Source organism: Komagataeibacter xylinus (genome assembly GCF_009834365.1).
GTDB classification, from domain to species: Bacteria; Pseudomonadota; Alphaproteobacteria; order Acetobacterales; family Acetobacteraceae; genus Komagataeibacter; species Komagataeibacter xylinus_D.
Map to the genome: position 1 here is coordinate 3,192,523 of NZ_CP041348.1, position 57,671 is coordinate 3,250,193.

50 protein-coding genes and 1 pseudogene (2 of these 51 only partly in view) are annotated in these 57,671 nt (G+C 62.9%); 23 read left to right on the forward strand and 28 right to left on the reverse strand.

The window, feature by feature from the left end:
• The 9 genes and pseudogenes from FMA36_RS15305 to FMA36_RS15340 form a co-directional block, all read left to right on the forward strand.
• Window positions 1–3,759: pseudogene (locus FMA36_RS15305) on the forward strand (GH36-type glycosyl hydrolase domain-containing protein); it begins 4,795 nt to the left of the window's first position.
• A 154-nt stretch (window positions 3,760–3,913) separates the two neighbouring features.
• The gene (locus tag FMA36_RS15310; RefSeq protein WP_159263156.1) at window positions 3,914–4,171 is read left to right on the forward strand and encodes a hypothetical protein; all 258 of its coding nucleotides are present in this window, start codon (window positions 3,914–3,916) and stop codon (window positions 4,169–4,171) included.
• Window positions 4,172–4,319: 148 nt separating this feature from the next.
• Window positions 4,320–4,694, forward strand: a complete 375-nt coding sequence (locus FMA36_RS15315; RefSeq protein ID WP_240906400.1) for a hypothetical protein — start codon at window positions 4,320–4,322, stop codon at window positions 4,692–4,694.
• A 214-nt stretch (window positions 4,695–4,908) separates the two neighbouring features.
• Window positions 4,909–5,073 carry a hypothetical protein gene (locus tag FMA36_RS19215; RefSeq protein WP_167517991.1) on the forward strand — a complete coding sequence of 55 codons (165 nt, stop codon included), beginning with the start codon at window positions 4,909–4,911 and terminating at the stop codon, window positions 5,071–5,073.
• A gap of 287 nt (window positions 5,074–5,360) precedes the next feature.
• Window positions 5,361–5,993: a type 1 glutamine amidotransferase domain-containing protein gene (locus tag FMA36_RS15320; RefSeq protein WP_159263158.1), complete on the forward strand. Its 633-nt coding sequence runs from the start codon at window positions 5,361–5,363 to the stop codon at window positions 5,991–5,993.
• Between the two features lie 15 nt (window positions 5,994–6,008).
• Window positions 6,009–6,779 (forward strand): hypothetical protein, encoded by a 771-nt coding sequence (locus FMA36_RS15325; protein ID WP_159263159.1) that lies wholly within the window; start codon window positions 6,009–6,011, stop codon window positions 6,777–6,779.
• Window positions 6,780–7,041: 262 nt separating this feature from the next.
• Window positions 7,042–7,326 (forward strand): hypothetical protein, encoded by a 285-nt coding sequence (locus tag FMA36_RS15330; RefSeq protein WP_159263160.1) that lies wholly within the window; start codon window positions 7,042–7,044, stop codon window positions 7,324–7,326.
• A complete protein-coding gene (locus FMA36_RS15335; protein WP_159263161.1) occupies window positions 7,326–8,780 on the forward strand; it encodes a PepSY-associated TM helix domain-containing protein in 1,455 nt (484 codons plus the stop codon). Before FMA36_RS15330 ends, FMA36_RS15335 begins: the two co-directional genes overlap by 1 nt.
• Entirely contained in the window at window positions 8,777–9,052 is a 276-nt protein-coding gene (locus FMA36_RS15340; RefSeq protein ID WP_159263162.1) for a hypothetical protein, read from the forward strand. Before FMA36_RS15335 ends, FMA36_RS15340 begins: the two co-directional genes overlap by 4 nt.
• Window positions 9,053–9,111: 59 nt before the next feature.
• On the opposite strand, the gene FMA36_RS19220 is transcribed toward FMA36_RS15340, so the two are convergent.
• Window positions 9,112–9,543: a hypothetical protein gene (locus tag FMA36_RS19220; protein ID WP_206065123.1), complete on the reverse strand. Its 432-nt coding sequence runs from the start codon at window positions 9,541–9,543 to the stop codon at window positions 9,112–9,114.
• 804 nt (window positions 9,544–10,347) lie between these two features.
• Between FMA36_RS19220 and FMA36_RS15350 the strand changes: the two genes are divergently transcribed.
• The 5 genes from FMA36_RS15350 to FMA36_RS15370 are packed head-to-tail and all read left to right on the forward strand — an operon-like array spanning window position 10,348 to window position 17,757.
• The gene (locus FMA36_RS15350) at window positions 10,348–12,687 is read left to right on the forward strand and encodes a TonB-dependent receptor plug domain-containing protein (RefSeq protein ID WP_240906401.1); all 2,340 of its coding nucleotides are present in this window, start codon (window positions 10,348–10,350) and stop codon (window positions 12,685–12,687) included.
• 14 nt (window positions 12,688–12,701) lie between these two features.
• Window positions 12,702–14,351 carry a TIGR04028 family ABC transporter substrate-binding protein gene (locus tag FMA36_RS15355; protein WP_159263164.1) on the forward strand — a complete coding sequence of 550 codons (1,650 nt, stop codon included), beginning with the start codon at window positions 12,702–12,704 and terminating at the stop codon, window positions 14,349–14,351.
• Window positions 14,352–14,366: 15 nt separating this feature from the next.
• Complete coding sequence (locus FMA36_RS15360; protein WP_159263165.1) at window positions 14,367–15,314, forward strand: ABC transporter permease; 948 nt, start codon at window positions 14,367–14,369, stop codon at window positions 15,312–15,314.
• Window positions 15,311–16,135: an ABC transporter permease gene (locus FMA36_RS15365; protein ID WP_159263166.1), complete on the forward strand. Its 825-nt coding sequence runs from the start codon at window positions 15,311–15,313 to the stop codon at window positions 16,133–16,135. Before FMA36_RS15360 ends, FMA36_RS15365 begins: the two co-directional genes overlap by 4 nt.
• On the forward strand, window positions 16,132–17,757 hold the full coding sequence (locus FMA36_RS15370) for a dipeptide ABC transporter ATP-binding protein (protein WP_240906402.1): 1,626 nt from the start codon (window positions 16,132–16,134) through the stop codon (window positions 17,755–17,757). The genes FMA36_RS15365 and FMA36_RS15370 overlap by 4 nt, the downstream gene beginning before the upstream one ends.
• Window positions 17,758–17,780: 23 nt before the next feature.
• Here the strand turns inward: FMA36_RS15370 and FMA36_RS15375 are convergent, their stop codons facing one another.
• The 8 genes from FMA36_RS15375 to urtA form a co-directional block, all read right to left on the reverse strand.
• Window positions 17,781–18,764, reverse strand: a complete 984-nt coding sequence (locus FMA36_RS15375) for a LysR family transcriptional regulator (protein ID WP_159263168.1) — start codon at window positions 18,762–18,764, stop codon at window positions 17,781–17,783.
• A gap of 59 nt (window positions 18,765–18,823) precedes the next feature.
• Entirely contained in the window at window positions 18,824–20,299 is a 1,476-nt protein-coding gene (locus FMA36_RS15380; protein ID WP_159263169.1) for a flavin-containing monooxygenase, read from the reverse strand.
• A 255-nt stretch (window positions 20,300–20,554) separates the two neighbouring features.
• On the reverse strand, window positions 20,555–21,529 hold the full coding sequence (locus FMA36_RS15385) for a HoxN/HupN/NixA family nickel/cobalt transporter (protein WP_159263170.1): 975 nt from the start codon (window positions 21,527–21,529) through the stop codon (window positions 20,555–20,557).
• 23 nt (window positions 21,530–21,552) lie between these two features.
• Window positions 21,553–22,248 carry an urea ABC transporter ATP-binding subunit UrtE gene (urtE, locus tag FMA36_RS15390; RefSeq protein ID WP_159263171.1) on the reverse strand — a complete coding sequence of 232 codons (696 nt, stop codon included), beginning with the start codon at window positions 22,246–22,248 and terminating at the stop codon, window positions 21,553–21,555.
• Between the two features lie 35 nt (window positions 22,249–22,283).
• A complete protein-coding gene (gene urtD, locus FMA36_RS15395) occupies window positions 22,284–23,024 on the reverse strand; it encodes an urea ABC transporter ATP-binding protein UrtD (RefSeq protein ID WP_159263172.1) in 741 nt (246 codons plus the stop codon).
• Entirely contained in the window at window positions 23,021–24,160 is a 1,140-nt protein-coding gene (gene urtC, locus FMA36_RS15400; protein WP_159263173.1) for an urea ABC transporter permease subunit UrtC, read from the reverse strand. Before urtC ends, urtD begins: the two co-directional genes overlap by 4 nt.
• The gene (urtB, locus tag FMA36_RS15405) at window positions 24,157–25,761 is read right to left on the reverse strand and encodes an urea ABC transporter permease subunit UrtB (RefSeq protein ID WP_159263174.1); all 1,605 of its coding nucleotides are present in this window, start codon (window positions 25,759–25,761) and stop codon (window positions 24,157–24,159) included. The genes urtC and urtB overlap by 4 nt, the downstream gene beginning before the upstream one ends.
• The gene (gene urtA, locus FMA36_RS15410) at window positions 25,754–27,094 is read right to left on the reverse strand and encodes an urea ABC transporter substrate-binding protein (protein WP_159263175.1); all 1,341 of its coding nucleotides are present in this window, start codon (window positions 27,092–27,094) and stop codon (window positions 25,754–25,756) included. The genes urtB and urtA overlap by 8 nt, the downstream gene beginning before the upstream one ends.
• Window positions 27,095–27,232: 138 nt before the next feature.
• Between urtA and FMA36_RS15415 the strand changes: the two genes are divergently transcribed.
• Window positions 27,233–30,553 carry a hybrid sensor histidine kinase/response regulator gene (locus tag FMA36_RS15415; protein WP_159264038.1) on the forward strand — a complete coding sequence of 1,107 codons (3,321 nt, stop codon included), beginning with the start codon at window positions 27,233–27,235 and terminating at the stop codon, window positions 30,551–30,553.
• Window positions 30,550–31,443: a response regulator transcription factor gene (locus FMA36_RS15420; protein ID WP_159263176.1), complete on the forward strand. Its 894-nt coding sequence runs from the start codon at window positions 30,550–30,552 to the stop codon at window positions 31,441–31,443. The genes FMA36_RS15415 and FMA36_RS15420 overlap by 4 nt, the downstream gene beginning before the upstream one ends.
• A 68-nt stretch (window positions 31,444–31,511) precedes the next feature.
• Here FMA36_RS15420 and FMA36_RS15425 read toward each other — a convergent pair whose 3' ends face one another.
• The 11 genes from FMA36_RS15425 to FMA36_RS15475 form a co-directional block, all read right to left on the reverse strand.
• A complete protein-coding gene (locus FMA36_RS15425) occupies window positions 31,512–31,952 on the reverse strand; it encodes a hypothetical protein (RefSeq protein ID WP_159263177.1) in 441 nt (146 codons plus the stop codon).
• 67 nt (window positions 31,953–32,019) lie between these two features.
• Window positions 32,020–33,216, reverse strand: coding sequence for a porin (locus FMA36_RS15430; protein ID WP_408885661.1), 1,197 nt, complete (start codon window positions 33,214–33,216; stop codon window positions 32,020–32,022).
• 236 nt (window positions 33,217–33,452) lie between these two features.
• Complete coding sequence (gene ureG / locus FMA36_RS15435; protein WP_159263178.1) at window positions 33,453–34,067, reverse strand: urease accessory protein UreG; 615 nt, start codon at window positions 34,065–34,067, stop codon at window positions 33,453–33,455.
• Window positions 34,064–34,729 (reverse strand): urease accessory protein UreF, encoded by a 666-nt coding sequence (locus FMA36_RS15440; RefSeq protein ID WP_159264042.1) that lies wholly within the window; start codon window positions 34,727–34,729, stop codon window positions 34,064–34,066. The genes ureG and FMA36_RS15440 overlap by 4 nt, the downstream gene beginning before the upstream one ends.
• A gap of 10 nt (window positions 34,730–34,739) precedes the next feature.
• Window positions 34,740–35,255: an urease accessory protein UreE gene (locus FMA36_RS15445; RefSeq protein WP_159263179.1), complete on the reverse strand. Its 516-nt coding sequence runs from the start codon at window positions 35,253–35,255 to the stop codon at window positions 34,740–34,742.
• Window positions 35,255–36,961 carry an urease subunit alpha gene (ureC, locus tag FMA36_RS15450; RefSeq protein ID WP_159263180.1) on the reverse strand — a complete coding sequence of 569 codons (1,707 nt, stop codon included), beginning with the start codon at window positions 36,959–36,961 and terminating at the stop codon, window positions 35,255–35,257. The genes FMA36_RS15445 and ureC overlap by 1 nt, the downstream gene beginning before the upstream one ends.
• Window positions 36,958–37,302 (reverse strand): urease subunit beta, encoded by a 345-nt coding sequence (locus tag FMA36_RS15455; protein WP_206065125.1) that lies wholly within the window; start codon window positions 37,300–37,302, stop codon window positions 36,958–36,960. The genes ureC and FMA36_RS15455 overlap by 4 nt, the downstream gene beginning before the upstream one ends.
• Entirely contained in the window at window positions 37,286–37,588 is a 303-nt protein-coding gene (locus FMA36_RS15460) for an urease subunit gamma (protein ID WP_078527481.1), read from the reverse strand. The genes FMA36_RS15455 and FMA36_RS15460 overlap by 17 nt, the downstream gene beginning before the upstream one ends.
• A gap of 34 nt (window positions 37,589–37,622) precedes the next feature.
• Window positions 37,623–38,456, reverse strand: a complete 834-nt coding sequence (locus FMA36_RS15465) for an urease accessory protein UreD (protein WP_240906405.1) — start codon at window positions 38,454–38,456, stop codon at window positions 37,623–37,625.
• 199 nt (window positions 38,457–38,655) lie between these two features.
• Window positions 38,656–39,633 (reverse strand): threo-3-hydroxy-L-aspartate ammonia-lyase, encoded by a 978-nt coding sequence (locus FMA36_RS15470; protein WP_206065127.1) that lies wholly within the window; start codon window positions 39,631–39,633, stop codon window positions 38,656–38,658.
• A 116-nt stretch (window positions 39,634–39,749) separates the two neighbouring features.
• Window positions 39,750–41,123 (reverse strand): NAD-dependent succinate-semialdehyde dehydrogenase, encoded by a 1,374-nt coding sequence (locus FMA36_RS15475; protein ID WP_159263181.1) that lies wholly within the window; start codon window positions 41,121–41,123, stop codon window positions 39,750–39,752.
• Between the two features lie 431 nt (window positions 41,124–41,554).
• Between FMA36_RS15475 and FMA36_RS15480 the strand changes: the two genes are divergently transcribed.
• The 3 genes from FMA36_RS15480 (at window position 41,555) to FMA36_RS15490 (ending at window position 44,877) form a co-directional block, all read left to right on the forward strand.
• On the forward strand, window positions 41,555–42,121 hold the full coding sequence (locus FMA36_RS15480; RefSeq protein ID WP_159263182.1) for a hypothetical protein: 567 nt from the start codon (window positions 41,555–41,557) through the stop codon (window positions 42,119–42,121).
• Window positions 42,122–42,561: 440 nt separating this feature from the next.
• Window positions 42,562–43,620 carry an alpha/beta hydrolase gene (locus FMA36_RS15485; RefSeq protein WP_240906406.1) on the forward strand — a complete coding sequence of 353 codons (1,059 nt, stop codon included), beginning with the start codon at window positions 42,562–42,564 and terminating at the stop codon, window positions 43,618–43,620.
• Window positions 43,621–43,869: 249 nt separating this feature from the next.
• The gene (locus FMA36_RS15490; RefSeq protein ID WP_159263184.1) at window positions 43,870–44,877 is read left to right on the forward strand and encodes an aldo/keto reductase; all 1,008 of its coding nucleotides are present in this window, start codon (window positions 43,870–43,872) and stop codon (window positions 44,875–44,877) included.
• Between the two features lie 66 nt (window positions 44,878–44,943).
• On the opposite strand, the gene FMA36_RS15495 is transcribed toward FMA36_RS15490, so the two are convergent.
• The 5 genes from FMA36_RS15495 to pstC form a co-directional block, all read right to left on the reverse strand.
• Window positions 44,944–45,990: an aldo/keto reductase gene (locus FMA36_RS15495; protein WP_159263185.1), complete on the reverse strand. Its 1,047-nt coding sequence runs from the start codon at window positions 45,988–45,990 to the stop codon at window positions 44,944–44,946.
• Window positions 45,991–46,095: 105 nt separating this feature from the next.
• Window positions 46,096–46,791 carry a phosphate signaling complex protein PhoU gene (phoU, locus tag FMA36_RS15500; protein WP_206065342.1) on the reverse strand — a complete coding sequence of 232 codons (696 nt, stop codon included), beginning with the start codon at window positions 46,789–46,791 and terminating at the stop codon, window positions 46,096–46,098.
• Between the two features lie 17 nt (window positions 46,792–46,808).
• Entirely contained in the window at window positions 46,809–47,606 is a 798-nt protein-coding gene (gene pstB / locus FMA36_RS15505; RefSeq protein ID WP_206065129.1) for a phosphate ABC transporter ATP-binding protein PstB, read from the reverse strand.
• Window positions 47,603–48,499, reverse strand: a complete 897-nt coding sequence (gene pstA / locus FMA36_RS15510) for a phosphate ABC transporter permease PstA (RefSeq protein WP_159263187.1) — start codon at window positions 48,497–48,499, stop codon at window positions 47,603–47,605. The genes pstB and pstA overlap by 4 nt, the downstream gene beginning before the upstream one ends.
• A gap of 14 nt (window positions 48,500–48,513) precedes the next feature.
• Window positions 48,514–49,491: a phosphate ABC transporter permease subunit PstC gene (gene pstC, locus FMA36_RS15515; protein ID WP_159263188.1), complete on the reverse strand. Its 978-nt coding sequence runs from the start codon at window positions 49,489–49,491 to the stop codon at window positions 48,514–48,516.
• A gap of 259 nt (window positions 49,492–49,750) precedes the next feature.
• Here pstC and FMA36_RS15520 point away from each other — a divergent pair, with 259 nt between their 5' ends.
• The 3 genes from FMA36_RS15520 (at window position 49,751) to ppk2 (ending at window position 52,393) form a co-directional block, all read left to right on the forward strand.
• A complete protein-coding gene (locus FMA36_RS15520) occupies window positions 49,751–49,978 on the forward strand; it encodes a hypothetical protein (protein WP_159263189.1) in 228 nt (75 codons plus the stop codon).
• Between the two features lie 115 nt (window positions 49,979–50,093).
• Window positions 50,094–51,449, forward strand: coding sequence for an inorganic phosphate transporter (locus tag FMA36_RS15525; RefSeq protein WP_159263190.1), 1,356 nt, complete (start codon window positions 50,094–50,096; stop codon window positions 51,447–51,449).
• Window positions 51,450–51,481: 32 nt separating this feature from the next.
• Window positions 51,482–52,393: a polyphosphate kinase 2 gene (ppk2, locus tag FMA36_RS15530; protein WP_159263191.1), complete on the forward strand. Its 912-nt coding sequence runs from the start codon at window positions 51,482–51,484 to the stop codon at window positions 52,391–52,393.
• Window positions 52,394–52,495: 102 nt separating this feature from the next.
• Here ppk2 and FMA36_RS15535 read toward each other — a convergent pair whose 3' ends face one another.
• On the reverse strand, window positions 52,496–53,296 hold the full coding sequence (locus tag FMA36_RS15535) for an SDR family NAD(P)-dependent oxidoreductase (protein ID WP_159263192.1): 801 nt from the start codon (window positions 53,294–53,296) through the stop codon (window positions 52,496–52,498).
• Window positions 53,297–53,677: 381 nt separating this feature from the next.
• On the opposite strand from FMA36_RS15535, the gene FMA36_RS15540 reads away from it, so the two are divergent.
• Window positions 53,678–54,019, forward strand: a complete 342-nt coding sequence (locus FMA36_RS15540) for a hypothetical protein (RefSeq protein ID WP_159263193.1) — start codon at window positions 53,678–53,680, stop codon at window positions 54,017–54,019.
• 285 nt (window positions 54,020–54,304) lie between these two features.
• Here the strand turns inward: FMA36_RS15540 and FMA36_RS15545 are convergent, their stop codons facing one another.
• Together FMA36_RS15545 and FMA36_RS15550 are read right to left on the reverse strand one after the other, a co-directional pair.
• Complete coding sequence (locus tag FMA36_RS15545; RefSeq protein WP_159263194.1) at window positions 54,305–56,572, reverse strand: TonB-dependent receptor; 2,268 nt, start codon at window positions 56,570–56,572, stop codon at window positions 54,305–54,307.
• 228 nt (window positions 56,573–56,800) lie between these two features.
• Window positions 56,801–57,671, reverse strand: partial view of a sensor histidine kinase gene (locus FMA36_RS15550; protein WP_159263195.1) — the 3' portion only. Its footprint extends 485 nt past the window's final position; only the last 871 of its 1,356 coding nucleotides appear in the window; the start codon falls outside the window, past its right edge; it ends in the stop codon at window positions 56,801–56,803.

Consider the following 57,671-nt stretch of genomic DNA (forward strand, 5'->3'; position numbering starts at 1 on the left):
GGCTCGGCCACGCCATCACGCGCTGGCGCGAGGACATGACATGCGATGAATACGGCCAGTACATCTACCTGCGCGACCGCAGCACGGGCCGGGTATGGTCCGCCACAATGCAGCCCTGCGCCGCGCGACCCGATGAATACGGCGTGGCCTTTCATGAAGACCGCGCCGAGTTCGGCCGCCGTGACGGCAACCTGACCACGACACTGGAAATATTCGTCTCCGCCGAGGATGACGCCGAGGCCCGCCAGCTTTCGCTCTACAACGCAGGCAGCGAGGCAATGGAGCTTGAGGTCACCAGCTACAGCGAACTGGCCCTGCTTGGGCAGGATGCCGATCTGGCGCACCCGGCCTTCACCAAGCTGTTCGTGCAGACCGAATACCTGGCCGAATCCCGCGCGCTGATTGCCACCCGCCGCAGGCGCGCGCCCGATGAGGCCGGGATATGGGTGGCGCAGATGGCCGTGTGTGACAGCGCAGTCGAGGTGGAAACCGACCGCGCCCACTTTATCGGCCGCCGCCATGATGTGCATGACCCCGCGGCCCTAAATGCGCACGCACGCCTGTCGGGTGCCATCGGCACGGTGCTCGACCCGGCCTTTGCCATCCGCACCACGCTCTCCATCCGCCCTGGCGCCATGGCGCGCCTCACGTTGTGGACCATGGCAGCCCCCACCCGCGCCGCCCTGCTGGACATGATCGACACCCATCAGGACACCACTGCCTTCGAGCGCGTGCGCACGCTGGCCTGGACGCAGGCGCAGGTGCAGTTGCGCCATCTCGACATCAGCCCCACCACAGCGGACCTGTTCCAGCGCCTTGCGGGCCACATCCTATACGCAGGTCCGGCCCTGCGTGCCGATGCCGCGACCATTGCCCGAGGTGCCGGGCCGCAGCCGCTGCTGTGGGCGCAGGGCATTTCAGGCGACCTGCCGCTGCTCGTGCTGCGCATAAGGGCGGCGGATGACACGGCTCTGGTGCGCCTGTTGCTTGTGGCGCAGGAATATCTGCGCCTCAAGCAGGTGGCGGTGGATCTTGTCATCATCAATGAACATCCGTCCTCCTACATGCAGGACCTGCAGGTGGCACTCGACCAGATGGTGCATGCCACGCCGCGCACGCCCAGTACGGCGGGTTCGGTGCGCGTGCTGCGTGCCGATCTCGTAACACCCGTGGTGCTGGATCTGATCGTGTCGATTGCGCGCGTGGTGCTGGTGGCAGGCCAGGGGCTGGCCGAACAGCTTGACCTGGCCGAAGGCCCGCTGGCACGCTCCCGCCCGCCCGCGCCCGCCGTGCCGCGCCAGCCCGCCACGGCCTTTGGCGCGCCACCGGTGCCAGCGCTTGAATTCTTTAACGGACATGGTGGCTTTGCACAGGACGGGCGCGAATACATCATCGTGCTTGGCCCCGGCCAGACCACGCCCGCGCCGTGGGTCAACATCATCACCAACGAGACATTCGGCTTTCAGGTCACGGCGGAAGGCAGCGGCCATACCTGGTCGGGCAACAGCCGCGAGCACCAGCTCACCCCGTGGTCGAACGACCCGGTCAGCGACCATGCCGGCGAGATCATCTACCTGCGCGACGAGAACAGCGGCACGCTGTGGTGCCCTGCTGCTGCGACACGGCGCGACGCGGCAGCAACCTACGTCACCCGCCACGGGCGCGGCTACACACGGCAGGACCGCGTAGCCCACGGCATTGCCAGCACGCTTTTGCAGTACGTGCCGCCTACTGATGCGGTCAAGATCACGCGCATACAACTGCGCAACCTGTCGGCCCAGCCGCGCACCCTGTCGGTCACGGCCTATGTGGAATGGGTGCTCGGCCCCGCGCGCAGCAAGTCCGCCCCCTTCATCCTGACCGAGCGCGATGGCGAAACGGGTGCTCTGTTCGCACACAACCGCTGGCAGGCGGAATATGCCGGGCGCGTCGCCTTTGTCGATATGGGCGGCTACCTGAGTGCGAGTTCCGGGGATCGCACGGCCTTCATCGGGCGCAATGGCAGTGTGGAGAACCCTGCCGCCTTCACCCGCCCAAACGGCGTGCAGGGCCGCACCGGCGCGGGGCTGGACCCGTGCGGCGTGGTGCAGACCATGGCCACCCTGCCGCCGGGCGGGCGTGTCGAGATCGTGTTCCTGCTGGGCGAAGGTGAAAACGAGGCCGACGCCCGCCGCCTCATCACCCATTACCGCTCAGCCAATCTTGACCGCGTGCTAGAAGACGCAACCGCCCGGTGGGAGCAGGTGACCGGCTCCATACAGGTCAGCACGCCCGACCGCTCGCTCGACATCATGCTCAATGGCTGGCTGCTGTACCAGACGTTAGCCAGCCGGGTCTGGGCACGGGCGGGCTTCTATCAGGCCAGCGGGGCCTATGGCTTTCGCGACCAGCTGCAAGATGGCATGGCGCTGGCGCTATGCCGCCCCGCAGCCGTGCGCGCCCACCTTTTGCGCGCGGCCAGCCGCCAGTTTGTGGAGGGCGACGTGCAGCACTGGTGGCTGCCCCAGACCGGCGCGGGCGTGCGCACCCATATCTCCGATGACCGGGCATGGCTTGCCTATACGGTGGCGCATTATGTCAGCACAACGGGCGACGGCGGGGTGCTTGACGAGATCATCCCCTTCCTCGAAGCACCGCCCCTGCCAATCGAAGAACATGACCGCTTCATGATCCCGACGGTCTCATCGCAAACGGGCACCCTGTTCGAGCACTGCGCCCGCGCGCTCGATCATGCGCTGGCCACCGGCGCGCATGGCCTGCCGCTGATGGGCACGGGTGACTGGAACGACGGCATGAACCGCGTGGGCGAACATGGCAGGGGCGAGAGCGTGTGGCTGGGCTGGTTCCTGCACGCGGCCCTGGGCACCTTCATTCCGCTGGCGCGCCCGGGGCGAAAACGCGCGCGCCCAGGCATGGGAAGCACACAGGCAGGCCCTAGCAACAGCACTCGAGGCCACGTGGGACGGCGACTGGTACCTGCGCGCCTATTTTGATGACGGCACGCCACTGGGGTCGCATACCAGCGCGGAATGCCAGATCGATGCCATATCCCAGTCATGGTCGGTGCTGTCCGGCGTGGGCGCACCCGACCGGGTGGCCCATGCCATGCGCTCGGTGCGCGCACGGCTGGTGCGCGCCGATGAAGGGCTGGTGCTGGTACTCGCCCCGCCCTTTGACACCATCGGCCCTGATCCGGGCTATATTCGTGGCTACCCGCCCGGCATACGTGAAAATGGCGGCCAGTACACCCATGCCGCCCTGTGGACCGTCATGGCCTTCGCAGCACTGGGCGACGGGGCGCAGGCGCATGCCCTGCTGCACCTCATCAACCCCATTAACCACAGCCTGACCGCCGAAGCCGCCGGACGTTACCGGCTGGAACCCTATGTTGTCGCAGCCGACATCTATTCCCGCCCGCCGCATGTGGGGCGCGGCGGCTGGTCGTGGTACACCGGATCGGCCGGGTGGATGCAGCGCGTGGGCGTGGAAACCCTGCTTGGCCTGCGCGTGCTGGGCACGACGCTGGTTGTTGACCCGTGCATTCCGCCCGGGTGGCCCGAATTCACGGCGCAGTTGCGCTGGCGCACCGCCACCTACGCCATAACGGTCAGCAACCCCGAGCATGTAAGCACGGGCGTGCGCCATGTCGTGCTCGATGGCGCGGCCCTGCCCGCCACCGACCCGATCGGGATGGTGGATGATGGCGCGATCCATATCGTGACCGTTACACTCGGGCCGCCACCGCAGGGAGTTGCATGACGGATGGATGTGGTTTCAGGCGCAGCGGCATCACTTATTAATTTACCACCACCCGTGCAAAAGGCCCGAACCATCCCCCGCGTGTGCCGTTGACTGACAGACAGCAGAAAAGACGCGGTTTTTTACTGCTGCCTTTCCATAAAGGACAGGGATCATGTCTTACCTTACGCACCAGCGCGCGCGTGGCGGCGATGCCCCTTCAACCCCCGTGGATGAAGGCCATGCCGCCCCAAAGGCTGAAGGGCACGGCAAGCCCCGCAAGGGCGAGGACGAGCCGGAATCCAGCCTCGACAATGACGAACGGGTCGAAGCCACCAGCCACAAAGGCACGCAGCAGCACTGCGCCGAAGGCTGCGACGAACACGCCCACCCCGAAAACCAGCACGGCGCAACGCCTGCCAGAAAACCCTGACGGCACGACGGGCAGTCCGTTCAGTATTCATGCCCGCATTCACACCGCGCAGAAGTATTCACACGGCACGCAGGCGCATGATGCAACCTTTGCCAAGCGTGATGTCTTTAATGCGTGGTGCACCCCAAAAATGAAAGAAGACACAACCATGAAAAAGATTCTGCATTCCACCTTGCTTGCAGCCGTCGTGGCAAGTGTACCCGCCCTTGCCGTAGCGCAGTCCGACATGGGCGGCGCGGCAGCCCCCACGGCCAATTCGGCGGCCTCGCAGGTGGGTCGCAACCCGCCCTCGGCCACCTCCACAAACGGCCAGCGCGTCGAACCGTCGGACAAGCTGTGGAACAATCCGCGCACCGTGGACGAACAGCCCGGCACGCAGCCGCCGAACAATAATGATTCCTCTGGCAGCGCCACCCCGAATGGCCACAGCCACAGCTACAGCCATACCCATCCCGGATCGGAAGGGCGCAGCAGCCGCGGCGGGAACAAGACACCCTCCCCCGCTGATAGCAGCGAACAGTAAGCCATGCAGCCACACGGAGCCTGCGCCCGATACTGTGCGGCTCCGTGCCTTATGTGAGAACAGGCATGTACCTTCCCTGTGGCCAGCCGCCCATGCCCCCGCCGGGCCCACCACCGCCATTGCGTGACCCGCCGCCGGCAGGACCAGACGGTCCCGATCCGTTTGATGACCCGCCGCCCCCACCACCACCACTCCAGAACAAGGACACATGATCATGTCCAGCAGCCCTGACCCCAAGGAAGAAAAACAGCCCACCCCCGCCGAGGAACATGAAGACGAAGGCCGCGACGAAGCGCTTGACGAGAGCTTTCCCGCCAGCGACCCGCCTTCGCAGGGGCGCACCACCGGCCCACGCTCACAGCCGCACAATACGAAGTGAGCTGTCATCCCTATTCGGCATGATGGGGCCCGTTGAAAGGGTGCCTGAAAATAAATCATTCATGGGAAACGATAAGAGTTTTTGGGTGCCGCCTTTTTAAAAAAGGCGGCGTTCTGTGAAGTTTTTTGAAAAAAGCTTCACCAAAAACTTTTTTACGACAGGCAGGCCATCTGCCTGCCAAACACCTTTGAAGCGGGCGCAGCCCCCCCCTTTTCCGGGGGCGGTTCATGCCCGTGCAGGCACCAGCCTGCAGCAATACCTTATTTTACAGCAGACGGAGAACAGCCATGGCCATCCATGCATCCGGCGCAATGTCAGACTCATCCATACATAGTTCCAGCCCGCAGGCCCCCACGGCTCACGGCACGCTGGCTGGCCGCACCATAGCCTTTCTGGCCACCAATGGCGTGGAGGATGTGGAACTGAGCGAACCGGCGGCAGCCCTGCGCGCGGCTGGCGCCCATACGGTGCTTGTCGCCCCCGAAGCCGGTGAAATCCAGGCCATGAAAGCCGATGTAAACCCCACCCGGCGGCTACATGTGGACATGCCGGTCGACAAGGCCAGCGCCGATGATTTTGACGGTCTTGTCCTGCCCGGCGGCACGACCAGCCCCGACCACCTGCGCATGGACGAGCAGGCCGTAGGCTTCGTGCGGGCATTCGTGCAGGCGGGCAAGCCCATTGCCGCCATCTGCCATGGTGCATGGACGCTGATCAACGCCGAGGGCGTGCGCGGGCACACACTCACCTCATGGCCCTCGCTGCGCGTGGACCTGACCAATGCAGGCGCGCACTGGGTGGACCGCGAGGTGGTGAGCGATGGCACGCTGGTCACATCGCGCAACCCGCATGACCTCAAGGCGTTCTGCCCGGCCATCATCGCCCTGTTTGCCAAAGCCCCCCAGCGCGCAGCGCAGTAAAGGGAGGGCACCGAGATGATGAAGAACCCGACTTTCCTGCGCTATTACGCCACCACCATGCTGTGCGCGGGCGCTGCCACGCTGGGGGCCGGTTTTGTGGCCTGGTGGCGCGGGCGCAGGGTTGAAGCCGATGCCCCCGTGGCCACGGCGCACGCATCCCCGCCCGCAGCCCACCCCGAACCGCATGAGCGCGAACCCGCCGAAACCGACACGACACGGCAGGTCGCGCGCAAGATGATCCAGTATTTTGTCATTCCGCTGTGGCTGACAGCTGGCCTGACCGACTGGTGGTGCCACCGCCGCACGGATATCGAGCACACGACCGGGCTGAAGGAAACCGGCATCCATCTGCTCATGCTCGGCGAAGCCGCCTTCCCGGTGCTGGCGGGCCTGTTCCTGGAAATCGACGCCCCGGTGCTGTCGCTGATGATCGCGTCGTTTTTCGTGCATGAAGCCACGGCGATGTGGGATGTAAGCTATGCCGTAACCCGGCGCGAGGTACAGCCCGTCGAGCAGCATGTGCACAGCTTTCTTGAAATGGTACCACTGCTGGCCGTTGCACTGGTGGCCGTGCTGCACTGGCCGCAGCTTCAGGCGCTGCTGGGGCGCAAGGTGATCCGCTCCCACCCCATCCGCCTCAAGCGCGTACCGCTGGGCCTGCGCTACGCTCTGGGCGCGCTCGGGGCCATGGCCGTGTTCGAGGTGCTGCCCTATTGCGAGGAAGCCCTGCGCGACTGGAAAGCCAATCCTGGCCGCCTCACGCCGCCCGCAGGGCAGCCAGCGTAAAATGCTACAACAATCCTGTAACCGGGAGAAGTTTTTTATAACGCTTCATCAAACGCCGCCTTTTTGAAAAAAGGCGGCACCAAAAAACTCTTATCTTCAATTTGATCGGGGCAACGTCATGCCCTTACGCGCCTGCATACCAGACAGATTTGGAGCAGAATAATATCGGCGCCGGGGCTTCGCAGGGCGGGGTATTGTGTGGCATAGGCATGCAATGCAAATGCGTCGCATTAATGAACCTGTTCCTCACATAGAGCACACCGTGGCACCTGACCGGCTTGCGCGCACCGCACGCCTCAACCGCAACAGGGTGGCCTGTGCCGTAGTCGCCTGCCTGCTGGCTTATGGCGTCGCCCGGCTGCTGGTGGCGGGCATTGCCGCAGGTACTGCCGGGACCGACCGCGTCCATCTGGGTCAGATGATCGCGCTTTTTGGCCTGCCAGTCATGGTGGTGGTGGGTTTTGGCGCATGGAAACGGCATACGGGGTTGCTGCTGGTAGCGGGCTGTGGCGGCCTTGCCGTGGGCCTGAGGCTGTTTGCAGCCTGATGCGCGAAACCCTGCGTACCCGCCTTGGCTGGCTGCATGGCTGGCTTGGCTATGGGGCCGGGCTGGTGCTGACCTGCATCTTCGCCACTGGCAGCGTTGCGGTGTTCAATATGGAAATCACGCGCTGGATGCAGCCCGAAGTGCAGCTGACCACCCCTGTGCCGCCTGGCGCTGCGGCGCTTGATGCGGCCACGCGTCTGGTCGCAGCCGGGCAGGCCCGTGGCGTATCAGCCTTTATCGCCCTGCCCTCGGTCCGCTCGTCCACGCTGGACGTGCTGCATTACAATGGCCATGAATTTGTTGGCGCGCAGCTTGACCCGGCCACGGGCGAGGTCATACCGGCGCGCGTCACGGCAGGAGGTGGGCTGTTCTATAACTTTCACCATACCCTGTTTCTTGGCCCGCAGGCGGGCACGGTTATTGTCAATATTGCCGGAATGGCCCTTCTGGTTGCCATTATATCCGGCGTTGTCATTCATCTGCACGCGCTGCTGCCTGATATCATCCTGCTGCGCCTTTCGGCGGCCCGGCTGCGGGCGTGGCTTGATGCGCATCTGCTGGCGGGCGTGCTGTTCCTGCCCTTCATGGTCATGATGGCCTATACGGGCGTGCTGGTTAAGGCAGACATGATCGTGCCTGCGGCCCCGCGCCCCGTGCGGTCTTTGCAGGTATCTGCGCCGCCCCCTACCCCGATGCCGGACATAACGCAATTGCGGCTGGCACCCCTGCTGGCTCAGGCGCGTGCCAGTCTCGCGGGCCAGGAGCCGGGTTTCATTCTTTTTGCACCGCAGCGCGTATCCATCTTCGCGGGTGACGCCAGCAGCGCGTTCATCACCCGTGACCATGCCGATTTCAGCCTACCCGAGGGGCGCCCCCTTCCGGTCGATACAACCACCACCCCCATCGCCCGCACCATGCAGTTCATGCACGGGGTGCATTATGCCCGTTTTGCGCCGCCGGGTTTACGGTGGCTGTATTTCCTGTCCGGCCTGTGCGGCACCGCTGTCATGGCCAGCGGGCTGGTCCTGTTCGTGATGAAGCGCCGCCGCCATGCGGGCCACACAGGGGCACACCGGCTGGCCGATGGGCTGAACATGGCGGTCATTGCCGGGCTACCCGCTGCCATGCTGGCGTTTTTGGAGGGCAACCGGCTTGTACCCGCCAGCCTGACCGGGCGTGAGGACTGGGAAACCACGATTTTCTTTGCTGTATGGGCGCTATGTGCGCTGCATGCCCTCTTTCAGGCCCTGCGCGGGCAGGCACACTGTGCATGGCGGGCACAGCTTGGCCTTGTCGGGCTACTAGGCATAGGCCTGCCGGTGCTGGACCTGCTGTGCTGCCCTGCCGCGTTGCATGCGCTGCCGGGGCTGCACATGGCGGTAGATGGCATGGGGGCAGCCGCAGCAATGCTGGCGCTTTATGCCTGCCACAGGCTGGGGCGGCGGGGCGCATGACCTTCCTGTTTCTTGTCGCGCTATGGCTTGCAGGCTTTATGGGTCATGCCGCCCTGTGGCCCATGCGCTACGGGCTGCCCGCTCGTGGCCCCACCGGCCAGCGCCTCGCCCGCATGATGCGGCTGGGGCTGCCCCTTGGGGCGCTGGGGCTGGCCGTGGGTGTGCAGGGACCTGTTATGGGGCTGCTTTCATGGTTTGCTGCCCTGTCGTCTGGTGGTCTGCTGGCGGCCAGCCTCCTTGCCCTGCGAAGCAGGCAGGCCAACCGCCCGTAAAAGATAAAAAACAGGAGGCGTTTTCAGGTAAAGCTTTTTTCAGCAAGCTTCAGCCGGGTTTACCAGCCGCCCCAACCCCAGCCCCCGACATAACCGCCATAGGGATAGTAATAACCGGGATAACCATATCCATATCCATATCCGTACCCGTCATACGGGTAAGGCGGCGGTCCGTACCAGCCGGGGCCACGATCCCAACCGCCACCACCCCAGCCGCCGCGATCCCAGCCGCCACCACGTGGACCACCGCCCGGACCGCCCGGACCGCCATGCGGCCCCCCCCGGAAACCACCCCCACCGGGACCACCAAAACCGCCGCCGCCGTGGCCACCCGGCCCACCGCCACCAAATCCACCGCCATGGCCGCCACCACCGGGACCACCGCCACCGGGGCCGTGCTGGGCATGCGCAATGGAGGGCCCTGCTACGGGCGCAAGTGCAAGCGCCATCGCAACAAAGGCCACGGTCCATGATTTTGTACGAGTCATCATCCTTACTCCTTATATTGCCATCGTGCAGGCCCGGCGCGACAAAACAATGGCGGATTGTCACAGTACTGTATCATTACCCTGCCAGGGGCCGGGTGCAGGCATGCCACCCCTGCATGTCCCGCCATGTTGCGCCGTGCAATCATCCGCCACCCCCCAGCCTTGCACATGCCTCCTGAACACAAAGGCAGACCGGAAGCTGAACCTTTCCGCTTACCCGGCCCGGTGGGGGTGCTCCCGGTCTATGGCCTTGCGACATAACTAACTATTTAAATAGTGAATTATTCCTTCTGCTGACCCTTATCGATGGCAGCCATGAAAAGATGATTCAAAAACGAAACAAGTGAACGGAATTATCGCCTGTTCGTTAAGAATCAGACAGGTCAGAACAGTCAGGAAAGCCATCATGGCCATATCGCCATCATGCAGTTTTAAAATAACCCCCATGGCTTGCGATCATCCGAGCTGCCGGACCGTTCCTCCCGGTTTTCTGCCATAAATCCTGTTCAATTGCGGCAATATGGCATGGACACAGGGCGCCAGGATTGCAGGGGTGAGTGTGACTATTATGCACACCGGGCATCATAAATAACGTAATTACACGGTAAAACCATATTTTCCCGTTGACCGGGTTATTTCTGGAGAATTATACACACATCAATGACGTGGAATTAATATAGCACGGCAGGAAACAGGACTCTGCACCAAGCCCACCACCGGGCTTCAGTCTAGGAAAGACGCAGGATGAACACGCACCCCAAGCCGGCACGGCTCTCGAAAATTGTCCTTCTGACGGGTGTGGTATCCGTGTCCTGCCCCCCTATCTACGCCTGGGCTGATCCGGCGGTCGAACGCATCACCACCACCAAGGATGTGAGCGATGTCTCGCCTGCCTTCCGCACCTCCACCCCGCGCCACAGCACCACGCGTGTCGCGGTTGTAACGGGGGCCGACCTGCTCAAGACCGGGCAGACAAACGTGATCGCGGCACTCCAGCAGTCCTCGCCCGAGATTAACGCCCCCCCGGGCGGCGGCGGCGGCGGTTATTCCACCACCCCCACCCAGACCGTCATCCTGCGCAACCTCAATGCGGATGAAACGCTCGTGCTCGTCAATGGCGTGCGCCGTCATGCCAGCGCCATTGGCAACTGGAACTATGGCCCCGCCCAGGGCACGGAACCCGCTGACCTGAGCCTGATCCCGCTCAGCGCGATCGACCATGTGGAAATCGTGACCGAGGGGGCTACCGCGCTGTACGGGCAGGACGCCATTGGCGGCGCGATCAACATCGTGCTCAAGGCGGGCAGCCGCAATGGTGGCACTGCCAACATCCAGAACAGTGGCTATTACCGGGGCGATGGCCAGGGCATTACCGCCTACGGCGACCTTGAGCGCCAGCTCGGTACCAAAGGTGGTGGCATGGATCTGGCCTGGCAGGTGCAGAACCAGCTCCCCACCCACCGCGATGGCATCAACCCCACGCTGGGCGATGTAAACCGCATTGAAGGCATCAGCCGTTCACTGTCTGAACTGTTCAGCTTCAACGCGCATATGCCCATCAGCCGCTCGGTCGAGGCCTATGGCACCGCCACCCTCGCCCATCGCAGCACCGACCGCATCGGCTTCATCCGCGGGCCCAACAACATCAACAACGTGCCATCGCTCCACCCAAACGGGTTTGAGCCGATCGAAACGTTCGATGAAATGGATTTTCAGGTCAATGGCGGCCTGCGCGGCACCATGCCCGCGGGCGTTGCATGGAATACCTATGCCTCGTTCGGGCGCGAGCAGGTCAATGAGGGCGTCTATGACGACAACAACCCCACCTTTGGCGCGCTGAGCCAGACCAGCTTCAACCAGGGCAAGATCATCAATGCCGAGCTGATTGGGGGCGCCAAATTTTCCAAGCGGTTCACAAGCCGTGCGCTGCCCAAGCCCGCCGTGCTCGACTGGGGGCTGGAATACCGGCATGACACCTACCAGATCGGCGCGGGCGACTATCAGTCCTGGGCCACGGGGCCGGAATACACCGGCAGCAACTCACCCGGTGCCACCGGCTATAACGGCTTTCAGCCCAGCAATGCAGGCAACTGGTCGCGTGACATTTTTGATGGCCATGTAGGGCTGGACATTTTCGTCACCCCCAAATGGGAATGGACGATCGGTGGCCATGTGGTGAACTATTCCGACACTACCACAGCACCCACGGGCTCGATCGGCACGCGCTACAACTTTACCAGGAACTTCTCGATCCACGCCAACGTCAATACCGGCTACCGCCCGCCCACGCTGGGCGCGATCCATTACGACGCCACGAGTTCGGGGCCTGGCTATACCACCGTCAACCTGTCACAGACCAACGATGTCGCGCGCCTGCTCGGTTCGCACAACCCCAAGGGCGAATACTCGCGCAGCTACAGCATCGGGCTGGACTGGAAGCCGGTGCGCGACCTGCAGCTCTCGGTTGATGGCTACCGCATCGACATCAATGACCGCATCGAGAGCACCAGCGCCTTTTCCGGCACGGTCATGGCCGACTACCTTTCGGCCCATGGCGTGGGCGACAATATCACCTATGCCAGCTACATGACCAACATCGGCAATACCACCACCAACGGCTTTACGGCCAAGATCAGCTACAAATTCCCCATCAAGCCCTCCTACGGCGTGCTGATCGGCTCCGTGCAGGCCAATGCGGCCGATACGGAAATGACCCATTACGCCTCCACGCCGGGCATCCTGACCACGCTGGGGCAGACCTACTTCTCAAAGGCGGCCGAGACGGAACTGCTGCGTTCCTCGCCCAAGAACAAGGAATCCTTCTCGCTCAACTGGAGTAAGGGCCGCTACAGCGTCTTTGTGCAGGAACAGCGCTATGCCGGGGTGGCCTGGCTTGTCTACCAGAGCGATCCGGGTGCTTACTGGACCCATGTGCGCCCGCAGGTGATAACAAACCTTGAAGCCTCGGCGCGGGTGGGCCATGGTTTTGTCATCACGCTGGGGGCCAATAACCTGTTCAACAAGTATCCGACCCGCACCAATAAGCAGGCGCTCAAGGAAAGCAGTGGCGTGTTTGCCTACCCCATGACCGCGCCCGGCGGGTATGAAGGCGGATATTACTATGCACGCCTTGGATACACGTTCTGACTGGCCCGCACCGCATGCCTCATCCGTTTCGTGCCGTCATGCCCTCATCGCGGCCAGTGCTTGCGCTGGCCGCGTGCCTGGCTTTTCACGCCCCTGCTCCCGCACGGGCAACCGATGCCGCCACACCCGGCGGCACGCTGCTCTACCTTGAAAAGCAGCCCCACAAGAACCTCTACCCCCCTGCTGGCGGCTTCTACCCCAATGGCGGCATCCTGGCCCAGATCACGGACCGGCTGACATGGCAGAACACCGACACGCTCAAAATCGAGCCGTGGATCGCAACCGCGTGGACCGTAAATGACGACAGCACCGTCTTTACCTTCACGCTGCGCCCCGGCGTCACCTTCTCCGATGGCACGCCGGTTGATGCGGCGGCCGTAGCGCTCAATTACGATACATTTGGCAAGGGCAACCGCGCGCTGCACCTGCCGCCCTCCGAGGTCATCAACAATTACGAACGCAGCGAGGTCATCGACCCGCTGACGGTGCGCTTTTACTTCAGCCGGCCTTCGCCCGGCTTTTTGCAGGGCACGTCGGTCATCGGCTCGGGACTGGTTTCGCCCGCAAGCCTGCGCCGCCCGCTTGATGAATGGGGCGACGCGCGGCATGTCATCGGTTCCGGGCCGTTTATGGTGCACGACGAGGTGCCGGGCAAGTCGGTCGATCTGGTTCGCCGCCCCGACTATGCCTGGGGGCCTGACCAGCTTGCCCCGCAGGGGCCAAGCCGGCTGGCGGGCGTACGCATCATCGTGGTGCCGGAAGACAGCATCCGCATCGGTGCCTTCATTGCAGGCCAGGCCGATTTCGCCCGCGCGGTCGAGGCCTATGATGAAGAACAGATCACCCGCCATGGCGATACCATCTACGCCGCCTCCACCCGTGGGGTGAACAACAGCGTGGTCTTCCGCCCTGACAACCCGCTGGTGGCCGACCCGCGCGTGCGCCTGGCCCTGCTGCACGCAACCGACCGGCCCGACATCCTGCGCACGCTGTATTCCCCCCATTACCCGCTGGCGCGTTCGGTCATTGCCGCCGATGCGCAGGGCTTTGTCGACCATGCTGCCGACCTGACCTATGACCCCGCCCTCGCCACCCGCCTGCTCGATGAGGCCGGATGGACGCTTGATGCCGATGGCTGGCGGCGGCGCAATGGGGTGGCGCTTGCGCTGGCCGTGCATGAGGCCCTGCCCCAGCCGCAGAGCCGGAGCATGCTGGTGCTGCTGGCCCAGCAATGGCGCAAGGTAGGCGTGCAACTGACCATTCTGTCAGGCAGCCCGGCCATGACGGTGCTCGACAATCTCAACCCTGCCGTCACGCCCCTGTTTCATGCCGAGGTGGGCCGCGCCGACCCCGATGTGATCAAGAGTGCGTTCTACCCCACCAACCGCAACGTGCTGCTGCAAAAAGGCGGACAGAGCCGCCATGTGGATCACTTTGTCGACCCCGAACTCAACGGGCTGCTCGACACGGTTGCCTCCGACACCGACCCCGCCACCCGCCTGGCTGATCTCGGTCGCGTGCAGGCCGACATTCTGTCAAAGGGCTACAGTATTCCGATATTCGAGGAGCCGCAGGTCTATGCGGGGTCGGCCCGCGTGCACGACATGCATTTCGAGGCCGTGGGGCGGCCTGTTTTCTACCGCACCTGGCTGGCAAGGCCGTAGGATGATGCGCCACCCATGACACGCTATATTCTCTCCCGCGCTGCCCAGGCGCTGCTGGTGCTCTGGGGGGCCTTCACGCTCTCGTTCGTGCTGTTGCAGGTCATGCCGGGCGATGCCGTGCTGATCAAGTTCCAGGACCCCGAACTCGGCCTCAGCCCGCAGCAGATCAGCGATATCCGTGCAAGCTATGGTGCTGATGAATCCGCCTTCGTGCAATATGCCCATGTGCTGGGCCGCACGCTGGCAGGCCAGCTTGGCTATTCCATCGAGACCGGGGTGCCGGTCAGCCGCATGCTGCACGCCGCCTACCCCACCACGCTGCGCCTTGCAGTGGTGAGCTTTGGCGGCGCGATCATGCTTGCCGCGGGTTTTGCCACCGCTGCCCTGCTTGCGCCCCTGCGCCCCCTGCGCGCGGCCCTGCGGCTGGTACCGGGGCTGGCGAGCGGCATTCCCGTCTTCTGGCTTGAAATCGTGGCGATCCAACTGGTCTCGTTTCACTGGAAGCTGGTGCCGGTGGTGGGCGTTTCGGGCTGGACGGCGGTGCTGCTGCCGGGGCTGGCGCTTGCCATTCCCATCTCGGCACCACTGACGCAGGTATTCCTGAGCGCGGCGGAGCGGGTCATGGCCCAGCCCTTCATTGACGTGCTGCGCGCGCGCGGCGCCTCGCCGCTGCGCATTCTTTACGCCCATGTGCTGCCCAACGCGCTGCCGCCCACGCTCACCATAAGCGGGCTGGTGTTTGGCGAGATCCTGGCCGGTGCTGTGGTGACCGAGACCGTGTTCGGGCTGGACGGGCTGGGGCAACTGGCCCAGCAGGCCGTGGCCAACCAGGATGTGGCGGTGCTGCAGGCCATCATCCTTATTTCGGTAGCCGGGTTCGTGATCATCAACTTCACCGTTGATGCGCTCCATCCGCTGATCGACCCGCGCATCCGCCGTACGCAGGCAGGAGGAGCTGCATGAACACGGCCCTGGCACAATGGCGTCAGCGCCATGACGTGACACTGCCGCGCCTGCTTGGCGTGCTGCCCGTGCTTGTGCTGGTGCTCGTGGCGCTGTGCCCTGACCTGTTCACCCGGCTTGACCCGCTGGCAGGCCAGACGGGCGAGCGGCTCATGGCACCATCCGCCGCACACTGGTTTGGCACGGACCAGTTCGGGCGCGATGTGTTCTCGCGCATCATGCATGGCAGTTTTTCCACCCTGTCCGCCGCCGTGCTGGCGGTTGCGATCAGCCTGCTGGTGGCCATTCCGCTGGGGCTTGCAGCAGGACTGGGCGGGCGCAGGCTGTCGGGCGCCATCCTTGCGGGGGCGGACATGGTGCTGGCCATCCCCGAGCTTTTTCTCTCACTAAGCATCATTACCCTGATCGGGCCGGGGGCGACGCATGTGGCCTTTGCCGTGGGCATAAGCCAGGTGGCGGGCTTTACGCGCATGATCCGCACGGAGGTGGTGCGCGTGCGCGCGACCGAATATGTCGAGGCCGCCTTTGGCATCGGCTCCACCTTCTGGCAGGTGGTGTGGCGCCATATCGTGCCCAACAGCCTTGCCCCCGCGCTGTCGCTGGCAACACTGCGGCTGGGCACGGCCATTCTGGCCATATCGACCATCTGCTTTCTGGGCTATGGCCCCTCACCGCCCACGCCGGAATGGGGCCTGATGATTACCGAAGGCCGCAACTACCTTGCAACCGCCTGGTGGCTGACCACCTTCCCCGGCCTTGCCATCATCTTTTCCGCATGGGCGGCAACGCTGCTGTCACGCGCCATAAGGGTGGACCAATGAACGCTGATACCCCCCAGCTCGGCATCCGTGACCTTGATGTGGTGTATGAAAGCCGCGGCAGCGCGCACCATGCGCTCAAGGGTGTGTCTCTTGAGGTCCGCGCGGGCGAGATGCTGGCGCTGGTGGGTGAATCCGGCTCGGGCAAGTCAACGCTGGGTCGGGCCATACTGGGCCTGCTGCCCGAAAGCGCCCGCATCCAGCGTGGCTCGATCAGGGTGGATGGCACTGAAATCGTGGGGCTGCCCGAGCGCGCGCTGCGCCGCATCCGTGGCGCGCGGGTGGCCCTCATTCCGCAGGACCCGGCCCATTCGCTCGACCCCGTGCGCACCATCGGCGCCCAGCTTGTCGAGGCGGTGCACCTGCATGCACCCAGTTCCACGGTCGACACGCGACGCATGCTGGTGGGCCTGCTTGACCGCGTGGGCATAAAGGAGCCGGAGCGGCGGCTGCATCAGTACCCGCATGAACTCTCGGGCGGGATGCGCCAGCGCGTGCTGATTGCAGCCGCCATTGCCCAGCGCCCGGCCCTGATCGTGGCGGATGAACCCACCAGCGCGCTTGATGTATCGGTGCAGGTGCAGATCATGGCGCTGATGGCCGAACTGCGCCACGAGATGGGCACCGCCATGCTATTCATCACCCACGACCTTGGCCTGGCCAGCGAGCAGGCCGATCGCGTGGCCGTGCTGCAGCATGGCACACTGTGCGAAACCGGCGAGACAAAGGCTTTGTTCGCCAATCCGCGCACGCCCTATACCCGCCGCCTGCTGGCCGACCTGCCCCTGTTCCATGAAGCACGTGCCCCCCGCCGCGCGGAAGGCCCGCGGGAGGATGCGATTGTCGTCTCGCACCTGACCTATGCCTACAAGGGTGCTGGCGGCAGGCCGGGGCACAGGGCGGTGCGCGATATTTCCTTTAACGTGGTGGCCGGGCAGACCCACGGCATCGTGGGGGAATCCGGCTCGGGCAAGACCACGCTGCTGCGCTGCCTGCTGGGGCTGATTACGCCTGATAGTGGGTCGGTCCATATCCTTGGCGAAAACCCGGCACAGATTGAAGGAGCCGCCCGGCGCGCACTGCGCCGCGCGGTGCAGTTTGTCTACCAGAACCCGCATGTATCATTCGACCCGCGCAGCCGGGCGGCCGATATTCTGGCCGAGCCACTCATCAATGCGGGCCTGCATGACCGCAGCGCGCGCGCAATGCGGGTCCGGGCCATGCTGGAGCGGGTGCAACTGCCGCCTGCCGTGCTCGAGCGCCGGGCGGCCAGCATGTCTGGCGGGCAGAGCCAGCGCCTGGCCATTGCGCGCGCGCTGTTATGCGAGCCCAAAATCCTTATTCTCGATGAAGTGGTCTCCGCACTTGACGTATCGGTTCAGGCTGAAATCCTGACCCTGCTTGAAACGCTGCAACAGCAGCTTAACCTGACCTATGTGTTCGTATCGCACGATCTGGCCGTGGTGCGGCGCATTGCCGATACCGTCTCGATCATCCGCGCGGGCGAGCAGGTCGAGCATGGCCCGACCGAGACCGTGTTCTCCACACCGCATGATGACTACACAAAGCGCCTGCTCGCGGCGATACCCGGCCGTAACCTGGTGCGCCCGGCCATGCTGGCCTGAAAAAAGGCCGCATCCAAAACTTATCAGGCGTCCTCGACCGGTTCCGTGCCGTACAAAGCGCTTTCAATCAGGTCAGCGCTTTCATGGGTGTAGCGCCTGAGGTCGGGCATGAGGGTGCGGGCAGCCTCCTCCACCGCGCCTGACAGGGCCTTGAGCGCGGGTGACGGGGTCAGGCCCGCCGGTGTCACCACGCCAAAAAAGAACGGCAGGTTTACATCCAGCGGGCGTATGGCCAGATCAGGCTGTTGGAACGCACCTGCGGTTACGGGGTCGACAATGCCCACGCCCAGGCCCGCCCGCGCCAGCCCCATCAGCACCGTAGCCATGTTGGCATCCATGATGGTGGCGGGCGTCCAGCCCATCTGCGCAAAGGCGCGTTCGATCGTGTTGCGTATCCTGAACGGGTTGGCCAGCGTCAGCAGCCTGCTTTCGGCCAGATCATGCAGGCTGATACGCGCATGGGCGGCGAGCGGGTCATCTGCCCGCATGACCGCAACACAGGGCGCCATGCCGATCCATTGCAGGGTCACGCCAGGGTGGTTGAAGGGAAAACTGACCAGCCCGAATGTTGCATCCCGGCGGCCTACGGCACGCACCACCTCATCCGCCGGGACGCTGCGCACATGCACCTCACGTGGGAGGTTACCCTGCGGCAGGCGGCCCAGCGCCATGGGCAGCAGGCCCGCCGCAAGTGCCGGGATGGCGCATAGATGCAGGGAATTTTCCACATCGTGGGCAATGGCATGCACATTTTCGCGCAGGCGCTGCACGCCACCCAGCAGGGCCAGAGCCTCGGGCTGAAAACGCAGGGCCTGCTCGGTGGGGGTAATACGCGGCCCATTGCGGTGGAACAGCGTAAAGCCCAGCCCCGCCTCAAGGTCCTGCACCATGCGCGTGACCATGGATTGCGAGCGGCCCACAAGCCGTGCGCCCCCGGTCATGCTGCCAGTGGCCATGACGGCGCAGAAGGCCTCAAGCTGTCTCAGGTCGGGAAGCGCACTATCCATGCTCATCATGCTAACCACCAACGATCATGCCAGCAAACGCAAACGCGGCAGGCCTCCCCTCACCCTATCGCAGGGAGAGGCGTATCATGCCATTCATCGCCCCTGAGTTCGGGCGTGTCGAACGCCACGAGGTTGGCGTAATGGGTTTCGCGGTCCTCCACGAACAGGGCGCGGGTGATATGGCGCGCAAGGCGCTCGGCCCCGTCGCTTATGGCCGGAATATCGCCGCTGACCTTGCCGTGCGAAAGCGTGGCGGGGAAGCAGAAGCAGTGCACGTATTTCAGCCACGGGCACGAACCGGGCACCTTTTCAAGAAACTCGAACCCCGGCCCAAGATCGGGCGAGGTTGCCAGTTCCGCGCTGACATGGCCCGAGGGCATGTCCTGCGCCGTGGGCGTAAAGCGGTCTTTCCACAGCCGGATATGCGGTGCCATGGCTGCAAGTTCAGGCCGACGGGACAGGTCGGAGCAGAAGCCGGTGGCCGCGATGATGAAATCGGTCTCCATCACGCCGCGCGGGGTGTGAAGGCGCACGGCATTGGCTGCCACTTCAAGCCGGTCGATGGGGCAGGACAGATGGAAAAAGGCATTGGGATGGCTGGACACCCGCAGCACGCTTGGCCGTGGCGGCGGGGTCTGGGCATCGAGCACCGTATCCATGAAACGCCATTTCCACCCATCGGGCAGGCCGACAAAACCCTGCACCACGCCCATGCTGCCAATGCCGGTGAATTTGTTAACGGCAGGCAGCGTGTCGCGCCGAATGATCATATCCACCCGCGCGGCCCCTGCCTCAAGTGCAGTGGCGGCGTTATCCATGGCGGAAGCGCCTGCGCCCACCACCACCACGCGGCGGTTCTTCAGGGCTTCAAAATCAATGGGGTCGGCTGAATGGCGCCAGTAATCACGCGGCAGGGCAGCAATGACCGGCGGCACGTAGCTGCCGCCCAGCCCGTCACGCCCCGTAGCCAGCACCAGATGACGGCACAGTAGGGTTTCGGTTACGCCATCCTGCACCACCGTCAGCGCGAGCACGCCATCGGCTGTGCGCGTAACATTGGTCAGGGTGACGCCATTGCGCACCGGCAGGTCGAGCACGTGGCGCAGCCATTCCAGATAGGCCATCCATGTCTCGCGGGGGATCTTGTCCAGCCCATCCCACGCAACAACACCAAAACGCGCTTCGTACCACGCGCGGAAGGTCAGGCTCGGCAGCCCCATGCATGGGCCGGACAGTGTTTTGGGCGAGCGCAGCGTGGTCATGCGGGCATAGGTGACCCATGGCCCCTCCTGCCCTGCCTGCGCCTGATCCAGCACGACATGGTTGAGCAGCCCGTAGCGCCTGAGGTAACCCGACGCAGTAAGCCCCGCCATGCCACCGCCGATCACGACCACATCGAGCACGTGCCGCCCGTCCACGCAGCGTTCGGGCACCCATGAGCGGGTGGGCAGGTCCAGCCAGGCCAGATCCTGCCGCACGCGGCTTTCCAGCCCTGCAAGACCGCCGGGAATTTCGGGTGGCTGAGAAAACGTCATTGATCGTCGTTCCTAAAACACTGCGCTGCCGGGGCCATGCTTCGAACCATGCCGGAAAAAGCCCATGATGCTGGCCACAAACGTAAAAATTCCTTCCCTGCAGATCAAGGAAAATCATGCGTATTTTGCGTTAAATAATATCTTCATTGCATAAAATGCATAATAGAGGTCGCCCATATCACCCGCCATGCACCCGCATGACAAAACCGCACGCAACACGATCTTAAAAAAAAGACGCTCCGGCCCAACCGCCTGTCAGGGCGACGCGATACGACTGGCCTGCCTGCGGCTGACCACAACGGCACCACCCCACAGGGCCAGAAAAACCAGCACGATGCCCGCCCCCAACCCGGCCAGATGGTCGCCAGCCGCCATCAGCCCCCGCATGAGCAGGTTGCCATCCGCCGCAGTACCCAACGCCTTCTGCCCAAGTTCAATCGCGCCAATGCCTGCCGCCGCCACAAGGGAGACAAGGCTGATACCCAGATCATAAGCCACACGCCTGCGGCCCGAGCGCATGCCCCAGCCATAGGCGCGGCACATCAGCAGGGTATCCAGCGTATCAACCAGCGCCATGCCAGCCGTAAAAAGCAGTGGAAAAGCCATGACCCCCGCAAGGCCCAGCCCATGGTGGGCCTGAACCGCCGCCATGCCCAGCAGGCCGATTTCACTTGCGGTATCAAACCCCAGCCCGAACAAAAAGCCGAGCGGATACATCTGCCAGCTCCGGCCAATCCACCGCCCCACCTGCCCGGACACAAAGCCCGTGGAGGGAGCAGGAGGCAACGGAGCAGGCTGGCGCAGGGCCCGCCACTGGTGCATGGCCATACGGGCATTGGCCATGACCGCCACCAGCATGAACACTGCCGAGACCAGCGTGCCGAAATTTCCGCCCACCACATGCCATCGCTCCAGCCAGCCCGGCACGGGCAGCACCACCAGCGCAAGGGTGGCGAGAACGACCACGGTGGAATGACCAAGCGAGAAGAACAGCCCCACCAGCGAAGGCGCGCGCCCCGCCCGCATGAGCCTGCGCGTTACCACGTCAATCGCCACGATATGATCGGCGTCAAGTCCGTGCCGCAGGCCAAATGTCCATGCCAGCCCGGCGGCCCCCAGCAGAACGGGCGAGGCCCCCAGCATGGTTGTGGCCCACGCCCATGCCGCCAGGTTGGCCAGCAGCAGGGCGCATAGAATGGGGCCTGCTCCATACCGGGCATTGCTGAACATATCGATCTCTTTCCGCCCGCTGGTCAGATGGTGATGTAGGCGCGCACATCCTCCGCCACGAGGTCACACGCCTGGCCTGCCAGCACTACCTTGCCCCGGTCGAGCACGGCAATCGTGTCGGCCAGTTCATAGGCAAAATCGAAATACTGCTCCACCAGAACGATGGCCATGTCGCCCCTATCGCGCAGCATGCCGATGATGGTGCCGATATCCTTGATGATGCTGGGCTGGATGCCCTCGGTCGGTTCATCAAGCACCAGCAGGCGCGGGCGGATGACCAGCGCGCGCGCAATGGCAAGCTGCTGCTGCTGCCCGCCCGACAGGTCGCCGCCACGCCGGTCGAGCATTTTGGCCAGCACGGGAAACAGGTCGAATATCTCATCAGGCACCCGGCGCTGCCCGCGTGGCAGCAGGCCGAAGCCGGTTTCAAGGTTTTCGCGCACGCTGAGCAGCGGAAAGATGTCGCGCCCCTGCGGCACGGTGGCAATGCCACGGCGGGCGCGGTCGTAGGCTGCGAGCCGGGTAATATCCTCGCCCTCCCACATGATCGTGCCGCCACTTGTGGCATGCATGCCGGTTATGGCGCGGATCAGGCTGGTCTTGCCCACGCCATTGCGGCCGAGCACGCAGGTGACCGCCCCTGCCCCTGCTGCGAGCGAGACGCCCCGCAGGGCAATCGCCGCGCCATAATGCAGGTGCACATCGTTAACCTCGAGCATGTGCGTAGCCTCCCTTCAAGCCCGTGCGGCGCCCCTCAGCGCCCAAGATAGACCTCGATCACGCGCGGGTCGGCGCTGACCGCATCCAGCGTGCCTTCGGCCAGCACGCTGCCTTCATGCAGCACCGTTACGTCAACCCCCAGGGCGCGTACGAAATCCATATCATGCTCCACCACCACCACGCTGCGGGTGCGGTTGATCTCGCGCAGCAGATCGGCGGTGGCCATGGTCTCGGCATCGGTCATGCCCGCCACGGGTTCATCCACCAAAAGCAGGTCAGGCTCCTGGCCCATGAGCATGCCGATCTCGAGCCACTGCTTCTGCCCATGGCTCATGCCGCCCGCGGGCTGGTCGGCCATGGCTTCCAGCCGGGTCAGGCGCAGGAGGTGGTCGATGCGTTCGCGCTCGCTTTCGCTGCGGCGGGCCATGAGCACGGCAAAGGGCGAGCGCACGCCCTTGAGCGAGAGCAGCAGGTTCTCGGTCACGCTCAGCGCCTCGAACACGGTGGGCTTCTGGAACTTGCGGCCAATGCCCAGCCGGGCGATGGCGGGTTCATCCAGCCGGGTCAGGTCACGGCCCTGAAAGCGCACGGTGCCGGTATCGGGCCGGGTCTTGCCGGTGATGATGTCCATCATCGTCGTCTTGCCCGCGCCATTGGGGCCTACGATGGCACGCATCTCGCCCGGGCGCAGCGCAAGGCTGAGGCTGTTGATGGCGCGAAAGCCATCAAACGTCACGCTTACATCGCGCATGTCGAGCAGCAGGTCATCGGTCATGCCTCATCTCCCTGCGTATCCGCCACTTCAGGTGTGACTTCCTCCGGCGGCGCTTTACGGACATGCCGCCACAGCCCCATGAGCCCGTTGGGCAGGAACAGCGTGGTGCAGATGAACAGCAGCCCCAGCCCGTACAGCCAGAACTCCGGCAGCCAGGCGGTGAACAGCGTCTTGCCCAGATTGACCAGTATGGCCCCCAGCACGGCCCCGCACAGCGTGCCACGACCACCTACCGCCACCCAGATGACGGATTCGATGGAATTGGCAGGCGCAAACTCACCGGGGTTGATGATGCCAACCTGTGTTACATACAGCGCGCCCCCCAGCCCTGCGATCATGGCCGAGAACACCCACACCAGCAGCTTGGCCTGCTCGGGGCGGTAGCCCAGGAAGCGGGTGCGGCTTTCGGCATCGCGCACGGCTACCAGCAGGTTGCCAAAACGGCTGCCCACCACAAAACGCGCCGCCAGCAGGCTTGCGGCCAGCAGCAGCCCGGTCACCACCAGCAGCACCGCGCGGGTATGCGGCGCGTGCAGGTCGGCGCCGAGAATGTCCTTGAAGTCGGTCAGGCCGTTATTGCCACCAAAGCCCAGACCATTCTGGAAAAACGCCAGCATGAGCGCATAGGTCAGCGCCTGCGTGATGATGGACAGATACACCCCCGACACACGCGAGCGGAAGGCAAGCCAGCCAAACACGCCAGCCAGCAGCCCCGGCACCGCCACAACCAGCACGGCGGCCCATGCGAAATGCTCCGAACCCCACCAGTACCACGGCAGGTTCTTCCATGAGAGGAAGATCATGAAATCAGGCAGGCTGGCATTGCCATAAACGCCCCGGGCTCCGATCTCGCGCATGAGGTACATGCCCATGGCATATCCCCCCAGCGCGAAGAACGCAGCATGCCCCAGCGTGAGGATGCCCGCAAAGCCCCACACCAGATCCACCGCCAGCGCCAGCATGGCATAGGACAGGTATTTACCCGCAAGCGACACCACGAAGGCAGAGGCATGCAGCGGATTGCCCTCGGGCAGCAGGCTTGCTGCGGCAAGCCCGCCTGCCGCCACCACCACGGCCACCGCCATCCAGATCACGCCGCGCAGGGAGCGCGGGGCATGGGTTGAAAACGGGTTCATGATTCAACTCCCCGCCCGCGCACGGGAAACATGCCGCGCGGATGACGCTGGATGTAGAGAATGACCAGCACGAGAATGGCGATCTTGGCCGAGACCGCGCCAATGGTCGGCTCCAGCACCTTGCCGCCCATGCCCAGCGCCAGGGCCGCCGCCAGCGTGCCCCACAAATTACCGACCCCGCCAAACACCACCACCATGAAGCTGTCGATAATGTAGGACTGCCCCAGATTGGGGCTGACATTGTCAATCTGGCTGACCGCAACGCCCGCAAGCCCGGCAAGCCCGGCCCCAAGCCCGAAGGCCAGCGCATCGACCCGTGGCGTGCGGATGCCCATCAGCGCCGCCATGCGGCGGTTCTGGGTGACCGCGCGCATCTGCAGCCCCAGCGACGTGCGGCGCAGCACCAGCATCAGCCCGCCAAGCACCAGCCCCGCAAAGACCAGAATGGCCAGCCGGTTGAGCGTAATGTCCATGCCGCCCACCGCAACCGAGCCTGAAAGCCAGCCCGGCGTCTGCACCGCGATGTTGGTCGGCCCGAAAATGGAACGCACCGCCTGCTGCAGGATGAGCGAAAGCCCCCACGTAGCCAGAAGGGTTTCGAGCGGGCGGCCATACAGGAAGCGGATCAGCCCGCGCTCGATCACGATGCCAAGCGCCCCACACACCAAAAACGCCACCGGAATGGCCACCACAATGGCCACCGGCTCCAGCGCAGGGATGGTGGCGCGAATGGCCTGCTGCACCATCCATGTCACATAGGCGCCGATCATCATCATCTCGCCATGAGCCATGTTGATCACGCCCATCACGCCAAAGGTGATGGCGAGCCCCGTAGCCGCAAGCAGCAGCACCGAGCCGTAGCTCAGGCCATAAAAGGCATTCTGCGCCACGCCCCAGGCACGCAGGTGCCAGTCGATGCGCGATACGGCCTGCTGCGCCTCATGGCGCACGGCTGGCGCTTCCGCATCGGACTGGGCAACCCCTGCCAGGATGCCACGCGCCTGCGCGCCACCCACTGCACCCAGCGCACGCACGGCATCAAGCCGGGGCTGGAGCGCATCGGGGGCGGGGGGCTGGCCCAGAATGGTTGCGGCCCGCACCTCCGTAAGCCGGGTGCGCACGGCTGCATCCTTTTCCACCGCAAGGGCGTGTTCCACCACTGCCAGCATGGCCGGGTCGTGGCGGGCGTAAAGCGCATCGGCCGCCCTGAGCCGCGTTGCGGGCTGGGGTGCAAGCAGGTCCCTGCCCGCCTGCGCGCCCGCAAGTGCCGTGCGGATGCGGTTGTTCAGACGGATCGGCTTCAGCCCCTCCGGCACGGACGCTGCGGGCTGGCCCGTACGGGCGTCGATGTAGTTTTCACCGTGGCGGATATACACGCTGCCATCAGGGGCTGCGAACAGGTTGCGCTCGCCCAGCGCCTGCAATACCGCCCCTGCCTGCGGGTCATCTGACGCGGCAAGGGTGGAGATGGCTGCCGTTACCGCCCCAAGCTGCGGGCTGGCCAGGTCAGCAAAGGCATCCGCCCGCGCGCCGTGGCCCGGCAACACCATGGCCCCAAGCCACAGCGCCGCCAGCAGGCAGGTGGTACGGAGCTTATGCATGCCTGTGCCCGAGGCAGGTCTTGGTGGCGGTGTTGTAGTTGCCGCAGGCAATGGGCTTACGCCAGTCGCCGATCAGGTCTTTCGTTTCCGGCACCCACGGCGACCAGGCCTGCCCGGGCACGAGTGCCGGGGTCTTCCACACGACCGAGAACTGCCCGTCATCCTGTATCTCGCCAATATAGACCGGCTTGGTCAGATGGTGGTCGGGCAGCATTTCAGCCACGCCGCCGGTCAGGTTGGGCTGGCGGATGCCGATCATGGCATCAATCACCTTGTCATGATCGGTGGTGCCTGCCCTGGTTACAGCCTGCACCCACATGTTGAAGCCGATATAATGCGCCTCCATCGGGTCATTGGTGGTGCGCTTGGGGTTTTTGGTGAATTCATGCCACTGCCTGATGAAGGCGGTATTGGCCGGGGTATCGATGCTCTCGAAGTAATTCCACGCGGCAAGCTGGCCCACCAGCGGGGCGGTATCCATGCCGGCCAGTTCCTCCTCACCCACGCTGAAGGCCATGACCGGGATGTCGGTGGCCGAAATGCCCTGATTGCCCAGCTCCTTGTAGAACGGCACGTTCGCATCGCCATTGATGGTCGAGACCACGGCGGTCTTCTTGCCCGCGGAACCGAAGGCCTTGATCTGCGAGACGATGGTCTGCCAGTCCGACTGCCCGAACGGCGTGTAGTTGACCATGATGTCGGCTTCCGCGATGCCCTTGGCCTTGAGGTAATTGACCAGGATCTGGTTGGTTGTGCGCGGATAGACGTAATCCGTGCCCACCAGCGCGAAACGCCTGGCACCCCCGCCATCCTCGCTCAGCAGGTAGTCCACCGCCGGTATGGCCTGCTGGTTGGGGGCCGCACCGGTGTAGAAGATGTTGCGGCTGCACTCCTGGCCTTCATACTGCACGGGATAGAACAGGATGCCGTTGAGTTCCTCGAACACCGGCAGCACCGACTTGCGTGAAACGCTGGTCCAGCAGCCGAACACGGCCGATGCCTTGTCCACCGACAGGAGCTGGCGCGCCTTCTCGGCAAAGAGCGGCCAGTTCGAGGCAGGGTCCACCACCACCGCCTCAAGCGGGCGGCCAAGCAGTCCGCCCTTGCGGTTCTGCTCGGCAATCAGCATCAGCATGGCGTCCTTGAGCGTGGTCTCGCTGATGGCCATGGTGCCGGAGAGCGAATGCAGGATGCCAACCCTGATCGGCTCGCCCGCAGGCGCTGCCGCCCGCGCCGGTGCCGCGCGCCACATGCCCCCCACAGCAGCCGCCGAGGAGGCAAGGGCAAGACGTCCGAACGCACGACGGGAAAGGTGAGGCAGTTTAACGGGCATGATGAACGGTCCTTTGCTGCTGGGTGCATTGTCGGCGTACATAAAAGCGCTTCCCATACGCATTCCTGCGTATGTCCTCCACGGGCTTTCCGTTACGATCATGCACGCTGCCACCCGTAACGCCCGAAAGCCGTGATCTTGCCGCACCCGACCAGCCGCCTGCGCATCGTGCGCCCCCGCCGGGCCTACAGCCGCTGGGCCGCCGACCAGACATTCGAGGACTACGCGCTGCGCTTTACCGCGCGCAGCGCACGCATGGCCACGCCAATGCGGGCGGCGCGCACGGCACTGGGCTCCATCTCGTTCCTCGCACTCGAGGCCATGGGCGGCACGCTCACGCTGGCCTTCGGCTTTGCCAACACGGCTGCGGCCATAGCGCTTGTCACGGCTGTCATCTTCGCCATTACCCTGCCGCTCTGCGCAACGGCTGCGCGCGCGGGGCTGGATATCGACCTGCTCACGCGCGGCACCGGCTTTGGCTATATCGGCTCGACCATCACCTCGCTGCTCTATGCCATTTTCACCTTCATCTTCTTCGGGCTTGAGGCCGCGATCCTGGCGGGCACGCTGCACGGGCTGCTGGGCATGAAGCTGTGGCTGGCGTATCTGCTGTGCGCGGTCATCATCATTCCGCTGGTCACGTGGGGCATCACGTTCATCGCCCGCTTCCAGATCGCGACGCAGCCGGTCTGGCTGGCCCTCAACCTCATTCCCCTTGTGGTGATGGCGGGCCTCCACCCCGACCTGCTGGGGCAGTGGACGCATTTCAGCACGTCTTACGGGGCGCCCGGGCGCATCGACCCCCTTGCCGTGGGCACCGCTGCCTCGCTCATGATCGTGCTGGTGTGCCAGAGTGCGGAGCAGATCGACTTCCTGCGCTTTTTGCCCGAACCCACGCGTTGCAACCGGCGGCAGTGGTGGACGGCGCTGTTGCTGGGCGGGCCGGGCTGGGTGGTGCTTGATGCCTTCAAGCTGCTGGCGGGGTCGTTTCTGGCATGGGTGGTGCTGCGGGCGGGCTTTTCACCGCTGCAGGCGGTGCAGCCCGGAGTGATGTACCGTTTTGCCTGGGGCAGCTTCACCCCCGCCCCGGTGGCAACCGCGCTGACGGTGGCCCTGGTGGCGCTGGCGCAGGTCAAGGTCAACATCACCAATGCCTATGCCGGGTCGCTGGCGTGGTCGAACTTCTTTTCGCGCCTGACCCATACCCATCCGGGCCGGGTGTTCTATGTCATCTTCAATGTCATGATTGCGCTTTTGCTGATGGAGGCCGGGCTGGTCAGCACCATCCAGACCGGCATAACGCTGTATGGCGTTCTGGCCTGCGCGTGGATCGGCGCGATACTGGGGGATGTGGCGCTGTGCAAGCCGCTTGGCCTGAGCCCGCCCTTTGTCGAGTTCAAGCGCGCGCTACTGCCGGACTTCAACATTGTAGGTCTTGGGGCATGGGGTATTGCCGCAGGCACGGGCGTTACGGCTTTTATGGGCTATCTGGGCCCCATGGCCGCGGCCTATGCCCCCTTCCTGACACTGGTGGTGGCCTTTGGCGCAGCACCGGTGCTGGCGTGGCTGACCGGGGGGCGCACCTATCTGGCCCGCCCGCAGCCCGCGGGCTGGAACGACCGGCCCGCCATGACCTGCGTGATCTGCGAACACACCTTCGAGGCACGGGACATGGCCCCCTGCCCCGCCTATGGCGGCACAATCTGCTCGCTGTGCTGCTCGCTCGACGGGCGCTGCCGCGACCGCTGCAAGCCCGTCTCGACCCGCATGGGCAGCCAGCTTGCCGCCCCGCTCCGCGCCCTGCCGCCCCGCCTGCGCCGCTGGCTTGTCGCACCTGCGGGGCGCTTTACGCTCATGCTGGCTGGCATGGCGCTGGGCATGGGGCTGCTGGCATGGACAACGGGCCATGCGTGGCGTGGCATCATGGTGCCGGTCTTTCTGGCGGGCACGGTGGGCGCGTGGCTGCTGGTCATGGCGCAGCAGGGGCGGCGCACCGCCACGCGCGAGACCCTGCACCAGACCCGCCAGCTCATGAACGAGATCCGCGCCCGCCGCCGCACCGACCATGCGCTGAAGCTGGCGCGTGAAAAGGCCGAGGCCGCAAGCCTGGCCAAGACCCGCTACATCAGCGGCATCAGCCACGAGATCCGCTCGCCGCTCAACGCCATCATGGGCTATATCCAGCTCCTGCAGCACGATACGCGCCTGCCGCCCGAGCGCCACCAGGCGCTGGGCATCATGCGCGAAAGTGGCGAGCACATCACCAGCATCCTTTCAGGCCTGCTTGACATCTCGCGCATCGAGGCCGGGCGGATCGAACTGCATGCCGATACCATCGCCCTGCCCGCTTTTGTGGAATCAGTCGCCCAGATGATCCGCCCGCAGGCACAGGCGCGCGGGCTGGAGCTGATATGGCGGCCCGGCTACCTGCCTGCCGTGGTGACGTGCGATGAGCACCGCCTGCGCCAGATCCTGCTCAACCTGCTGTCAAACGCGGTCAAGTTCACCCGGCAGGGCACGGTCACGTTCTCGGCCAGGTGGCAGGGGCAGATTGCGGAATTCATCATAGAAGACACCGGCCCCGGCATTGCAGAGGAAGACCATGCCCGCATTTTCGAGCCCTTTGAGCGCGGAAGTGCCAGCGCGGGCGTGCCGGGCACCGGGCTGGGACTAACCATCACCCGGCTGCTGACCGAAATTCTGGGCGGCGAACTGACCTTTACCAGCACGCCGGGCAAGGGCTCGCGCTTCAGGGTGCGGCTCATGCTCTCTGACCGGCAGGTGGAACTGCCCGCGCGCCTGCCCGCCTTCCCCACCGGGTATGAAGGGCCACGCCGCACGGTGCTGGTGGTCGATGACAATGCCGAGCACCGCCTGATCATGCGCGAGATCCTTGAACGCTGCGGCTTTGCCTTTGAAGGAGCGGAAAGCGGGGCGGAATGCCTCGACCGCCTGCCGCTGGTGCAGCCCGACCTGCTGCTGCTCGACCTGTCCATGCCGGGCATGGACGGGCGCGATCTGGCCCTGCGCATCCGCCGCTCGGCCCATGCCCGCGTGCCGATCATGTTCCTGACCGGCAACCTGGTGGAAAGTGCCAACCGCCATGTCCCCTCCCTTGAGGACTGCCCCGTGCTGGGCAAGCCGGTGAACCTGTCGGTTCTGGTCACCAAGATGGGCCAGATGCTGGGCCTTGAATGGATCTTTCCGGCCCCTGATGAGCCTGACACGGCGCCACTGGCGCCACCAGATACAGATACCCCCACCACCCTGCCCGAGGCGGAGCGCGCGGCCCTGCTGGCCCTGCTTGATGGCGGCAACCTGCGCCACCTGCGCGCCCACCTGACCACCCTGCGCGACCAGCATCCGGCCCTCAGCGGTGCAATCGAACCGCTGCTGGTCCTTGCCACGTCCTACCAGCTTGAAGCCTTGCGACACCACCTGGAGCGACCCACGCCATGACCGTGCCCGATCCATCCCGCAAATCCGTTCTTGTCATTGATGATGACCCGGCCGTTCTGGGCCTGATGGACGAAAAACTGACTGATGGCGGCTATACGGTGCTGCTGGCGCAGTCCGGCATGGCAGCGCTTGCCGTGGTGGCGCGCACCGTGCCGGACCTGATCATGGTCGATGCCCTCATGCCCGGCATGAACGGGTGGGAAGTCTGCGCGGCGCTGCATGATGACCCGCGCCTGAATCTTGTGCCCATCATCTTCATGACCGGCCTGACCGAGACCGAGCATGTAATCCGCGCCTTTGAGGCCGGTGCCGCCGATTACGTGACCAAACCCCTGCGGCTGGAGGAAGTCATGGCCCGCATTGGCGTGCGCATGGAATCAGCCGCGCGTATCCGCGCCGCCCATGGAGCGCTTGACCATGCGGGCCGCTTCCTGCTGGCCACCAGCCATGCGGGTGATGTGCTATGGGCCACGCCGCAGGCAGGACTGGTATTGCGCGAACTGCCAGACGCGAGCGATGGAGGCACGGCCCTGCCCCTGCCCACGCCCCTGCCCGCGTCTGGCGGCGTGCTCATGCGCCATAATGTGGGTGAAAACGAACTGGTTCTGACCCTTGTGGGCATGAGCGGGCCGGATGAACTGCTGCTGCGCATCAGCCGGCAGCCGCTTTTCCCCCAGCGCATATTGCAGGACCGTCTGGGCCTGAGCGCGCGCGAGGCGGAGGTGCTGCTGTGGATCTCGCGCGGCAAGACCAGCCGTGACATTGCCGATATCCTGCAGGTCAGCCCGCGCACGATCGACAAGCATATCGAGCAGATCTACAACAAGACCGGGCTGAGCACGCGGGCTGCTGCGGCGGCTACCGCATCGCGCCTGCTGCAGGAGCGCTAAAGGCCAGATGCCCGGAAATCATATACTGAGCTCCCGGGCGCTACCTTTTTTCAACAACTTTTAGGGTTTCAGGGCACGGCCCGCGCTGCATCATCCGAAAGGCGGTCCTGCTGCATGTCGGGCGCACCGATTTCGGGGCACATCCTGCGCTGCTCGTGGCCGCGTATGACTGCCAGTTTCTGGCGCACCTGATCAAGGCTGCGCTCGGTGGCATCTTCCCTGATCGGGTGGCCCGCAGGTGCAAGCGTTGCCCCTTTCATGATGCCGAAACCCGGCACAGGATCGAATTTGACAAAAAATCCCTTCTCCGCCGGAGCTTTGTCCTGCGCCTCGGCCCGGGCTTCGCTGTGGCTGAGGGCAGTGAGCCGGTCCGACAGGCGCACATCTTCGGCCAGCAGGTGGCGGCAATCCATTTTTTCGGGGGCGGGAGCGGCCTGTGCGAGGCCCGCGCCCATGATCCCTGCCAGCAGGGCGAAGCCATACGTGGCGTTTCGCTTGAGGGTCAGCATTCCGATTTCTCCCGGCGGTGGGTCAGCCCTGCCGCCTGATAAAATGACATGAACAGGCCAGCCGTTTTCAGTACTGGAACTGCATGCCCAGCAAAAAAGCCCCCACCGCGCGCGTGCCCATGGGCTTGTAGCGCACATAATCGAACGTAAAGCGCAGGTTGTGGCCATCCATTACATAGTTACCGCCCAGATCGAGCTGGGTGGTCTTGGGGTGGCCGGGACCGTACATATCCTTTTTGAAGCGGAACTGCTGGTAGCGCACCAGCGGCTGGATGCGCCCCCAGCCCAGCCGGTATGGAATGAGGTACGCCGTGCTGGCCAGAAAGGCCGTGCCATCATTCACGCCACCCACATTGCCATAATCGGCCGAGCGCTGGCCGTAGCCTGCCGCGATATCCTTCACGCCGCCAGTATAATACTGGTAATACGCGCCCTCGAGCGTATAGACGCCGTATTTCGCGCCCTCGCCAATGCGCTTTTCAAACAGGCCATCAACATTCCATGCCTTGTAGTCGCCCTTGTCCTGCGCCGTGCCCACGCCATCGGTTTCGTACTGGCCTGCAAGGCCAATGGCCAGGATGTCGGCCTTGCCGTAATAGGTGCTGGCCGTGTAGTAGGCGGGCGACGGCTCGGGGTCGAGGAAGTTGTATTCCATGCGCGCGGCAAAGAGCGGGTGCTCGCCATAATTGGAGCCACCGCGCACCCAGTTATGCCCGCGATAGACACCGGCTACATAGCGGAAACGGTCCTTGAGCAGTTTGCCCCATACCGAGATGCCATCATCACGCCCCGACCACGCGCCCGGATACTGCGACACGATCGGAAACGCATAGGTGCTCAGAAAGTAAGGCCCATCAAGGTTTGAACGGTCGCTTGGCGTGAGCATGCGCCCGCCCCAGATATTGAACGCCTTCCACCGCTCGAACTGCAGCACGCCATCGAGCACGTTCCAGTTGCCATCGCGCAGGCGTTCGAGATTGAGCGTTGACTTGACGTATTTGTGGAACTGCGCACCCATGTAGATACGCAGGTCGCTCGCACTTGCCGCATCCTTGTTGCCCGGTATGGTGGTGTCGTGGCTCAGATACTGCGCGCGCACGCCCAGGCCCAGCGTAAAGAACTGGTCCTTGCCAAAGTTGACCGTGGTGGCCGCGCGGGCATGGGGCATGCTGGCACCAAGCGCCACACAGGCCGACAGGATACTGCCGCAACGCAGCAGTTTCTTCTTCCGGCTCATCCTGAACCGGGACACAAGCGCAATCATGAACATCCCCTTGTGGCTGCGGTCACCGACCGGCGACAGGGAAACATTACGAAATTGCACCATCAGGGCGTGATGCGTGAAATTACTTATAATGGCCGTTTATGAGCTTATTCATGCCACCAACGCGAGGCCAAACATGCCATCCCGTACTGGCCACGGGCATGCAGATATCAAAAAAGCCGCCTTTTAAAAAAAGGCGGCACCAAAAAACTTTCATTACTTCAAAGCAAGAGTTGTTACAGGCCGCCCTGCTCGATGATGAAGCGGGCAATGTCCTCCACCCCCTCGCCTGCGCGGATATTGGCGAACACAAAAGGCCGCTGCCCGCGCATGCGCCTGCTGTCACGTTCCATTACCCCAAGGTCAGCGCCCACATGCGGCGCAAGGTCGATCTTGTTGATGACCAGCAGGTCGCTGCGCGTAATGCCGGGACCGCCCTTACGGGGGATCTTGTCACCTGCCGAGACATCAATGACGTAAATGGTCAGGTCAGCCAGTTCAGGACTGAAGGTGGCGGCAAGGTTGTCGCCCCCGCTTTCCACCAGCACGAGGTCCAGCCCGGTAAAGCGCTCCGTCAGCTCCGCAATGCCGGCTAGGTTGATGCTGGCATCCTCGCGTATGGCCGTGTGCGGGCAGCCGCCGGTCTCGATACCCATGATGCGCTCGGGCGGGAGCGAGCCCGCGCAGGTCAGGAACTCCGCATCCTCACGTGTATAGATATCGTTGGTGATGGCAGCGATATTGTATTCATTGCGAAAGCGGCGGCACAGCGCATCCATCAATGCTGTCTTGCCCGTGCCCACCGGGCCGCCAATACCCACGCGCAGCGGGCCGTGCTTTGCTTTTGTCATGTTCTGAACAACCTCGTTTCCTGGGTTTCGTGATGCATGGCGGCGAGGTCGGCGGCAAAACACGCCCCGCCCACATCGTCCAGCGTCTGGCGCATAGCCTGCCCTGCCGCCTGCGCCAGCACGGATTCAAGCCGGGCCAGCGCGTGCAGCCCATCGGTCTGGCCCAGCGGCACCAGCCGCACGGCAGCCGACACCAATGCTGCCACTGCCGCATACCCGCCCGACAGCACAGCCTGCCCCACGGCCACGCCACCACGACGAAACACCAGCCCCTGCACTACAGGCAGCGGCCAGCGCGTGCCCGCCAGCGCTGCCCTGGGCGGCACGACATTCCACACCGCCGCCGCCCGCAAAAAGGCCTCGCCCTGATACACCGTCTCCTCATACCGCTCGCGCGAGGAGGCTGAGGCACAGGCAAAGCGGGCAATCTCGCGCAGGCGGGCATCATCCTCCCCCGCCTGCCATGCCGCATGCACAATGATCAGGTCATTGCCAAGGCTGCCATGGCGCAGCAACGCGCCAACCCATGCGCACAGGCTTTCCACATCACGCACGTCACCCCGCTCTACCGCCCATTCCAGCCCGTGGCTGTAGGCATACCCCCCCGTGGGGAAAGCGGGCGACACCCATGAGAGCAGCCGCAGGAAATCCTGCCCGGCCATGCCTGCGGGCTCAGTCATGCGAATGGGCGTGACCACCATGATCATGCGGGTGGGCATGGTCGTGGTGGTGCTCATGGCCGTGCGCCGCCCCCCGTCCCGCATAGGCCCCGCTTTCGGGGTCAAAGGCCGCCCTGACACGGTGTACATGCCCGCCAAGGCCCGTGATCATATCGGCAATGACATGGTCATGGCGCACAAGAATGCGCTGCGGCTCAATGGCGGCGGGCAGGTGCCGGTTGCCCAGATGCCATGCCAGCCGCAGCAGGTGCAGCGGGTCATGGGCGGTGACTTCCATCAGGTCTTCGGGCAGGGCTTCCACGCGGATGATGCAGCCATCATCAAGCATCAGCCCATCGCCATCGGCCAGCAGGCGCGCCTGTTCCAGTTCAAGCAGCACGCGCGCCCCCGAGCGCAGGGCGAGCATCATGCGCCTGCGGTGGCGGCCTTCATAATCAGCGGCGAACACATCCGAGGCCTCGGCCACGGGCCAGCTTCCCGCTGGCAGGATTTTGGCGACACGGGTCATCAGAACAGGAAATACCTCTGGGCCATGGGCAGGATATCGGCAGGTTCGCAGGTCAGCAGCACGCCATCGGCCCGCACCTCGTAGGTTTCGGGGTCAACCTCGATATGCGGCATGGCATCGTTATGGATCATGCTGCGCTTGCCAATGCCGCCGCGCGTGTCCGACACGGCGGAAAGGCCCTTTTGCAGCCCCAGCCTGCGCCCGATATCATCCTCCAGTGCCGCCTTTGACACGAAGGTGAGGCTGGTATGGGTGCGCGCGCCGCCATAGCCGCCAAACATCATGCGGCCATGCACCGGCTGCGGCGTGGGGATGGAGGCGTTGGGGTCGCCCATCATGGCATAGGCAATGGCCCCGCCCTTGATGACCAGATCGGGCTTTACGCCAAAGAACCCAGGCTCCCACAACACCAGATCGGCCAGCTTGCCCACCGCGATAGACCCCACCTCATGCGACAGGCCGTGGGCGATGGCCGGGTTGATGGTGTATTTGGCGATGTAGCGCTTGACGCGGTTGTTGTCAGCCGCACCATCACCGGGCAATGCGCCACGCTGCTGCTTCATCTTGTGGGCGGTCTGCCATGTACGCAGCGGCACCTCGCCCACCCGGCCCATGGCCTGACTGTCCGATGACATCATGGACAGCACGCCCATGTCGTGAAAGATGTCCTCCGCCGCGATGGTCTCGCGCCTGATGCGGCTCTCGGCAAACGCGATGTCCTCGGGCACCCTGGGGTCAAGGTGATGGCAGACCATGAGCATGTCCAGATGCTCATCAAGCGTGTTGCGCGTATAGGGCCGCGTGGGGTTGGTGGAGGACGGCAGCACGTTGGGCAGCCCCGCAACCCTGATGATGTCGGGCGCATGGCCGCCACCCGCGCCCTCGGTATGGAAGGCATGGATGGTGCGGCCCTCGAAGGCTGCGATCGTGTCCTCCACAAAGCCGCTTTCGTTCAGCGTATCGGTATGGATCATGACCTGCACGTCCATCCGGTCGGCAACACTGAGGCAGCAGTCAATGGCGGCGGGGGTGGAGCCCCAGTCCTCATGCAGTTTGAGGCAGCTTGCGCCCGCGCGCACCATTTCCTCCAGCGCCTCGGGGCGCGAGGCATTGCCCTTGCCCGCAAATGCGAGGTTGACGGGAAAAGCATCGGCCGCCTGCAGCATGCGCGCCAGGTGCCACGGCCCCGGCGTGCAGGTGGTGGCCGCCGTGCCTGTGGCAGGCCCCGTGCCGCCGCCGAGCATGGTCGTGATGCCCGATGCCAGCGCCTCCTCGATCTGCTGGGGACAGATGAAATGGATATGGCTGTCAATGCCGCCTGCGGTCAGGATCTTGCCCTCGCCCGCAATGATTTCCGTGCCCGGCCCGATGATGATGTCCACGCCGGGCTGGATATCGGGGTTGCCTGCCTTGCCAATGGCGGCAATGCGCCCGTCACGCAGCGCGACATCCGCCTTGACGATGCCCCAATGGTCGATGATCAGCGCATTGGTGATGACGGTATCCGCCGCCCCCTGCGCGCGCGTGGCCTGTGACTGACCCATGCCATCGCGGATGGTCTTGCCGCCGCCAAAGCGCACTTCCTCGCCATAGATGGTGAAGTCCTTTTCCACCGCCACCACAAGGTTCGTATCGGCCAGCCGCACGCGGTCGCCGGTAGTGGGGCCGAACTGGCCCGCGTAATCATGCCGGGTCAGACGCGTCATGGTTCCACACTCCCCATTACATCGCCCCTGAAGCCGATCACGCGCCGCAGGCCGCGCAGCGGCACGAGCGTTACATCACGCTCCTGCCCCGGCTCGAAGCGCACCGCCCCGCCCGATGGCACGTCAAGCCGCCAGCCCAGCGCCTGTGCCCGGTCAAAGTGCAAGGCCGGATTGACCTCGCCAAAATGATAATGGCTGCCGACCTGCACGGGGCGGTCGCCAGTATTGGTTACCCGCAGGGTGCGGCGGGGCTGGCCTGCATTGAGGGTGATTTCGCCCTCATCAGTCAGGATTTCGCCCGGCACGGCGCCTTCGGGCAGGGGGTCAGCGTATCGGGTCATGGACTGTCACCAGTTTCGTGCCATCGGGAAAGGTCGCCTCGACCTGAACATCATGGATCATCTCGGCCACGCCGGGCATGACCTGCGCGCGGGTCAGCACGTGGCCGCCGCTGGCCATCAGTTCGGCCACACTCAGCCCGTCGCGCGCGCCTTCGACCACATGGTCGGTAATCAGGGCCACGGCCTCGGGGTAGTTCAGCCGCACGCCGCGCTCCAGCCTGCGGCGGGCGACAATGGCTGCCATGGCAATGAGCAGCTTGTCCTTTTCCCTTGGTGTCAGCTTCATGTCGTGCTCCGTCTCCTTGCCTGCCTGTGCTGTATCATGACCGCCATGTGGATGGCATGGGCCGCCCGGCCCGCAATGCAGGCAGGATGTGACGCAAAGCCCCCTCAAGCGCCCAGCCCCCCGCGCCCACGCCGCGCACCACCAGCATGCCGTTCCATGCCGAAGCGGCAAATCCCGCGCATTGCGGTGCCGCCAGAAGGTCACGCACCGGGGCCAGCAGGTCCATCGCCTGCGGGCTGGCCAGCACCAGCGTTGCCACCGCCCCCTGCCCTGCAGCCATGGCGGGCTGGGCCAGCAGGGCCGTTACATCGGTGCTTTCCAGCCGCAGCATGTCTTCGAGCAGCAGTTCGCCCTCGCGCCTTATGGTCAGGCGATCGCGCACATGCAGGCTGGCAAGCTGCTCGCCCGCGCCAAGGCGGCCGAATATCCGGCTTTCAAGAAACAGGAAGGTGGCGGATTGCGCCATATCCACCACCATGTGGCGGCGCAGGCGGCTGCCATCGAAAAAGATCGTGCCATGGGGCAGCCATTCCAGCCGTGCGCCAGCACCGACATGGCAGGCAACCGTCATTTCCGCCGGACCATCGTCAGGGCGGGCACGGTAGATCCGCTCGGCGGCCTGCGATGTGACCAGCAGGTCCGTGCCGGGGCCACAGGCCAGCCGCCCGCGGATCTGATCCCCCGCCGCGATGCCGCCGGAGATATTGACCGTGGCAGCTTCCAGCCCGTTACCCTGCACGCGCGGAAACAGCAGCCGACAGCAGCCGGCCTGCACCAGATCGGCCATGCGGGTGCGGAAACCATCGGCCCTGACTTCCAGCCCGAACTGCCCCCTTGCACGCTGAAGTGAGGTTATTCCCGCGTTCATTTCTGTCCCGACACTATCAGGACCATCGTAGCAGCCGGACGGAGTACGTCCATTGCGTAAAATTACGCATTCCCCGCCATGCGCCTGCTTGGGAACATAGGCTTTTGAGCGCTCTGCCTGATACTGCCTTGTAAATAAAGACTACGTTCTTCAAAGCCTGTTGAAAAAAGCTTCACCAGAAACTTTTCTACACGCGGGGTCAGTCGGGCTGCGCGGTCTGCACCAGTTGACCAAAGCGCGTCATGTCCACATTCCCGCCAGAAACCAGCACGCCGATGCGCCTGCCCTGCCACCGGGGCGCTGCGGCAAGCGCGCCTGCCACGCCGAGGCAGCCGGTCGGCTCGACAATAATTTTCATCCGCTCGGCCAGAAGGCGCATGGTTGCAACAAGGGCCGCGTCATCCACCGTGACGATATCGCGCACGTACTGGCGCATGAGGGCAAAGGTCAGGGGCGAGATGGCGGTTGTCTGTGCGCCATCGGCAAGGGTATGGGGCACCGGAATCTGCACGATATGCCCTGCCGCCAATGACTGGCGCGCATCATCGCCCGCTGCCGGTTCCACGCCAATCACCGCGCAGTCCGGCGCTACCGTATTGGCCACGAGTGCACAGCCCGAGGCCAGCCCGCCGCCGCCAACGGGCACGAACAGCGCATCAAGCGGGCCGGTTTCCTCAAACAGTTCGAGTGCTGCCGTGCCCTGACCGGCTATGATGTCAGGATGGTCGAAGGGGGGCAGGACGGTGGCACCACGCTCATTGGCTATGGCGGTGGCGATTGTCTGGCGGTCCTGCGTGTAGCGGTCATAGGGGATCACTTCCGCGCCATACCCGCGGGTCGCGGCAAGCTTCATGGCCGGGGCATCTTCAGGCATGACGATGGTGGCGGGTATGCCCGCATCCTGCGCGGCACTGGCCACGGCCTGAGCATGATTGCCCGATGAAAACGCCACCACCCCGCGCTGCCTTACGGCCTGCGGCAGGGCGGCAATGGCATTTGCGGCACCACGAAACTTGAAAGCGCCGACGCGCTGGAAATTCTCGGCCTTGAAGAACAGCGTCGTGCCGCTCGCACGATCGAAATACCGCGATGTCAGGACCGGCGTACGGTGCGCCCGGCCTTTGATCCGCGCTGCCGCCGCGACCACATCTGCAAATACCGGTAGTGCGTGCATCATCCCTTCTCCCCCAACGTGGCAAGGCCACCAGCATGGCCCGGTTCCGTTACGGCAGCCAGGGATAATGTCAGGACGACCGCCCCATCGCATGATGGGAGCGGTCGGTGCCTGATGGCTCAGGGTGTGTGGACGAGCTTACGGTTCAGGAATTCCTCAATGCCGAATTCCGAAAGTTCACGGCCATAGCCGGAGTTCTTGATACCGCCAAACGGCAGGTCGGGTGCCGTGCCTGTCACGCTGTTGATGAAGACCATGCCCGTATCGATTCTGGCGGCCACGCGGCGGCCACGTTCCACGTCGCTGGTCTGGATGGAGCCGCCAAGACCGTATGGCGAATCATTGGCCAGTGTTACGGCTTCATCCTCGCTGCCCACCGAGTAGATGATGGCGACGGGACCAAAGATTTCCTGATAGAAAATCGGGTTGTCCTTGGTCACATTGGTCAGGATCGCGGCCTTCATGAAGAAGCCCTCGCGCTCGATGCGCCTGCCGCCCACAACGAGGCTTGCCCCGTGCGCCACGGCCTTTTCCACCTGTGCCACGGCATGTTCCATCGCCACCTGGCTGCTCATCGGGCCATGGGTCACGCCCTGCTCGAGCGGGTCGCCGTATTTGAAGTCATTGATCGCGACCTTCAGGCGCGAGGTGAATTCCTCAACGAGCGACTTGTGCACGATCATGCGCTTGGCCGCCGTGCAGACCTGACCGTTATTGGACATGCGCGCCTGCACCGCAAGCGGGATGACCGTGTCGAGATCGGCATCATCAAGCACGATAAAGGCATCCGACCCGCCGAGTTCCATCGTGCTTTTCTTGAGCGCGCGGCCTGCCTGGCCAGCCACGGCGCTGCCGGCGCGTTCGCTGCCGGTCAGTGCCACGCCACGGATTTCGGGGCGTTCGATCAGCTTTTCCGACTGGTCATTGGTGATGAACAGGTTGGTATAGGCCCCAGCAGGCGCACCGGCTTCACGGAACAGCGCCTCGAACGCCTCGGCGCATTGCGGCACGCCCGGCGCGTGCTTGACCATGACGACATTGCCCGCCATCAGGTTCGGCGCTGCCACGCGGGCAAGCTGATAGTAAGGGAAGTTCCACGGTTCCACGCAGTAGATGATGCCCAGCGGCTCGCTGGTTACACTGGCATGACCCTGCGACACCGGCAGTTCGCGCGGGGCGAGGAAGGTCTCGGCCTTCTCGGCATAATAGGCCAGAATATCGGCTGAGAGGGAGATCTCGGCGATGGCCTCGGGCAGGATCTTGCCCATTTCGATGGAAATCAGACGCGCATGCTTTTCCTTGTCGCGGCGCAGGATCTCGGCAGCCTTGAGCATGATGTCACGACGCTGGGCAATGGTGCGGCGGCGCCAGTCATTCTCCCAGAACGTATGGGCGGTATCGAGCCGGGCCAGCATTTCCTTGTCATCATGCAGGTCAAAGACCTTTTCCGTCTGGCCGGTGGCGGGATTAATGGTGCGGTAGGGACTACTCATCTCGTCATATCCTTAACAAGCTGCGGGCATGGATGGCTTTATAGCCGGGCAAGGGTTGGTGTTGTGTAAACGCGCCAACGGGTTGCCGCTCATTGGTTGCAGATTGCGCCATGCCCTGCGTGTTGATGCAATGCTCCCTGTATCGTGACTATATTCCGCCGTAGCGTGTCAATGTCCGCACCCGGCAGGGCAGACCTGCGCTCACGCAGATGAGGACAGGCTGGAATGGCTGGTTTCAGGGGGCGAGGCACGTGCTTGCAGGCTGCATGGGACAGGACTGCATCACAAGAGTTTGACTGTGGGGCAAGATCAGCGCGTGCTCCTACTACTCTGTTACGGTAAATCGCTGACTAGTGGCTTGGGGAAAGCAGAATGACCGCTATGAAGCCGCAAAAGGTGACAATCTGCCGTCCTTGTAGCAATGATGACCTATGACCGATGCTGTAGAATCTGGAGTACCTTATCCGAGCGATGTCGCAGGCCCTATTGATGAGTGGTCCAGAGTTGTTTACACGGCCCTTCACACTTGGCCCATTGCCCGAGACGGTGAATGGACGCGCTGGGAGCCCGGCTATCTTTTGCTCACGATCAAGCGCGTAGATGGCCGCGAGATAGAACCCATTGCGCTTTATACTGCTGACGAAGAGTTGACAGTCAGCTTCGGATACTGGGAGACACACAACCCGGCTCCATACGAGCTTTGGAATGCTGAAGCAGATATTATCGCAGAACACGCCAAGTTGCTCGTCGCGCAATGGCTAAATGGAGAAATACGCACAGCTGTTGTTACCGATAGGAAAGGAGATTGGTGCAGGACCACTACAATCGAGCAGGGAGAACTTACGCCTCAGTTGGAGGCCGCTGCGCGATGGTTACGTGATTTCCATCCGGAGAAGGTGGAAGTTCGCACACCGGTAAAAGGCGACTGGAAGATTTACCCCGTTGATCCAAACTGGCTAAAACTGCCTGTGCTCTCGCTTGATCGGCTTCAGGGATAAACAACGTCAACGTCTGCCGTGAGGCGACTGCCGCCTGTCTGATTTCCGTAAAAAATGAAAAAACACACTGTAACCTATGTCTGGTCGAGTATGTTTTCTAACAGTCTTATGCGAAGGGTAGATATGGAACTGGTATCGTGTTTGGATAGAGAGATACGCAGTTTTTAATGCAGGGCGGGAACAGACTATTGGCATCGGGCTTCAGAATACCGGTTTCCGTCTTCGTGGCAGTCTGGACAGTTTGTCTTGCGATGCCTGTTTCGCCCGCTCACGCCGATTGCCAGTCCCTGCACATTCCGCCGCCGCCTACTGCCAATACAACACATCCCCTGTCACCGTTCTTTATTGATCTTTCGGCACTGACGACTGACAATATGCCGCCCCGGCGTGATCCGCATAACCCGCACTATCCACCTGCACACGATCTGCCCGACAGAACTGTGCCGTCGGACACAGCCAATGGCAATTTCGTGCTGGGACCGACCCATCCGTTTGCACCCGAGTTTGCCATGACGGCAAATGTGCCTTCCGGACGGATTGTATCCTTCGCCATGGAGTCCGGACACAGTGTCCTGTTCAATCCTGGCATTGTACGTGACGACCCCGATAACTGTCCTAACGGCGCGATCTATACGTCTCGTTCCGCTCCCGGAGATCCATCCAACCTGCGGCTGGCAGAAAGCCATTCGGGTCCATGGATGCGACAGGTGGATGTGTATGTACCCGTTCAGTACAAACCAGGTACCAAAGCTCCGTTTCTTGTTTTCGGCGATGGCGGGGCGGATGGTATTTATCCCGGTCGTGACCTGTTCGCAGTCCTGGATGTGCTGATCGCCAGTCATCGGCTCCCTCCCCTGATCGCGATTGGTATCGGTTCTGGCGGACAGGATGCGCAGGGTAGCGAGCGTGGACGGGAATATGACACGGTGTCAGGCACTTATGCTGAATGGGTTGAGCGTGAGGTCCTGCCGCTGGTACAGCAGCATGCGGACGTTGCTCTGACCCATGATCCTGACGGTCGTGCAACGATGGGTGTCAGTTCAAGTGGCGGCGCGGCATTTGGTATGGCATGGTTCCATCCGGAACTGTACCATCGTGTGCTGGCCTATTCTCCTACGCTGACGAACCAGCAATGGCCACATGCTGATGCCATGCCGGGTGGGGCATGGCAGTATCATTCACCATGGGCAGGCAACCCGACAGCAACAGGCAGTCAGCCCGGTGCGGCCCTTATACCCAATGCCCCGCGCAAGCCGATCCGCTTCTGGTTCGCGGCAGGGGACAAGGATCTGTTCTATCCTGCTCCGGCCATGCCCGATGGCATGCATGACTGGGTACTGGCCAGTGAAAACATGGCCCGTGTGCTGGCCGAAAAAGAATATGACTACCAGTTCGTTCTGTCGCGTAACGCCGGTCATGTGGACGGTCCTACAATTGAACAGACATTGCCCGAAGCCCTGTTATGGCTATGGCAGAACTACAAACCTCAAGGAAACTGATCCTGGATATCTCAATGAGGTTTGGGCATCTGGATTGGCACCCGTTCCGCTTTGGAAGCGTCCGCATTTGGAAACATTGGCAAGGCATTCCCACGTCTGAGATGCAGCCGACTATCGCCTGTCCGCTTGTTCCATCAAACGGAAAATTCGTTCCGTTCCAAGGGACGAAAAGCTGCACGGCAGAGAGGTTATCGAAAGATAGCCTGTGTGGTAGGGTTCTGCTTCAGGAAACAGGGATTTTTCTTAAGCATGAAATTGCGGCAACTTGGTAAGAGCGGCCCTCAGGTATCCGAAATCGGTCTTGGGTGTATGAGCATGTCCGGCATGTATGGTCCGGCTGATCGGAAAGAAAGCATCGCTACCATCCATGCCGCGCTGGACGCCGGGATCACGCTTCTCGACACTGGCGATTTCTACGGCATGGGCCATAACGAGATGCTGATCGGTGAAGCGATCAGGGATATTCCTCGCGACAGATTCCTCGTCAGCGTCAAGTTTGGTGCGATGCGCGACCCAAGTGGCAACTGGGGTTCCTACGACGCACGCCCTGCTGCCATGAAGAATTTCCTGGCCTATACCCTGCAACGGCTCGGGCTTGATCATGTCGATATCTACCGGCCTGCACGGCTGGACCCGGCAGTGCCTGTTGAAGAAACGATTGGCGCCATCGCCGAGATGGTTCAGGCCGGTTATGTCCGGCATATCGGCCTTTCGGAAGTTGGCCCGGAAACCATCCGGCGCGCGGCTTCCGTCCATCCGATCAGCGATCTTCAGATTGAATATTCGCTGATTTCGCGTGGCATCGAGGACAAAATTCTTCCTGCCTGTCGTGAACTCGGCATCGGCATAACAGCCTATGGCGTGCTCGCGCGGGGTCTGATCAGTGGGCACTGGCAGGGGGCGAAGGGACCAAGGGATTTTCGGGTTCGTAGCCCCCGCTTTCAGGAAGGCAATGTCGAGCGCAATCTGGCCCTTGTGGAGACATTGCGCGAAATTGCAGCCACCAGGGGCGCGAGCGTGGCCCAGTTGGCAATTGCCTGGGTGGCCGCACAGGGTGACGACATCGTACCACTTGTAGGAGCCCGTCGGCGCGATCGGCTCTCCGAGGCGCTGGGTGCGCTTGATCTTGCGCTGACGCCCGACGATCTGGCTGCTATCGAGCAGGCTGTTCCCAAAGGAGCTGCGGCCGGGGAACGTTACGATCTAAAACAGATGGCGGTACTCGACAGCGAGAAATCGGGGTTCGGAGAGAATTAGGAGTAAGATAGAGCCGGTGCAGGTATCTGGGCCGCCCGGCAGCCCGGGCGGGCAAGACAAAACCGCTCAGGGTGCCGGGTTGCAGTGCACCTGATGGATCGCGTTGATCTTGGCCTCGAGTTCCGGGGTAATGAGCAGATCAACCGAACCGAGAATGGTCTTGAGCTGCTCGACGCTGGTGGCGCCAATAATGTTTGAGGTCACGAATGGCCGGGACGTGACAAAGGCAATAGCCATCTGCACCGGGTCGATCCCTTCCGCTTTTGCCAGTGCGATATAGGCGCTGACCGCTTCTTCCACGCCCGGCTTCTCGTAGCGCTGGCCGCGATTGAACAGCGTGGTGCGGGCGCCAGCAGGCCGCGCGCCGCCAAGGTATTTGCCGGTCAGGTAACCCTGCGCCAGCGGCGAATAGGCCAGCAGGCCCACCTTTTCGCGCAGGGCGATCTCGGCCAGGCCGATTTCGAAGGTGCGGTTGATGAGGTTATAGGCATTCTGGATCGACACCACGCGCGGCGCGCCGTGGCGGGATTCAGCCAGATATTGCGAAACACCCCATGCCGTCTCGTTAGAGAGGCCCACATGGCGGATCTTGCCCTCGCGCACCAGATCGCCCAGCACGCCCAGCGTCTCGGCAATGGGCACCTCATCGGCTTCGGGCAGAGAGGTGAATGTATTGCCGCCCGCGCCAAATATCCCCAACTTACGGTCGGGCCAGTGCAGTTGGTACAGATCGATGTAATCCGTGCCAAGGCGGCGCAGCGAGCCATCGAGCGCGTAACGGATCTGCTTGGGCGTCAGCCGGGTTTCCTCCCCGCCGGGGCGGAACCATGGCGATGTGCCGCGCCCCACCACCTTGCTGGCAATGATCAGCCTGTCACGGCCGCCACGCGCCCGGAGCCAGCTGCCGATGATGGTTTCCGTCGCACCATAGGTCTCGGCGCGGGGCGGGATGGAATAAAGCTCGGCGGTATCAATGAAGTTGATGCCGTGATCAAGTGCGAGATCAAGCTGGGCATGGCCTTCGGCTTCCGTATTCTGCTGGCCGAAGGTCATGGTGCCAAGACAGATCTCACTGACCATGATGCCAGTGCGACCGAGTTCACGTTGCTGCATGTAAAAAACCTGCCTGATTGGTGGAGCGCGGCACGGGCCGTCTGTCAGGGTAAGTGTTGCAAAAGACGGACGGTAACGCAATCAGGCAGGGATCGGGCGGCCGCTTCAGTCAAACGTGCCGCCACGCGGGCGGATGATGGGCAGGATATTGCCGGTGACGGAGTAATAGACGCGCTCGGAAATATTGGTGGCGTGGTCGCCAATACGTTCAAGGTTCTTGGCTATGAACAGCAGATGGGTGCATGGACCGATATTGCGGGGGTCTTCCATCATGTAGGTCACGAGTTCGCGGAAGAGCGATACATAGAGTTCGTCCACCGCCGTATCGGACTGCCAGACAATGCGCGCGAGTTCCGGGTCGCGCTGGTCCATCGCATCAATGGTGCGGCGCAGATTTTCCTGCACCAGTCGGCCCATGCTGTGCAGGCCCGTGAGCGATATGGGGCATGACAGCAGTTCGTTGCGCATGGCCCGGCGCGCGATGGAGGCCGCGCAATCCCCGATCCGCTCCAGATCGCCCGACATTTTCAGCGCCGCCACCACCTCGCGCAGGTCGCCCGCCATGGGCGCGCGCAGGGCAAGCAGGCGGATGACCAGCGCCTCGGTCTGACGCTCGAGTTCATCAACATGGGGGTCCATTTCCGGCGCATCGACGGCGGCGACCTCATCATGCTCGACCACCGCCGTAATGGCCTGCGCCACCTGGCGCTCGACCATGCCGCCCATTTTGTTGATGAGCGAACGGAGCTGTTCAAGTTCCTGTTCGTAACTCTGAACAGTGTGCATCGATTCCTGTGGCATCATCACGTCTTTCGTCATCAACCGAAGCGGCCGGTAATGTAATCCTGGGTGCGCTTTTCATGCGGCGCGGTGAACATCTTGTCCGCCGTGTCCACTTCAACCAGTTCGCCCATGTAGAAAAAGGCCACGCGATCCGCGCAGCGGGCTGCCTGCTGGAGGTTGTGGGTGACGATGGCAATCGAGAATTCCTGCTTGAGTTCATCAAGCAGTTCCTCGATCCGCGCGGTCGAGATCGGGTCGAGCGCGCTGGTCGGCTCATCAAGCAGGATGATTTCAGGCCGGGTTGCAATCGTGCGCGCAATGCACAGGCGCTGCTGCTGTCCGCCCGAAAGGGCTGCGGCGGAGGCATTGAGCCGGTCCTTGACCTCGCCCCACAGCGCCACGCGACGCAGCACGTTTTCCACGCGCTGGTCCATCTCGGTGCGTGACAGGCGCTCGTGCAGACGCACGCCAAAGGCGATGTTGTCATAGATCGACATGGGGAAAGGCGTGGGTTTCTGGAACACCATACCAATGCGCGAGCGCAGCACGTTCACGTCGATGCCGGGCGAGAGAATGTTGCGGCCATCGAACAGCACCTCGCCCATGGCGCGCTGACCCGGATAGAGGTCATACATCCGGTTGAGGATGCGCAGCAGCGTTGACTTGCCACAGCCTGAAGGACCGATCATGCCGGTCACCTGCCGGGTGGGGAAGTCAAGCGAGATGCCGCGCAGCGCGTGGTTCTCGCCGTACCAGAAATCGAGGTTGCGGATGGCAATCGCCGGGGCGGACTGGGCTTGCACGGGCCTGTTATCCATGGTGAGGGTGTTCATGATGATGCGGTTCCATTACGCGAGAGCCACCAGCGGGCGAAGATGTTGGTTGCCAGCACCGCAACCGTAATCAGCAGCGCGCCGGTCCAGGCCATCTGCACCCAGTCATCATAGGCCGAACCGGCATATTGATAGATGGTGACAGGCAGGCTCGCCATCGGCGCGTTGAGGTTGGTGGACCAGTTCAGGTTGCCAAGCGAGGTGAAGAGCAGCGGCGCCGTCTCACCCGAGATGCGGGCCAGTGCAAGCAGGATGCCGGTCATGATGCCGCCACGCGCCGCGCGCAGGCAGATGCTCACGATCACCCGCCAGCCCGGCGCGCCCAGCGCGTAGGCGGCCTCACGCATGGCGCGGGGCACGAGGTGCAGCATGTCTTCGGTCGTGCGCACCACGATGGGGATGAACAGGATGGCAAGCGCCAGCGTGCCCGCAATGCCCGAGAAATGCCCCGCAGGCTCCACCACCACCAGATAGACGAACAGCCCGACAAGGATGGAAGGGACCGACAACATCATGTCCGACACGAAGCGCACGAACGAGACAATCTTCCCGTCATGGCTGAATTCCGACAGGTAGATGCCGGTCAGCATGCCAATGGGCGTGCCGAGCAGGGCGGCAAGCAGGGTCTGCTCGCAACTGCCCACAATGGCGTTGGCAAGCCCCCCGCCACTGCCGGGCGCCGCCGTGCTGTGCAGGAAGGTTGAAAGCGACAGCCCTGCCGCCCCCCGCGTGACCAGCGTCCATAAAATGGAAAACAGCAGGAACAGGACAACCACGGTGGCTATGGCGCACAGCACGTTGACCAGGCGCTCGACAATCCTGCGCCGCACGGCCTGCGCGCCACCGCGCTGCCACCCGTCCCGGGCCCCGGCCTGTACTTTCTGGGCTGACATGTAAGGCTACTTCCCTAGTTCTTTATGCCGCGCTGGAGGAACATGCGCGAGCAGGCCAAGGTAATGAATGAAATGACCATCAGGATCGCGCCCAGCGCCAGCAGCGCCGAGAGCTTGAGGCTGCCGGCCGAACTTTCGGGGAATTCAAGCGCGATCAGCGAGGCGATGGTGTTGCCCGGCGCGAACAGCGACCAGCCCAGCCGGTTGCTGTTGCCAATGACAAAGGTCACGGCCATCGTCTCGCCCAGGGCACGGCCCGTGCCCAGCATGATGCCGCCCATCACCGCCTGCCGCGACCACGGCAGCACCACCTTGCGCATGACCTCCCACCGCGTTGCCCCCAGGCCAAAGGCGCTTTCCTTCAGCACGGCGGGGATGGAGACGAACACATCGGCCATGACCGAGCAGATGAAGGGCGTGACCATGATGGCCAGGATGAGTCCGCCGGTCAGCAGGCCCGTGCCATAGGGCGCACCCCGGAACAGCAGCCCGATGCCCGGCACATGACCAAGGTAGCGCGTGGCCACGGGTTCGACATAATGCGCCATGAACGGCACCACGATGAAGAACCCCCACATGCCGAAGATGATGGAGGGCACGGCGGCCAGAAGCTGCACGGCCGTCTCGATCACGCGGGCGAGTGCAGGTGGCGCCATTTCAACCAGCCAGAAGGCCACGCCAAAGGCGAAGGGCACGGCAAATACAAGGGCCACGACCGTTGTGATCAGCGTGCCAAAAATCGATGTCGCCGCGCCAAAATTATGTGAAATGGGGTTCCACGCCTTGCTGGTGATGAACCCCGGCCCGAAGGTGGAGAACGCCTGCCACCCCCCGCTGACCAGCACGATGATGATGCCCGCCATGACCAGCAGGATGGACCACCCGGCCAGCCGGGCCAGCACGCCAAAGGCGATATCACCGACATTGCCCCCTGCGTTGCGCCCGGAGACGGCCGCGCCGGGGCCTGCGGTGGTGGATGGCACTTCCATCATGTAGTTCCTGATATGCATGACATGAATGCAGCACTAAGCGGATTAACTGACTCGTGACAATAATAACGTGCATCATTTTTCATGAAGTTTTTATGACACCCGCCATTACATGCATGTATGCCTGATATCTACTTGCGGCACGTCATATAAAGTTCACATATTTCAGGTTGAAGCCACCCGGAAAAATGCGGCATAGCACCCGCAACGGGCAGGCCGGAAACACGGACCGCCCACCAAAAGACAGGCAGGAACGAGCCTCATGTTTGAATCCAGCGTTATTGAAATTGATGGCGTGTTCATTGGCATCGTGTTTCAGGATGGCCCCGATGAACCCTATACCTTTCGCGCCATGCACGAACGCGTAACCCAGATGGATGGTGATATCCTCCCCTCCTATGAAGATGCGGTGGCCCGCGCGCGCACCCGCTTCCGCCTCGGGCGCGGCAGGCCTGCCCGCGGCATGGACGCCACCCGGCGCTATGCCTGAAAGGCGGCATTCCACATTCATAAATATGAACATTATATTAAATAAGAATGAGTATTATTTATTTTAAGGAACTTTTTATTTAAATTGGCGTGACAATAACTTCTGGTGTTGTTTCATGCTTCATTTTGCACCCTATTCAACTTTTTCCATCCTGGCGCTGGTCGTGTGCTTCGCGCTGGTGTGCATATTCGAATTCGTCAACGGTTTTCATGATACGGCCAACGCGGTTGCCACCGTCATCTATACCAAATCGCTAAAGCCGCGCACCGCCGTGATCTGGTCGGGGCTGATGAACTTCGTGGGCGTGGTGCTTGGCGGCATCAGCGTGGCCTACGGGCTTGTTGAACTGCTGCCCGCCGATGTGCTCTCGCCGCCCAATGGCGACCCGGCCGTGCCCATGCTCATTGCCCTGTTTGGCACGGCGCTGGCATGGAACCTGTTTACCTGGTGGTTCGGCATTCCCAATTCCAGCTCGCACTGCGTCATTGGCGCGCTGATTGGCATTGCCATTGGCGATGCGCTGCTGCACACGCGTGCAATCGGCAACAGCGTTGACTGGTCACAGATCTGGAAGATTTTGCGCGCGCTGGCCATCTCGCCGCTGCTGGGGCTGATTGGCGCGGGCGGGCTGTATTTCATCATCAAGCGCCTGGTGCATGACCCCGAACTCTATCAGCCGCCGCAGGGCGACAGGCCGACACGCGGCTGGGTGCGCGGCCTGCTGATCCTGACCTGCACCGGTGTGAGCTTCTCGCACGGCAGCAATGACGGGCAGAAAAGCATCGGCCTGATCATGCTGACCATCATCGGCATCCTGCCCGCAACCTTTGCCCTTGCCCCTGACAGCAAGCCCCAGATCGGCCATATTGCCCAATATGCCACCGATGCGGCCCCCCTGATCACGCAATACGACCATGACGGCCTGCGTGAGGAAGCCATCGCCTCGGTCAACCGCCTGACCCAGACCACGCCCGATGCGGTCGTGCCCTCGCAACTGCGCGCCGACCTGTATGAGGTCGTGGCCGGGCTGAAGGCGGTCTCGCTCAACACGCAGGCTTCCGCCCATGACCGCGCCACCGCCAAGACCCTGAGCAACCAGATGCGCCGGGTGGTGGAATACGCGCCGTGGTGGGTGCGCCTGCTCAGCGCGCTGTGCCTGGGCATTGGCACCATGATTGGCTACAAGCGCATCGTGCATACGCTGGGCGAGAAGATCGGCAATACGCACCTCACCCCCGCGCAGGGTGCCTCGGCCGAGCTGGTGGGCGCGGGCCTGATCGCAACGGCGGGCTATACCGGCCTGCCGGTCAGCACCACGCACATCATTACCGCCGGCATTGCGGGCACCATGCTCGGCTCGGGCTCGGGCATCAACCGGGGCATGCTGGTCAAGATTGCGCTGGCATGGGTCTTTACCCTGCCTGTCACCATCACCATCGCCGCCAGCCTGTTCTACGTGCTGAGCTGGTAAGGCGCGCACTGTAAATGGAAACGACCCCTGACATGAACGACACCTGCAAAGACCCCAGAGCCCCGTCAGAGCGCGACCGCCTGCGCGAGGAGGTGCTTGATGACATTGACGAAGAAATTGAACTGGAACTCGATGATGCCCGCCTCGGTTCGGAAGATGGGGCGGAAAACACCGATTTCAGAAAAACCTATTTCCGTGAACTGCTGCGCCTGCAGGGCGAACTGGTCACGCTGCAGGACTGGGTGAAAGATACCGGGCACCGTCTGGTCGTGATCTGTGAAGGGCGTGACGCGGCGGGCAAGGGTGGCGTGATCAAGCGCATCACCCAGCGCCTCAACCCGCGCATCTGCCGCGTGGCCGCCCTGCCCGCCCCCAACGACCGCGAACGCACGCAGTGGTATTTCCAGCGTTACGTGGCCCACCTGCCCGCAGCCGGCGAGATCGTGCTGTTTGACCGCAGTTGGTACAACCGCGCGGGCGTGGAGCGCGTGATGAATTTCTGCACGGATGAGGAATATGACGAGTTCTTCCGCTCCGTGCCGGAATTCGAGCGCATGCTGGTGCGCAGCGGCATCCAGATTGTCAAATACTGGTTTTCCATTTCCGATGACGAGCAGGAACTGCGCTTTCGCGCCCGCATGGAAGACCCGCTGAAGCAGTGGAAACTCAGCCCGATGGACCTTGAAAGCCGTCGCCGCTGGGAATCCTACACCCTGGCCAAGGAAATCATGCTCGAACGCTCGAACATTGATGAAGCGCCCTGGTGGATCGTACGCGCGGACAACAAGAAGAAGGCCCGCCTCAACTGCATCAGCCACCTGCTCTCGCAGGTGCCTTACCACGACATTCACAAGCCCGAAGTGCGCCTGCCCGAGCGGGTCTACAGCCCGGACTACATCCGCCAGCCCGTGCCCGAGACCATGTTCGTGCCGGAGAAATACTGAGGCATAAAAGTTTCTGGGGAAGCTTTTTTCACAAAGCTTCAGAAAACGCCGCCTTTCTGAAAAAAGGCGGCGCCCGGAAACTTTTATTTTCTAAATACTTCCTTACAGGATACCGCCTGCAATTGGCAGGTTGACGCCAGTCATGTAGCTGGAATCATCACCAAGCAGGAATTCCACCACGCCGGGAATTTCCTTGATGTTACCATAACGGCGCATCGGCACGGAATTGATCATCTGCTCGGCCACGACCTTGGGGTCCGTCGAGAAATACTGGCTACCCACAGCCGCCTGCAGTTCCACCTGCCGGTCCCACATGAAGCCGGGCCCCATGAAGGCGGGGCTGATGGCATTGACCCGGATATTATAGGGTGCCAGATCTTTCGAGGCTGTCTGGGTCAGGCCGATAATGGCGAATTTCGAGGCTCCATAAGCGGCCATGTTCGGCGGGCCACCCACACCCGCCATGCTGGCCGTGTTCACGATACGGCCGAATTTGCGCGCCACCATATGGCGCGAGACCGCGCGCAGCACATGAAACGCGCCACAGACATTAATGGTCATGACGTGCGCAAAATCCTCCACCGGGTAATCCTGCACCGGCGCGAAGGCTCCCTGATAGCCCGCATTGTTGAACAGAAAGTCGATCTGGCCAAAATCAGCCGCCACCTGGTCCACCACCGCCTGCACGCCTGCCGCATCCGTCACGTCGCAGCCATAGCCGCGTGCCGTAACCCCGGCAGCCGCCACCGTGCGCACGGCTTCGTCAAGTTTCTCGCCCGCAAGGTCGAGCAGTGCGATGGCCGAGCCCACCGCCGCCAGCCGCTGCGCCGTGGCCAGGCCGATATTGCCTGCAGCCCCTGTTACCAGCGTGACCTTGCCGCCAAACCGTTTGCTATCTGTCATGTGCCGTGTTCTCTCCGTTCATGCTTCTGGCAATGCGGCATGGCCTGCTGGCCCATGCGTCCTGCCCTGTTGCTTTCATCATATCGCTTTGGCTTCGAACCGGTTCAACAGCTTTTTCAGGGCAGATGTGCGCCCGACGTGTTCACGCACCGGCTATAAAACGCGCGGCTTCATCCCTGCCTGTCATCACCCTCACCACCCCTGTCCCTGCAATGATCAGGGCTCAAGGCGCGGGCATGGTGTGCATGACCGTGATGACTGCATGGCAATTACATATTTCACCAACCGGTATTTTCCCTGCCCTGCTGCGATGCCCATCAGGGGGTGTATACGCCCTTCTCATGCACCCGGCGCATGACCTTCGCAGGGCAGGATCTGATAATGCTCGACAGAGCGGGCGACCAGCAGCCAGCCAGCGTGACCCAGGACCCGCAAACACGCGGGCACCTGCCCTCCGCCATCCTCAACGTATGGAACCCGACGCGCAAGGACTGGGAGGCGGCGGATACCCTGAACAGTTGCGACACGCAGGGCATGACCTGCCACCAGCTCATGGGGCCGGGCAATACGACCGTTATCGTCATGTTCCGCACGCATGAGGGGGCACCCGCAATATGCCATGGCGCAACTGCCCGCCAGTATCGAAGGATCCATCCGCGTCAGCTATATGTGGAACACCATACAGACGGACCGGCCTGTCTTACTCGACAGCACCATGCCTGATGGCGGTGCGCTGTTCCTTGACATGCATGACGGCGTGCATCCCGTGGTGTTCAGCCAGAAAAAATGAATGGCGATCCGATCCGCCCTGGCATGCTGCCCATGCGCCCCGCGGGCGCGATCCACGCAACATGGCAGGGCAGCAGGTTATGCCTGACGGGGCAATTCACTGCGCGATGCCCTGCTTTATACGGACAGCAGGACCATCTGGGCTTTTACGCCCCATAGCCTGTATGCCCTGCCCGTACCCGCTGACAGATGAGACGCGACACCAGGCGCTTTTTAAAATCAGAGATCGGCGCTGATGGAGAATTTGAAGGTCTGCGGATCCCCCATGACCATATACCCCTGATAGACCGAGGCCCAGTAGCGCTGGTTGCCCACGTTATCGACCTCAAAACGGGCCGTAAGCGGCTTTTTGGCGGCGAGGAACGTATAACGCGCTCCAAGGTCGAAGCGTGACCAGACCGGCAGGTGCGCCGTGTTGGCATTGTTGAACTGCTGCTTGCCGGTATTGATCACGCGCCCAACCAGCGTCAGCCCTTTTACGAACGGCACGTCATATTCAAGGTTGCCGTTGATGCTGTAGTTGGGCACGCCGATAACCGTCTTGCCATCATACTGGCCGCTGGCGGTATGCACCTGCTTGGCATCGATCAGCGTCAGGCCGCCATTGAAGCGCAGCCCGCGCAGGATTTCGCCATTGAAGGTCAGTTCCATGCCCCGGTTCCGCTGCCTGCCATCCTGTGTGTAGATGGACTGGCCGGTCGTGCCATAGGCCTCGCTCATGCCATAGGGCATGGCAGTCTGGAAAAAGGCGACACCGGCGGCAAAGCGGCCCACATCATACTTGGCGCCGACTTCATACTGCGTGGTCTGGTAAGGCGTGAATACCTGGCCCTGGTTGACGTAGCCCGACCCCACCGTCGTGCCTGCCGATAGGCCCTGAATGCGGTTGAAGTAAAGCGCCATATGGCTGACCGGATGAATGACCAGCCCGATGATGGGCGAGAAGGCCGCCGCATCGTAATGGGTGGTCAGCTTGGCGGTATCGTAATCAAATGAGTCCGACAGGATATCCTGGTACCGGAACCCGCCGGTCAGGGCGATCCGGTTGTGCCAGAAGGTCATCGTATCCGACAGGAACAAGCTGTACAGCTTGTTCCACGCCGTGCGCCCCGGATCAGCAATGTTGCCACCGGGCGGATAGTTTTCAACCGGCCGGAACTGCGTGGGCTGATAGATATTGCCTGCAACAGACGGGCCCCAGGTATAGGCCGCATTGGTTGCCTCCCATATGGCCGAGCCACCAGCATTGATCTCGTGGTGGATGGGGCCGGTATTGACCCGTGCCCGCACGCCGGCCTGCGTGGCCTCGTTCATGACATTATAGGCATCGGTCATGGCTCCCACCGAGCCATCGCCGGAGGCTGCGTTGCTCAGGGTCGTAGTGGCGTAATCACCCATCTCGTTGCCGCTCTGGGCACCGAATTTGGCGTAGGTGGTGATGTGGCTGCCAAAGTCATGTTCAATATTCAGCGTGCCGAACAGATAGGTCAGATCGGTATAGGCCCAGCGCTGCCCCCAGTTGGCCGAAGGCGCGGTGGTTCTGGGCACGCTGGTGCCCGCAGGCAGGCCGGTCACGATAATGGCGCTGCGCCCGCCAAAGACCTGCTGCTTCTGGTAGTTCATGTTCATGTCGATGCGCGTGTCATCATCATGCCAGTCAAACGCGAGGCCAAGGGCCACGTCATCGCGACGCTCGCCCCTGATCGGGGTCTCGCCATCCAGCCCCGCCGCGTTGAAGCGCAGCCCGAAGGCATGGTTCCTGCCAAAGCGGCGGCTGACATCGAAGGCCCCGCCCCCCTGCCCGCTACTGGTATAATCGCCGGTAATACGCGTAATGTCGGTCGCCCCCGCCCGCTTGGGTATGAGGTTGACATTGCCGCCGAGTGCGGAGCCACCGGGGGCCGCACCATTGAGGAACGCGCTGGCCCCGTTGAGCACCTGTACCGAATCATAAAGCTGGGGCGAGACAAGCTGCCTCGGGGTTACGCCATACAGGCCATCAATCGCAACATCATCGCCATACAGCGTAAAACCACGGATCTGGAACAGCTGGGCGTAGTTGCCGTAGCCCATGGTCGTGCGCACGGTGGGATCATTGAGCAGCACATCGCCCAGCGTCTGTGACTGCTGGTTGAGGATCAGGCTGGAATTGTAGCTGCGGATGTTGAAGGGCACATCCAGCCCCTTCTTGTTGCCCAACGCGCCAAGGTCGCCCCCGCTGCTGACATACATGCGGTTACGGCGCGCGGCGGTCACGACCATGTCCTCGTGCCGCGATGTTTCAGCAGTCGCATCGGACGTGGGGCGTGGGGCGGCCTCACCGTTCTTTTTCCGGGCCGACGGGGCACCGGTTTTGTCCGTATCATCCGCCGTAACACCGGGCTGGTCCGCAGCCTGTGCCTCAGCCATGAAAACCGCCGGGCCATAGCCCCCCGCCAGTAGCGAGGAGGCGCAGATCGTGGTCAGGCACAGGGTGCGAAGACTCATTTCAAAGCTCAAAAGGTCACGTTTCATACCCGCCTTATCAGGCTAATGATAATGAATTGCAATATGGAATGTACATGAATTGCATTCTCATTCCACGCCACCGAAACGCAGCCCTACCCGTGGGCCTGTGTACAAAAAACCTGAAACCAAAAGCAGCTTCTGATGCAGATCAGGTCAAAAAAACCTTGAAAAGAGGCAATGCCTGGAAAATTTCATCAAACCGAGGCATCACGCCTCACACGCCACCCCTTTGACAATCCCGACATCGGGAAAACGGATGGATATGAGAAAGCCCTGCTCCTGTTGCGGCAGGGGGGATACAATATGCAGTTCGGCATCCATCTGCCCGGCAATGTTACTGGCAATGGCAAGACCGAGCCCACTGCCCTCCGTGGTGGTTGAACCGCGCACGAACGGGTTGGTCAGGCGCGTCAGCACGGGCTGCGGCAGGGGCGGGCAATCATTGGCAATATCCACCGTGCCGTCATCGCGCAGACGGATGCGTGCGCAACCTTCTCCCGCACCATGCACCAGGGCGTTTTCAATCAGGTTGCGGAACAGGATGCCGGTCGCATCAATGTCGCCATAGACAAAGATGCCTTCAATATCCCCCACCTCGATTTTAACGCGATGCGGGCCTTTTGCGGCATTGTCCATGTCATCAAGCAGCAGGTAGAGCACGGGCAGCAGGTCAAAGCGTTCGCGCCTGAACGCCACGCCGGACATGGCCCTAGAAAACTGCAACAGCTTTTCCACCGTCCGGCCAAGTTGCCGGGTGCGTCCGGCAATGACCTGCACGCGCGCTGTCATGGCCGAACCCGGCGCAAGGCTGGCTTCAAGCAACTGGATCTGTGCCTGCAGGGCGGCAATGGGGTTACGCAGTTCATGCGCGGCACTCGCTGCAAAGGCGCGCTCGGTGGCCAGTGCTTTTTCCAGGCGGAGCAGCAGGGTGTTGAGCGATGTCTGGATGGAGATGAGTTCCACCGGCAGGTCAAGCGGGGGCACCGGGCTCAGGTTGCCGCTGCCGCGTGACTGCATCTCGGCATTGAGGCGGTCGAGCGGCTGCAACGCACGGCGCACCGTCAGGCGCACCAGCAGC

Excerpts from the sequence above, each read along its gene's own strand:
- FMA36_RS15310 (WP_159263156.1), top strand. The coding sequence starts at position 3,914 with ATGTCTTACCTTACGCACCAGCGCGCGCGTGGCGGCGATGCCCCTTCA.
- FMA36_RS15315 (WP_240906400.1), top strand. The coding sequence starts at position 4,320 with ATGAAAAAGATTCTGCATTCCACCTTGCTTGCAGCCGTCGTGGCAAGT.
- FMA36_RS19215 (WP_167517991.1), top strand. The coding sequence starts at position 4,909 with ATGTCCAGCAGCCCTGACCCCAAGGAAGAAAAACAGCCCACCCCCGCC.
- FMA36_RS15320 (WP_159263158.1), top strand. The coding sequence starts at position 5,361 with ATGGCCATCCATGCATCCGGCGCAATGTCAGACTCATCCATACATAGT.
- FMA36_RS15325 (WP_159263159.1), top strand. The coding sequence starts at position 6,009 with ATGATGAAGAACCCGACTTTCCTGCGCTATTACGCCACCACCATGCTG.
- FMA36_RS15335 (WP_159263161.1), top strand. The coding sequence starts at position 7,326 with ATGCGCGAAACCCTGCGTACCCGCCTTGGCTGGCTGCATGGCTGGCTT.
- FMA36_RS15340 (WP_159263162.1), top strand. The coding sequence starts at position 8,777 with ATGACCTTCCTGTTTCTTGTCGCGCTATGGCTTGCAGGCTTTATGGGT.
- FMA36_RS19220 (WP_206065123.1), bottom strand. The coding sequence starts at position 9,543 with ATGATGACTCGTACAAAATCATGGACCGTGGCCTTTGTTGCGATGGCG.
- FMA36_RS15355 (WP_159263164.1), top strand. The coding sequence starts at position 12,702 with ATGCCTCATCCGTTTCGTGCCGTCATGCCCTCATCGCGGCCAGTGCTT.
- FMA36_RS15360 (WP_159263165.1), top strand. The coding sequence starts at position 14,367 with ATGACACGCTATATTCTCTCCCGCGCTGCCCAGGCGCTGCTGGTGCTC.
- FMA36_RS15365 (WP_159263166.1), top strand. The coding sequence starts at position 15,311 with ATGAACACGGCCCTGGCACAATGGCGTCAGCGCCATGACGTGACACTG.
- FMA36_RS15370 (WP_240906402.1), top strand. The coding sequence starts at position 16,132 with ATGAACGCTGATACCCCCCAGCTCGGCATCCGTGACCTTGATGTGGTG.
- FMA36_RS15375 (WP_159263168.1), bottom strand. The coding sequence starts at position 18,764 with ATGGATAGTGCGCTTCCCGACCTGAGACAGCTTGAGGCCTTCTGCGCC.
- FMA36_RS15380 (WP_159263169.1), bottom strand. The coding sequence starts at position 20,299 with ATGACGTTTTCTCAGCCACCCGAAATTCCCGGCGGTCTTGCAGGGCTG.
- FMA36_RS15385 (WP_159263170.1), bottom strand. The coding sequence starts at position 21,529 with ATGTTCAGCAATGCCCGGTATGGAGCAGGCCCCATTCTATGCGCCCTG.
- urtE (WP_159263171.1), bottom strand. The coding sequence starts at position 22,248 with ATGCTCGAGGTTAACGATGTGCACCTGCATTATGGCGCGGCGATTGCC.
- urtD (WP_159263172.1), bottom strand. The coding sequence starts at position 23,024 with ATGACCGATGACCTGCTGCTCGACATGCGCGATGTAAGCGTGACGTTT.
- urtC (WP_159263173.1), bottom strand. The coding sequence starts at position 24,160 with ATGAACCCGTTTTCAACCCATGCCCCGCGCTCCCTGCGCGGCGTGATC.
- urtB (WP_159263174.1), bottom strand. The coding sequence starts at position 25,761 with ATGCATAAGCTCCGTACCACCTGCCTGCTGGCGGCGCTGTGGCTTGGG.
- urtA (WP_159263175.1), bottom strand. The coding sequence starts at position 27,094 with ATGCCCGTTAAACTGCCTCACCTTTCCCGTCGTGCGTTCGGACGTCTT.
- FMA36_RS15420 (WP_159263176.1), top strand. The coding sequence starts at position 30,550 with ATGACCGTGCCCGATCCATCCCGCAAATCCGTTCTTGTCATTGATGAT.
- FMA36_RS15425 (WP_159263177.1), bottom strand. The coding sequence starts at position 31,952 with ATGCTGACCCTCAAGCGAAACGCCACGTATGGCTTCGCCCTGCTGGCA.
- FMA36_RS15430 (WP_408885661.1), bottom strand. The coding sequence starts at position 33,216 with ATGATTGCGCTTGTGTCCCGGTTCAGGATGAGCCGGAAGAAGAAACTG.
- ureG (WP_159263178.1), bottom strand. The coding sequence starts at position 34,067 with ATGACAAAAGCAAAGCACGGCCCGCTGCGCGTGGGTATTGGCGGCCCG.
- FMA36_RS15440 (WP_159264042.1), bottom strand. The coding sequence starts at position 34,729 with ATGGCCGGGCAGGATTTCCTGCGGCTGCTCTCATGGGTGTCGCCCGCT.
- FMA36_RS15445 (WP_159263179.1), bottom strand. The coding sequence starts at position 35,255 with ATGACCCGTGTCGCCAAAATCCTGCCAGCGGGAAGCTGGCCCGTGGCC.
- ureC (WP_159263180.1), bottom strand. The coding sequence starts at position 36,961 with ATGACGCGTCTGACCCGGCATGATTACGCGGGCCAGTTCGGCCCCACT.
- FMA36_RS15455 (WP_206065125.1), bottom strand. The coding sequence starts at position 37,302 with ATGACCCGATACGCTGACCCCCTGCCCGAAGGCGCCGTGCCGGGCGAA.
- FMA36_RS15460 (WP_078527481.1), bottom strand. The coding sequence starts at position 37,588 with ATGAAGCTGACACCAAGGGAAAAGGACAAGCTGCTCATTGCCATGGCA.
- FMA36_RS15465 (WP_240906405.1), bottom strand. The coding sequence starts at position 38,456 with ATGAACGCGGGAATAACCTCACTTCAGCGTGCAAGGGGGCAGTTCGGG.
- FMA36_RS15470 (WP_206065127.1), bottom strand. The coding sequence starts at position 39,633 with ATGATGCACGCACTACCGGTATTTGCAGATGTGGTCGCGGCGGCAGCG.
- FMA36_RS15475 (WP_159263181.1), bottom strand. The coding sequence starts at position 41,123 with ATGAGTAGTCCCTACCGCACCATTAATCCCGCCACCGGCCAGACGGAA.
- FMA36_RS15480 (WP_159263182.1), top strand. The coding sequence starts at position 41,555 with ATGACCGATGCTGTAGAATCTGGAGTACCTTATCCGAGCGATGTCGCA.
- FMA36_RS15490 (WP_159263184.1), top strand. The coding sequence starts at position 43,870 with ATGAAATTGCGGCAACTTGGTAAGAGCGGCCCTCAGGTATCCGAAATC.
- FMA36_RS15495 (WP_159263185.1), bottom strand. The coding sequence starts at position 45,990 with ATGCAGCAACGTGAACTCGGTCGCACTGGCATCATGGTCAGTGAGATC.
- phoU (WP_206065342.1), bottom strand. The coding sequence starts at position 46,791 with ATGCCACAGGAATCGATGCACACTGTTCAGAGTTACGAACAGGAACTT.
- pstB (WP_206065129.1), bottom strand. The coding sequence starts at position 47,606 with ATGAACACCCTCACCATGGATAACAGGCCCGTGCAAGCCCAGTCCGCC.
- pstA (WP_159263187.1), bottom strand. The coding sequence starts at position 48,499 with ATGTCAGCCCAGAAAGTACAGGCCGGGGCCCGGGACGGGTGGCAGCGC.
- pstC (WP_159263188.1), bottom strand. The coding sequence starts at position 49,491 with ATGATGGAAGTGCCATCCACCACCGCAGGCCCCGGCGCGGCCGTCTCC.
- FMA36_RS15520 (WP_159263189.1), top strand. The coding sequence starts at position 49,751 with ATGTTTGAATCCAGCGTTATTGAAATTGATGGCGTGTTCATTGGCATC.
- FMA36_RS15525 (WP_159263190.1), top strand. The coding sequence starts at position 50,094 with ATGCTTCATTTTGCACCCTATTCAACTTTTTCCATCCTGGCGCTGGTC.
- ppk2 (WP_159263191.1), top strand. The coding sequence starts at position 51,482 with ATGAACGACACCTGCAAAGACCCCAGAGCCCCGTCAGAGCGCGACCGC.
- FMA36_RS15535 (WP_159263192.1), bottom strand. The coding sequence starts at position 53,296 with ATGACAGATAGCAAACGGTTTGGCGGCAAGGTCACGCTGGTAACAGGG.
- FMA36_RS15540 (WP_159263193.1), top strand. The coding sequence starts at position 53,678 with ATGCTCGACAGAGCGGGCGACCAGCAGCCAGCCAGCGTGACCCAGGAC.
- FMA36_RS15545 (WP_159263194.1), bottom strand. The coding sequence starts at position 56,572 with ATGAGTCTTCGCACCCTGTGCCTGACCACGATCTGCGCCTCCTCGCTA.